Genomic DNA, 57671 nt, shown 5'->3' on the forward strand with positions numbered 1-57671 from the left:
CCCCAGCTTCGAGAAGCTGTTTCATGGAGATTACTGCCATCTTCACACACCTCCTAAATTTGGTTTATTGTGTGTCTCCTCCGCCGCGTGTCATTTTCCTACAAGACTTTCTTCAGAAGAAAGCACCCCTTGTCGAAATCAACCGGCGTGTGTTTTAACACCGTTTATTACTATAGCATATTAAAACAACGTATGCAACGCTTCATGTTAATTTCTTAGAGCCCCTGCTACGCGAACGTTTACTTCACGGTAATCAGCTTGTCGATGATAGAATCGATGCTTTCTCCCTTAGTAAAGCTGTAGCCGCCATATTGGATTTTTGTATTAATTTTACGGCTGTTGGCGCTTTTGAGAAACTCCGCCTTATCCTTGATCACTCCAGCCTCTGCCAAAAGATCAGCGGTACCGGAGAGTGTTGCTCCTGTAGGGATCTTTACCGGAATCCCGCCTGCTGCCGGTTCGGGTGTGGAGGGAGCTTGTACAGGCGACTCCTTTACCTTCGGTTTCACCGCGGCCGTGGTTTTTGGTGCAGCAGGTGCTGAAGGTTTCGCAGGTGTTACAGCATCGGTTGGCTGTGAAGCAGCCTTGGGCGATGCTGCAGGTGAGGCTTGCGGGGACGCGGAAGGTTGGGCCGAGCCTGCCGGAGCCTTCACGGCCGTATCTCCTGCCGCAGCGGGATCTTTGCCCTGCTGATCCACTTCTCCCTCTGCTGCCGGTGCATCGGCAGCTTTGCCGGTAACGGTCAGGTTCAGCTTGGCCGCTTCCTTGAGCAGCTGCTCTTTGGTCATAGGAGCAGCTCCAGCGGAGATCATCAATTGAAGCAGCAGCGCTCCGCTAATCAGTCCGGCACCAAGGCCAAGCATGAACGAGCGATTCTTGATCATACCGACTCCTCCTGCTTGGCCAGCTGCAGAATCAGCTGGACTTCTCCGCGCTGCAGTCCTGCCGTCTTAGCGATAGAGTCAATAGATTTGCCTTGCTCATGCAGCTCGAACAACCGGGGATAACGCTGTTTTATCGAACTGACAGGTTTGGGTTTGGGAGCAGGCTCTTCAGTTAATGGCTCCTTGACGCTCTGCTCAGCCGTCCCCGCAGCGCTGCCCTTGCCAAAGGCTGCTGACAGCTGGAGCAGGCTTTTTTCCTCGGCGGTCAGCCGGGCATCCAGGAGCAGCGAGCTTTTTTGCAGTTCGGCCACCTGCTCCCGCAGACCGGCAATCTCCTCCTGGAGGGCAGCCCGGTTATTCTGGGACTGCTGCTTGATGCCGCTGACCAGCTGCAGCAAGTTGTCATTATCACGCTCAATGTCTGCCATATACAGCTCAAGCGCGGCTTCAGTCTCTTTTAAACTTTGTCGGTCCGCTGTCTCATTCTTGCTGCGGGCTGGCAGTCTCAGGGCATAGACGATAGCGACAGCGCCAACCAGCACGATGTATACCCATGGTTGCAAGTGCCATATCTCCTTTTGCAGTTCAATTCAATACTATCCATTACAGACTCAGGTCAATGCGGTGCCCCTTATAGGGATGCTCAGCATCGTGAGCGGTCTCCGTCTTTGGAGGTTTGGGCGGGGCAGAATGGCCGCCCGGCTGCTGGCCCCCGCCTCCATGATCGCGCAGAGCCGGTTCAGCGGATTCATCCACTTCACTGCTCCGCTGGGCGAGCTGTTCCGTCTGCTTCACATTCTGCCCGGCCAGCTGCTGCTGATCCAGAGCGGGGCGATGCTGCAGTCCATTTTGAATTTTGCCTGCCTCCGTTGTCCGGGGCACAGCAATTTGGAGTTCCACCGGTTTCAGACTCATAATACCCTCTCCTCCACTGAAATGTTCGCAGCGCTAAGCAGATGAATCCTGTTCCTCCGGTAAACCGCCACTGCTGATCCAGCTCTACAGATTAGGCGTCATGGTTATATCGCCCTCACTGTAAATGAAGGTCACCCGTTCCGTCGGGTCCTTCACAAAGCGGGTATACCTGCCGATAACAATCTTAGAGCCTCCATAGATGGTTTTAATAACCTCTACTCTGGCTCTGCCGGTATCCTCCAGCATTCTTTCAATTTCAAGGACGCGCTCTTTGATTTTTTTCTCCTCACGCATATGGGATTGCTTGGTAGCGTTCAGCTTCACACGAAGAGCCACCTTGTCAGGAGAGAGTTGACCGTTGTTTGCCAGCTGGTTAAGCAGATACAAAGCTTTGTTGGTCTTGTCCTCATTCTCCAGCAGATGGCGCAGCTCCTGACGCAGTTCGTTGATCTCATTTCTAAGCTCGGGAACCACGCCGACCTCAATTGCTGTTGCTGTCGACATGGTGTTGCCGATAGTTCGCGCCACAACGCGTTCACCGGCCTGCACGATGCCCCCCACAATCAATCCCTTCGCACCATTGCACAGGACATCCCTGCCGGCCCTGATATTGGAATGCATCACGCTCTGTGACACGATCACATCCTCGCCGGCGACTACATTCCCGTCCTGGATGAAGGAAACCTTCACATTTTTACCGGCGCTTACAAGACCCTTGTTGTATCCGATAATCCCTCCGGTAATTTCAATGGAGCCTCCGGAGATCAGATCTGCTCCTTCAACCCCGCCCACCACACGGATATCTCCTGCAGATTTGACGGTGAAGCCGGTCAGCACGTTTCCCCGGATCACAACTGTACCCACGAAATCAATGTTGCCCGTGCTGTAATCCACATCCCCATTGACTTCATAGACTGGAAAAACATTAATTTTGCCTTTGTCTGTTAAGGTCACAAGTCCATCGATTGCTGCATACATCGCCGTTTCTTCCTGATCGACCAGCACGTTCTTGCCCACTTTGAAATGAGCCTCTTTGCCTGGTCTGAACGGCAGTTCCTCCCCAGTAACCATCGTGCCGCTTTTTCCCGGTTCTGGCGGAATGATTTTGGCGATAATCTGACCTTTCAGAACATTATGAAGCCGTACCAGATCCTTGTAATCCACTTTCCCATCCGCCTTCTCCAGCGGTTTGCGGTCCTCTTCCAGATCGACGGTGAGTACTATTCTTCCGTCAGTACCATTTACAGCAGGCTCTCCTATTGCAATAGGCACTCTACTGAAAAAATACTCTTCTGGGTTGCTGCTGATGCGTTGAACGATGTCCCGCTGAATCCCGTAGCGAATGTTGTGACTGTGCAGGAAGCTTTCCAGATCTTCAAACGTGCAGGAGAAATTTTCATCCTTCTTAGAAAACTGAAGGTAAGCAATCCCCTTATCCTCCGAAAAGGTGATACTAATATACTGGCTCAAAACATAATGACCGATCAATTTCTGCTCCCCCTTGTCACCGTCGCCCGGTTAGTCGTTTTGCATGAGAAGATCCCGGTTTTTCTCAAGTGTCCCTCTCAGCCGCAAAATAGCTTTGGAATGAAGCTGCGAAATCCGTGAAGGAGACAGTGACATCACCTCGGCGATCTCGCTCAAAGACAAATCTTCATAATATAAAAGGGACACAACTGTCCGTTCTTTCACTGTTAATTTCTCGATGCCTTTGGTCAGGGTATCTCGTAGATAAAATTCATTCACTTTCCGATCCGGGTTCTTGGCTTTATCGTCCACCAATATGGACATACGGGTCTCTGATTCTTCTTCACGGATGGGATCCTCAAGCGAGCATAGCGACATGACCGCCACATCCTGCAGCATATTCTGAAATTCCGGCTCCGTAATGTTCAAATACTGGCTCATTTCCTCGTCACTCACAGATCTCAAGTATTTCTGTTCCAGCTGCTGGTAGGCATCCTCGATTTTTTTGGCTTTTTCCCGCACCGATCTGGGAACCCAGTCACTTTGCCGCAACGAGTCAAGGATCGCTCCGCGCACACGCCAGGAAGCATAGGTCTGAAACTGCAGCCCCCGCTTATAATCAAACTTCTCAATCGCGTCAATCAAGCCCATCACACCATTGCTGGCCAAATCGTCTTTGGATACATTCTTAGGCAGTCCCACTGCCAAACGGCTGGATACGTAGTCAACAATATGGAGATAACTCTCAATCAGCTTCTTTTTGGCTTCAGGATTCCCGTGCTCTTTCCACTGCTCCCAGAGCCCGTCGGTTTCTGATTGAGAAGCTTTATGCTCGTTCAACGGCTTTCACCCTTCCCAAAGTGTAGTCAGCAGGCCCAAACGGAACCCGCTTATTCTTCTTTCAGGTGACGAACGGCCTTGGCCAATTCTTCAGGATCTTTCATAGAGACCAGCTTGGGAGGCTGCATCGGCGTAAAGCCCTCCGCATCCCCGCTTGCCTTTTCCGGCTTTTGCTTCAGCAGATTGATTAATTCTTCATCCTCGCCCGGAGTGCTGATATCGAGCTTGGAGCCAAGTTCCTCAGTCCCCTCAGCAGAGGCCGCCTCGCCGCTCTCCGGAGACCCGGATTGCTTAATAATAAAACCCAATACCCATCTTAAGAGGAAGGCAAGCAGAAACCAGACAATAAAACCAATAATTCCGCGAATAAGACTGGTTCCCAGTAAGTTATGCCCATAATTGGTAAGAAAGGTGAATCCAAATCCAAGCAATCCGAACAACAGACTTAAGAGAATTTTACCCTTCATGGCTATATTTCCTTCGTGCCTTTTTGAACACTGCGGATATACAATATTCCGGTGTTGCAGGCAATTTCTATAGTACGGCCGAAATTTCCGCCAGTATCCTCGGCGATAAGCGGTATGTTCAAGGCCTCAAGAGCAAGCTTGCAGGATTCCACATTACGAGGCCCGATCCTCATGGTGTCACTCCCCCCGGCAAAAGCGAACATCTGGGACCCTCCAGCCATTTTGGCTACAAGACGGCTCCGGACGGCGCCAAGCGCGAGCAAGCGGGATAATAGCTCCGGCAGTGCGGTGTCCGCAAATTTGGCGATGTTCATCTGTCCCTCCCGGGCAATTTCGGATGAGGGCAGCATCACATGTGCCATCCCTGCAAGCTTTTTCCCTGGATCGAACAAAGTAACTCCTACGCAGGAGCCGAGGCCCGTTGTACGAACAAGACTTTCCTCACTGCCTACGTTAAGATCCGCCATACCTACTTTAATAACGCTTTGCTCTTCAATCATTATCGAACGGTACTCCTAATGCTTTGAAGATTTTGGGAAAAGATTCCGGATCGGGAATAAGGAAAAATTGCCCTTCAATTTCGTTTTGCCCTTCAAGAAAAGTGGTATCGATCAGCAAAGCATCATCTCCCATTTGCCCGAACTGCAGCAGACCATAGCTCAGAATCGCTCCAGCCATATCCATAGCCAGCGCAGGGACGGTCGGATACATGGACAGCGAGGTGAAATCCGCAAGAGAAGATAAATACGAGCCGGCCAGAATGTTGCCGATTTCGTTCAGTGCCGACAGCTCCATCTCGCCGAATTCTCCATTGCCTGTGAGCTCAATGCCGGCTATCCGGCTAAGCAGGTTAATTGCCGCCTCCGGTGTCAGGATGAAGAACAGATTGCCCGGTGCTTCTCCTTCAACCCGCAGGAACACAGCGTAGACCAGCTCTTCTGCCCCGCCGACCTTGTCCGTGATTTCATCAAAATTAAGCAGCTGAACTTTGGGGACAGCCATGTCAATCGGTTTGCCCAGAAGCTGTGACAGCGCGGTGGCAGCGTTGCCGGCTCCTATATTACCGACTTCCTTCAGCACATCCATTTTAAAATCCTTGAAGTTTTTGAATAGCTCCACAGGTTAGCCCTCTAGACTTTCCAGCTGCACAATTTCATTCTTGTTCAGCACCTCGGACAAGTTGAGCATGATGAGCAGACGGTCTTCTCCGATTTTGGCCACCCCGTCCAGATACTTCGCTTTGATGCCGCCCACTACATCCGGAGGGGTATCAATAGCATCCTGGTTCAAATCAATCACATCGTTGGCCGAATCAACAATAAAGCCTACTTCCATTTCGTTGACTGCTACGATAATGATACGGGTCTGGTCTGTATGCTCCGCCTCTTCAATCCCGAACCGGCCGCGCAAATCAATAACCGGAATTACTACTCCGCGCAGATTGATAACCCCTTTGATAAAGGAATACGTCTTGGGCACGCGGGTAATCGGCATCATACGCTCGATCGTTTGCACCTTTTCCACTTCGATACCGTATTCTTCAGTTCCGAGTTTAAACACAATCACCTTGATGTCTTCAGCCATGGAATGAACCTCCCTGTTCTATCCTAAATTATTTAATAAAAGCATTCGGATCAATAATGAGTGCGACCTGCCCGTCACCAAGAATGGTGGCGCCGGATATGCCTTGAACCTCTGGCAAATATTTGCCGAGATTCTTGATGACAATTTCGTTCTGCCCGATAAAATCCTGAACGGCCAGAGCGACCAGGCGTTCCCCCTTGCGCACAACCACAATTTCCGTCTCTTCTTCCGTGCTTTCATCATAATCCGGTACAGAAAAGATTTTGCTTAGTGAAACCAGCGGAATATGGCTGTTGCGGAACTCCACCATTTTGTTGCCGTGAATGCTCCGGATCTGAGTATGCTTCACAATGCCGGTTTCCACAATGGACGAGAGCGGTATCGCGTATTTCTCTGAGCCCAGACGAACAAGCATAGCTGCGATAATCGACAAGGTCAGCGGTAGCTGCACTGAGAAATTGGTTCCTTTGCCTTGTGTGGAATAGACCACCACATTCCCGCCCAGTGAGGTGATTTTTGATTTGACAACATCCAATCCCACACCGCGGCCCGATACATCGGAGATTACCTCAGCGGTACTGAATCCCGGTGCGAACAGGAGCTGAATTGCCTCATCATCGGAATAATTCGCTGCTTGTTCCTGCGAGAGAATGCCTTTTTTGATCGCGGACTGCAGAATTTTCTGCGGATTGATTCCGGCACCGTCATCTTCGATTTCGATAAAGACATGGTTGCCGCTATGGAATGCCCGCAGATTAACTGTTCCCGTATCAGACTTGCCGGCAGCTAAACGGTCTTGAATCCCTTCGACACCATGGTCTACGGCGTTGCGCAGCAAGTGGACCAGCGGATCACCGATTTCATCGATAACGGTGCGGTCCAGCTCCGTTTCGGCGCCGGTAACAACCAGATCGATTTTTTTATCCAGGGATTTAGCGAGGTCACGAACCATGCGCGGGAAGCGGTTGAACACGGTATCCACCGGGACCATGCGCAGCTTCATAACAATGTTCTGCAGATCACCGCTGACCCGGCCCATATGTTCTACCGTTTCCGTCAGATCCGTATTCTGAACTTCTGAAGCAAGCTGCTCCAGCCGGACCCGGTCAATGAGCAGCTCGCTGAAGAGATTCATCAGCACATCAAGCCGTTCAATATCCACACGGATCGTACGGGAGGGCGCTCCTCCTGTTCTCACAGGAGCCGGTTTGCCGGTTTCTTCTTTGGCATGTGCGGCAGATGCCGGTGAAGCATTAGAAGCAGGGGCAGCTTCTTTTACAGGGGCAGGCGCTTCGGCCGTAGCCGCAACAGCTTCCTGACCCATCTGACGCAAGGATTCCTGATCCAAGGCTACCGCAGTCACCTTGTCGATCTCGGACAGATTCAGAATCATCGCCTGGATCTCACTGGCTTCCTTTTGGGTTATGTAATAGAGCGAAAAGCTGTAGTCGAATTTCTCCTGCTCTATGTCCTGAACCGAAGGGAAGGATTTGACGACCTCGCCAGAACGTTCAAGGAGATCAAAGACCATATAAGCCCGCACTGCTTTGAGCTGACAGTCCTTGCGGATGGCGACATCGACATACAGCACCTTATGGCCTTCCTGGAGCGACTGCTCCAGAACTGAGTATTGAAACTCATCAAGGAATACGGGAGCTTCCGCTGCCGCTCCTGCAGCCACTTCGGCAGCAGCACCTGCTGCAGACGGGATCTCGCCACGGACAATAGCCTGTAAAGACGCAACGATTGCAGATACATCCGCTTTGCCTTCTCCGCCGCCTGTAATATCCTCGACCATGGATTCCAGAGCGTCCAGACTTTTGAACAGCGTGTCAAAAATGAAATCCTGCATCCGCAGCTTGTTGTTGCGCACTAAGTCCAGAACATTCTCCATTTGGTGCGTAAGTGAAGCCAAATCCTCAAAGCCCATGGTTGCTGCCATACCTTTCAAGGTATGGGCAGAGCGGAAAATAACCTGTACAATACTCAGATCTTCAGGATTTGCTTCAAGCCCCATCATACTTTCGTTCAATGACTGCAGATGATCATTTGACTCATCAATAAACATGGATAAATATTGGTTCATGTCCATGAGCGGGCACCTCCCCTTCAAGTTCGCTTTCCATTATCTTACGGCTTGCACCAGCCTTGGAGCAATTTCTTGCAAAGGCAGGACATGTCTTACACAATGCAATTCCACCGCAGAACGCGGCATCCCGTAAACCACACAGGTTTCTTCACTTTCGGCAAAGGTGGAGGTCACTCCCGAATCATAAAGTGACTTCATCATTCTGGCACCATCGCTGCCCATCCCTGTCATAATCACTGCGTGCCGCTCTAGTGAGGTATAGGGAAGGATGGACTCGAAAAGTGTATCCACCGACGGACGGTGTCCGTTGCGGGCTTCTTCCAAAGTCAGATCAATAGCATATTGGCCGCCCGCAGCCGGAACTACTCTCATATGATAGCCGCCTGGAGCAATGTATGCCGCCCCCTGACGCAGAATCATCCCCTGCTCTGCTTCCGCCACTTCAAGCGGACTGAAAGTATTCAGCCGCTGTGCCAGCGACTTGGTGAAATTGGGCGGCATATGCTGCACAATGACAATAGGTGCTGGAAAATCAGCCGGAATATTTTCAAGAAATGCTTTTAAAGCTCTTGGCCCCCCCGTGGAACACCCGACGGCTACCAGCTTGCGCAATCCCTTATTGGTGGACTTGCGGTCCCCGCCTGCAGCAGAGGATTCAAAATTGGCACCAGCAGTTGGGGTAGCTGGGCGCGAATCCGGCTGTGCCGGCTTGGCCTCCTCTTTGGAACGGTTTCTGGAGGGATCGGATGCCGGCTTGGGAAGCAGCGCGGGACCCTTGGCCGCCCCTGGCGGAAGAGCGCCATCCTGAGTCGTTCTTCCCGGTAAGCTTTTGCCCTTATCCTTTTCTGGAGCGGGGCTCAATTCCGGCTTGGCCTTTGGTTTATCAGCCAGCTTGCGTGGAAGCTCCGGAGCTTTCTTGGGTGATTCCGGGGTCCGTTTGGCAGCCCCGCGCACCGGTTGCGGTGCAGGGGCCGCCTCTGCAGCAGGCAGCTCAGGCACCTTGTATGCGGAAGCCCTGGCTTCCCGCTGCTGGCGGGCAAGCATTGCCTCTTTCATTTGCTCTCTCAGCGATACGCCCACAGCTATAATATCCTGTGAGTTCGATATGGAGGGCTTGCGGATAAAATCAAAAGCCCCCCACTCCAGTGCCAGAATGGTTTCCTTCATGCCCTCTTCATTAATTCCTGAGAGCATGATTACCGGCAGAGGACGCTGCGCCATTATTATTTTGAGCGCCTCCAGGCCGTTCATTTCCGGCATTTCGACATCCATGGTTACCAGATCCGGAGAAAGTTCGTTGACTTTTTCAATGGCTTCACGTCCGTTGGATGCCGTCGCCGCAACCTGAAAGTTAGCATCATTTTCAATTAAATCGGAAATGATCTTGCGCATGAATGCAGAATCATCAACAACCAAAACTCGATAAGGTTTCATATCATTTCCACCTCTGTTCCTCGAATTCAGAACAATTATTCTTTTCGCTTCAACCACTTGCTGATAAATCCCTTGATGCCTTGAACTTTAGTGGTGTCTGCCGAATCAGCGGCCAAATATCTAAGCGCAAGCCTATGCACATCTTTGGCTGCCGAACTGTTCGGAAAAGCCACCGAGAATGGAATCTGTCTCTTTACTGCCTGTACTACATGGGTATCGCTGCTGATATATCCAAGAAAAGAAATATCCAATTGCAAAAACCGGCTTGCCGCCATGCGGATTTTATCACTGGTGGCGCGCGCCTCTCTCTCATCCCCTGCCTGATTGACAATCAGCCGGAAGGAAACCTTCGGGTGGGAATTATTTACAACCTTCATCAGTGCGTAAGCATCCGTTATCGCAGTGGGTTCAGGTGTAGTGACCACCAGGCAGTCATCCGCCGAAGTAATGAATTTCATGGTTTCTTTGGAAAGTCCGGCTCCTGTATCGAAGAGAATAAAATCCATCGTGTCCGCAATTCCGGCGATCTGGTCCGTGAAGTAGCTTAGATCCGCCTCAGACAGCGAAAAAAGCTCGTCCATACCTGAACCGCCTGCGATAAAAGGAAGCCCGTTGGGTCCTTTATGGATGATCTCTCCGATACCCGCTTCCCTTTTCAGTAAATGATAAAGATTATACTTAGTCGATACTCCCATAAGCACATCTATATTCGCCATACCGATATCAGCATCGAACAATAACACTCTTTTGCCCATCGCTTTGAGTGTAAGTGCAAAGTTCAAGGTGAAATTCGATTTGCCGACCCCCCCCTTCCCGCTGCAAACAGTGATAATCCGGGCTGATGACTCACCTCCGGATGCACGTTTGGGTTCCTGGCTGGACACAAGCCTCCTCAGGGATTGCGCCTGATCCATCACAGTCCCCCTGTTCCCAAAATCATCCCGCTAAGCTGATCTTTGGTAGCAGCCAGCAAATCATCGGGTACATTCTGACCGTTGGTTATATAGGAAAGCTTGAGCGGGAAATCATTCAGAACATTGAAGAGCGGACCATAGCTTCCTGTCTCGTCAAGTTTGGTGAAGATGACTTTATCAAGCTGATACCGGCCAAAATGTTCGGCAATCTTTTTCATATCCCGGCTTTTGGAGGTCAGGCTGAGTACCAGAAAGGTCTCACTCTTAAGCTCTTTGGCCAAAAGACTCTGCAGCTCCGCTACGAGCATTTCGTTACGGTAATTCCGGCCTGCCGTATCCATAAGGACAAGATCACAACTCTCCAGCCGGAACAAGGCTCTCTGCAAATCACCAGGAGACTGTACAACCTCCAGAGGCATATTGAGTATAGCCGCATAAGTGCGAAGCTGCTCTACTGCCGAAATCCGGTAGGTATCCGAGGTAATCAGGCCAACCTTGCGCCCTTGCCTGAACAACTGCTCAGCGGCAAGTTTGGCAATGGTAGTGGTCTTGCCTACACCCGTAGGTCCGGCGATATAAACAATCCGCGTATCCGGTGCAATCCCGTTAGCAATGCGCCCGGATAAAAAATCCTCAACCTGAGCGGCCATCCTGACATTGAACTGATCCGGGGCCCAGATGCGGCCTTCCTCATGCCACTGGTCAAAAATATTGCTGATCCACTCATCGACCAGAACGACATCCGTCTCCTGCTCCATCAGACGGTTTCTTATTTGCTCCAGCTGCTCCGGAAGCTCTACAGCACCAGATGAATAACGCGCAATCCGCTCCATCCATTGCTTCATGTCGCGAATCTCCCGCAGCACATCACTTTCCAGTTCAGATGTAGTTGCTGCAGTTAATTTCTTATCCCGGGCCTCATCTATGGATGCCATACTTGCAAGGCTAGCAGCTGGAGCTGAGGAATGCAGCGTTGGAGTTTCCTCAGCTTCAAAATAGCCGTCATCTTCTTCTTCCTTACGGACCGCAGGCAGTACGGCTATACTTCCCTTGTTCTCTAAGGTATCAGATAAAGCTGCAGCAATCTCGGCAAAAGCCTGCTTCGCCGCGGCCTCGTTCCCTGAGGAGGCCGCCCTAGCCGCTGGTTCATTTGCACCAGTTGCTGCAGGTGCCGAAGATGCGGCTGCGGCCTTCTGGTAGGCTTGGGGAACTGCGCTGCGCGGAATGTTCAGCGGAGCAGCCGGTGTCTTTGCAGAAGCTCCGGGCTTCTGGGCGTCCTCAACTGCCGCAACAACCTCAATTTTCTTCTTTTTGAACATCCCCATGAAACCGCCGACTCTGACCTCCTTGGTGCTTAAAATGACGGCATCACTTCCCAGCTCGCTGCGGATGGAATGCATGGCGTCAGGCATCGTGTCGACCACGTAACGCTTCACTCTCATAGGTTCACCACCCCAACGCTTTGGATTTCAATATTTGGCTCCAGCTCACTGTAGGACAACACCGGGATATCCTGCATGGTCCGTTCAATCACCTGACGCAGATACATCCGTATTGTCGGGGAGGTCAATACAATAGGCTGCTGTCCCGATTGAAGCAAACGGTTAATTTGCTCCGTAAGCCGCTGGTATACGGTCTGTGTCGAAACTGGGTCCAGCGCAAGATAACTTCCCTGCTCTGTCTGCTGCACACTTTCGGAGATTTTCTTCTCCAGATTCGGTCCCACTGTGATGACCTTTAGCGTCTCGCCTGTCTGGGAGAACTGCTGTGTAATCTGTCTGGAGAGGGACTGCCGGACATATTCGGTCAGAACATCCGGGTCTTTGGTATAGGTTCCGTAGTCCGCCAACGTTTCAAAAATAGTCACCAGGTCACGGATCGAGATTTTCTCACGCAGCAGCTTGCCGAGCACCTTTTGAACATCCCCGATGGCCAGTACTGAAGGCACAAGCTCGTCCACCAGCACAGGATAATTTTCGCGGAGATTGTCGACAAGTTGCTTGGTTTCCTGTCTTCCCAGCAGCTCATGACCATAACGTTTGATAAGCTCAGTCAAATGTGTAGCTACTACAGAAGGGGGATCAACCACGGTATAGCCTGACAATTCGGCCCGTTCCTTCACAGACTCGTCAATCCATAGCGCCGGCAGACCAAAGGATGGTTCTACCGTCTCAATTCCATGAATCGACTCATCATCATACCCGGGACTCATGGCCAGATAGTGATTAAGTAATAATTCACCACCGCCAACGTTATTTCCTTTAATTTTGATCACATATTCATTCGGTTTTAGTTGAATATTGTCGCGAATGCGAATTACAGGGACGACAAGACCCATCTCCAATGCACATTGCCGCCTGATCATGATAATACGATCAAGCAAATCGCCACCTTGACCTGTGTCTGCGAGAGGGATAAGCCCATATCCAAACTCGAATTCAATGGAATCGACAGTGAGCAGGTTGATTACACTTTCCGGACTGCGCACTTCCTCGATCTGTTTTTCTTCTACCAGCTGTTCCTCTGCTATTTGCTTGCGGTTAGCCTTTTGGCTCATAGTATAAGCTGCATAGCCTAATAGCCCCGCTAGAGGTAAGGTTGACATCACTGTAATCGGGGTGAAAAAACCGAGGAAAGCAATAGTTACGGCGACGATATACAGAAGCTTTGGATATGAAAGCAATTGTCCTGTTAAATCTTCCGCCAGATTACCATCTGATGCTGCGCGGGTAACAATAAGCCCGGCAGCGGTTGAAATCAGCAGCGCTGGAATCTGGCTGACCAGACCATCCCCGATTGTCAACACGGAATATGTCGAAAGAGCAGCCTGGAAAGACATTCCGTGTACAGACATACCGATAATGAAACCGCCAATCAGATTGATCAGGAGAATGATTATACTTGCAATGGCATCTCCCTTGACGAACTTACTCGCACCATCCATAGACCCGAAAAAGTCGGCTTCGCGCTCAATCTTGCGTCGGCGTTCGCCAGCCTGCTGTTCATTAATCATGCCAGCGTTCAAATCGGCATCGATACTCATCTGTTTGCCGGGCATCGCATCCAGTGTAAACCGGGCGCCTACCTCGGCTACACGTTCCGAACCTTTTGTAATAACAATGAACTGCACGACAACAAGGATCAGGAAGACAATGAATCCAATAGCGATTTGTCCCCGGGCAATCCAGCTTCCGAACGTGGCCACAACCTCACCCGCATGACCATCCGACAGAATCAACTTAGTGGTTGAAATATTCAGTGCCAGACGAAACAAGGTTGTGATTAACAGCAATGAGGGGAATATCGAGAACTGCAGTGGGTCCTTTGTATTCATTGCTACTAATATAATAGTTAAGGCTATCGAAATATTGATAATTAGCAGTACATCCAGAAGCCAAGCCGGGATGGGCAGAATCATCATAAGCACAATACCGATAACACCCAATAGAACTGTTAGATCTCTTGCTTTCAATGTCCTCAACCTCCCCCGACTTATCTCCTCTTACCATTAAGCTTGTAAACATAAGCAAGCACTTCTGCTACTGCCTGAAAAAGATCGGCAGGAACGACATCGCCGATTTCTGTTCTGTGAAATAACGCTCGTGCGAGCGGCTTGTTCTCCATAGTTATAACACCATGCTCCTTAGCCAGTTCACGAATACGGAGTGCCACAAAGTCCTGGCCTTTGGCTATAATTTGCGGAGCCTCCATTTTGGATCCGTCATATTTCAAGGCAACTGCAAAGTGTGTCGGGTTAGTGATGATCACATCTGCATTAGGAACCTCTTGCATCATCCGCTGCATGGCCATTCTTCGCTGCCGTTCCCTGATCTTGCCTTTAATGATCGGATCGCCTTCCATTTTTTTGTATTCATCTTTAATATCCTGTTTAGACATTTTCAAGCTCTTCTCATGTTCGTACTTTTGATAAATGTAATCAAAAACAGCCATTATCAAGAGTACCGCCCCGATTTTGATGCCCAGGTTCATAGTCATCTTTGCTGCAAACCGGTAAGCCCCTTCCGCACTAACATGTGCAAGGGAAGCGAAGTTTTCCTTTTCCCCCCAAAGGGTGCTGTAGACCAGATAGCCGATTATCAAAAGCTTGAAGATCGATTTCAGGAACTCCACAAAAGAACGCATGGAGAAAATATTCTTGAAGCCTTTGATCGGATTGATCTTGCTGAATTTTGGAGTCAGCCCTTCAGTGACCATCATAAAACCGACTTCAGCCAAATTTACTACAAGAGCCATCACAAAGGTAATGATGAACAGCGGAGCCAGGATAATTAATATCTGTACACCGTAATGGTTAAACATTTCGGAAACATTCTCAGGAGTCACTTGCATCATCATTCGGTTCTGAAAAACATCCGTATACAGTTTAACAACCCGTTCTTTTATGAACCCACCAAACATCATCAAGGTCAGAAGAGCCGATAACAACACAACCGCACCGGATAGTTCAGCACTTTTTGCAACCTGGCCCTTTTTACGTGCCTCCTGCCGCTTCTTCGGGGTTGCTTTCTCTGTTTTGTCTCCCCCGAAATGCTGAAGATTGAGTGCATAACGTTTTGTTTTCGGCATAACTCTCTCTCCTTAAGTCACCTAAGGACTCTTACCCATAAGGCCCAGCAAATTGTGCATGGACTCAAACATGATGTCGAATAGATTCTGGAACAACAAGGCCAGACTCGGCATTAACAATAGAAGCAGCACAAGTCCTACAATGATTTTGAGAGGAACCCCGATGACAAACACGTTATACTGCGGAGCCGTTCTTGCCAGAAAGGCCAAACCAATATCCGTAAGAAAAAGTGCAGTAACCAGGGGGGCCGACATTTGAAAAGCCAGCATAAATGACTGTGCAAATGAGCGGACCAGAAATTCCGACAGGCTTCCGTCTATCATTTTGATCAACAGATTATTATCTATCGGAACCCATTTATAGCTGTACACAATAGCGTCCAGTAAATAATGATGTCCATTCATGCTTAGAAACAACAAAATGGCAATCATATATTTGAAGTTCCCTATCACTGGCGCTGAGGTTCCAGTCATTGGATCGATAACGTTGGCGATCCCGAAGCCAATTTGGATATCAATGAAGGAGCCGGCAGTCTGAATGACCATAAACATCAGATAGGAGATAAAACCAAGCAGTAAGCCTATCAATGCCTCACGGGCAATCAGCAGAATATAAGTCAGATCCTGGGGAACAGTAATTCCCGTCCCTCCTGAGCTGAAAACGACCAGTGCTACAAAAAAGGAAAGCCCTATCTTAAACGTCGCCGGAATGCTTCTCGTAGAAAAAATAGGAACGACAACAAAAAAAGCGGAAATTCGACAAAAAATCAACAAAAAGACGGGAAAATTTTGAAGCCATGTCTCTATATTCATGCTTTTAACCGATGTACATATTGAGGTTGCCCAGAATTTGCCCGGTAAAGTCTACCAGTTTGGTGATGATCCACGGTCCAAACAACAGTAAAGCAAGCAGCACAGCAACGATCTTTGGAATAAAAGCCAGGGTCTGCTCCTGGATCTGTGTTGTAGCCTGGAATATGCTGACAATTAGTCCTACCACCAGACCAAGAATCAGCATGGGAGCGCTGGTTTCGAGCACTAAATAAACGGCTTGACCGGCTAGACCGATAATAAATTCGGTATTCATCCCTTATGCCTCCTCTTGGATCTCAGGTGTTAAAACTCAAAAGCAGTGATTTAACGACTAAGTACCACCCGTCTACCAGTACAAAGAGCATTATCTTAAATGGCAGTGATATCATCACCGGAGGCAGCATCATCATCCCCATAGCCATCAGGGTGCTCGCTACCACAATATCAATAATCAGAAAAGGTATAAAAATCATGAAACCCATGGTAAAAGCTTTTTTCATCTCACCGATGGCAAAGGCAGGGACCATCACCGTTAATGGAATATCGCTGTACGTTGCAGGTTTGACCGAAGCTTTGTTACCGGTGTAGTTCATAAACAGCAGCAAATCCTTGGTGCTGGTCTGCTTGAACATAAATTCCTTCATGGGATCTGCCGCCTTGTTCAGTGCCTCGGTCTGGGTAATCGTCCCTTTCATGTATGGCTGAAGCGCTGTATCATTCACTTTTGCCAGTGTCGGAGACATGATAAACAAGGTCAGGAACAGGGCCAATCCTACAAGCACCTGGTTAGGAGGCATTGATTGTGTTCCGAGCGAGGTTCTGACAAAGCCCAGAACGATCACAATCCGGGTGAAACTGGTCATTAGCACAAGAAAGGCCGGAGCCACGCTCAGAACCGTTACAAGCAGCAGAATAGAGATGGAGCTGGTGCCGCTGCTTGAACCATCACCGCTGCCCCCAACCTTAATATCAATATTAGGGATAGGATCAGCATGTACAGGGTGTATCAGCAAAGCGCTGAATACAACAAGCAGCAGAAGTGAAAAAATCAGTTTATTTTTCATAAATCCCTCGACTCATCCTTAACCACATCATCCCGGAGCAGCTCTTCCATTTTCTCCTTACGCTCGGGTGCGAGCGCAAGCTTGGATTGCAAAGTCTCATAGAAAGAGGATGTTTCATTAAGTTCGATTTCCTGCGATGGCACTTCTCCGCGAAATTTGGCTCTAACCTTAGCAAAAAACGGCCCAAGAAAGTTATTCTGTCCTGCAGATTGATCCTCAAATGCCGAAATGATCAGCGCTACCTCAGCCGGATCGGTGATTTTATCCATCATGGATATGTTCTCACCGACCCCGATCAGATAGAGGCTGCCTCCGAGTTCAATAATCTGTATAGACTTGTTCGGCCCGAGGCCCAAAGCGCCAAGTGTACGGATGGAACGCCCGCTCATCAAGGTCTGATTGCGGCGTCCCAGAAAACGGATAAGCAGCACTATGAGCACAACAATTACCGCAAGGACAAAAATAACGTTTAATAAATTCAGCAGATTGTTACCTGTTCCCAGCGGTTCTACACTGACTGGCATAATTGCTTGTTACACACCCAGTGTTTTGTTGATTGCTTCAATAACACGGTCTGCCTGGAAGGGCTTCACAATAAAATCCTTGGCACCCGCTTGGATTGCATCAATGACCATAGCCTGCTGACCCATGGCAGAACACATGATGACTTTGGCGTTGGCATCTACTTTTTTGATTTCTTTTAGGGCGGCAATACCGTCCATTTCAGGCATGGTGATATCCATCGTGATCAAATCCGGACGCAGCTCCTTGAATTTCTCAATAGCCTGTGAACCATCCTGGGCTTCACCCACAACCTCAAATCCGTTCTTCGACAAAATGTCACGGATCATCATTCTCATAAATGCTGCATCGTCCACGATTAGAATTCGGTTAGCCATTTTTACAAAATCCTCCCTAAGTATGCTTTATTGTAGTTTTTGAATTCGGTCCCACTGGCTGACGATATCCGTAACGCGAACTCCGAAGTTTTCGTCGATAACCACGACTTCCCCTTTGGCAATAAGCTTGTTGTTAACCAGAATGTCTACAGGCTCACCGGCCAGCTTGTCCAGCTCAATAATAGAGCCTTGCGACATTTCCAGAATATCTTTGATCTGCTTCTGGGTCCTTCCTAATTCTACGGTTACTCTCAGTGGTATGTCCATTAATAAATTCAAATTATTTTCGTCAATATTTCCAAAGGCTCCGGAGCTTAAGTTGGCAAACTGTACCGGCTGCACATTTACATTGCGGTTCGGTACGGACTGCTGTGGCGGAGCCTGTTGGTAAGGCACACCTTGAGGCGGCATTCCATACGGAGGCATCCCATAAGCCGGCATTCCTGCAGGAGGATAATAATATCCGCCCTCGGGCGCACCCGGGTATGGCGGCGGAACCGCTCCAGGCTGTGCTGGAGGAGTCTGCTGCACCGGCGGCGCTGGAGGAGGTTCATAAGCTGCTGCCGGTTTAGGCGGAGCCTCTGCCGCAGCTGCTGCCGTTTCTTGTTCCGACTGTACATCGCCAAGAAGCATAGATACCATATCTTTGGCGAATTGTACCGGAAGCAGCTGCATAATTGTAGAATCAATCAGCTCCCCAATCTTGAGCCGGAATGAAATCTGGATCAGTGTTTCATCACCCGGAAGACTGCCTACGCCTTCTCCGCTGGACATATTCAGGATATCGATACCCGGAGGCGAGATATTCACAAAGCGGTTGAAAATGGTCGACATGGATGTAGCCGATGAGCCCATCATTTGGTTCATCGCTTCCTGGACGGCACTGATATGAATTTCATTCAATTCTTCGTCCTTAGGTTCACCTTCACCGCCAAGCATCAGATCCGCGATAACCTGTGCATCCCTGATTTTGATAACCAGTGAGTTGATGCCCTGAAAACCATCCACATATTGAACATGCACCGCAACATGCGGTTTTGGAAAGGCTTCTTCGAACTCATCACGGGTGATGATGGATACCTCAGGAGTAGTGATGTCTACCTTTTTGCCCAGCAAAGTGGACAGCGCAGTCGCTGCGCTCCCGAATGTGATATTTCCGATTTCTCCCAATGCGTCCTGCTCAAAGGGGGTTAAGAAATCATCCACCGTCTTTGTCGAAGGAGCAATTGGTCCTTCCGCAGACTGTTTGAGCAGAGCATCTATTTCTTCTTGGGATAAATAATCTTTACTCGTCAAAATCTTCAACTCCTTCGCTGACTATCTCGTCTATTTGCACAGCTACACGCTCTTTAATCATCCCAGGACTTCCGATGAATTTCAGCTTGTCCCCCACCTTGATTGACAGCCCGGAGTCAACAGTCCTGTTAAGAGAAATAACGTCGCCGACGCTGAGCCCGAGAAATTCAGCAATGGATAAGCTCGATTCGCCCAGCTCGGCCACAATCGGCAGCTGTGCTCGATGAACTCTAGACCGGATTGCCTCAAGCTCAATCTCATCGCGCACCTTCTTTTCAGAAACAAACCATTGGTGAACGGACAGCCTCGACATAATTGGCTCCAGAACAACGTGAGGTATACACAGGTTGATCATCCCGGTCGTGTCGCCTATTTTGGTGCTTAGTGAAATTAGAGCAATAGTTTCGTTGGGCGATACGATTTGCATGAATTGAGGATTGGTTTCCAATGCCTCCATGCGGGGACTGATATCAAGCACTGTTTTCCAGGCTTCCTGCAGGCTCTCAAAGCATCTGCTGAAAATCCTTTCCATTATTGTAGTTTCAATTTCAGTGAGAGTACTGATTTTGGAAGGTGCCGTTCCAAATCCTCCCAGCAGTCTATCCAACATGGCAAAGGCGATGTTCGGATGCACCTCCATAACCATCCGGCCTTCGAGCGGTTCCGCTTCGAAAATATTCAAGATCGTCATTTTGGGAATGGAGCGGATAAACTCGTCATAAGGGAGCTGCTCTACTTGAACGACATTGATCTGCACGAAGGTACGCAATTGGGCCGAAAAGTATGTCGTTAGATAACGGGCAAAGTTATCATGAATCCGCGTAAGACTGCGGATATGATCCTTTGAGAAGCGCACAGCCCGTTTGAAATCGTAAGAGCGGATTTTCTTCTGGGTTTCCTCTTTTTTAAGTTCGTCGGCATCCATTTCACCGGATGATAGTGCGGCAAGCAGAGCATCAATTTCGTTTTGTGATAGTACATCAACCAATTCAATCACCCCCCTATCAAAGAATTAATCCTCCAGCAGTTACATGGAAGCTAAAACAAAATCAGTGAATTCAAGCTGAGTGATCGTGCCCTCAGTCAAATTCTTGTTGATTATATTCATCAGCTTGCTGCTGAATTGATCTTTGCCGCTTGCCCCGTTCAGATCCTCAGGCTTGGCATCGGCAATCGCCTTGATAATAAGCGGAGTAATTTTAATGGCTTTTATCTTTTCGAATTCTTCCTTAGACTTCGCTGAATCCAGCTGGAACGCGATGTTTACTTTAAGGATATAATCGGGATCGGCAGTATTAGTTTTGATATCAGTGATTTCCGCCGTTAATGCGACGATTTCATCCGCGCTGAGCTTTTTGGTCTCCACGCTCTGAACTGCCGTATTCACGTCATTCGAATCACTGGGAAAGATCTTATCCATTAGTAAAAAAGCAGCTACAACTATAAGAGTTATTGCTAATAAAATTGTGATGAGCCACGGCAGCATCTTTTTCATGAAAGCTCCTCCATTGACTGGACTTTAATGGTGGCAGCATATGTGCCAATGTCCCTGTTATAATCTCGGATCTTACGGATGACTTCATCGGCCTTTTCCAGCACGATCAGCCTTTTGCCGGTTACGAGCGTAATGTACGTATCCGGACTTTCTTCTACCATCTCTACCAGTAAAGCATTTAAAAACATGGGTGTACCATTCAATCGGGTTACCGAAATCATAACAGGCCTCCTAACAAAAAATAGGGGGAGGAGTTCCTCCCCCACGACTTCGCAATAACCTTTACGCCAAAAGACGAAACGTTACCATTATACAGCAAGTTTATGATTATGGCCCAAAAAATTAACGCTTGAGGTTGACGACTTCCTGCAGCACTTCATCAGAGGTCGTGATAATGCGGGAATTGGCCTGGAACCCGCGCTGGGAAACAATCATTTCTGTAAACTCACTGGTCAGATCCACATTGGACATTTCCAGCTGGCCGGCAACTATGGCTCCCGTCCCCTCTTCAGTATTGTTGGCAGTTGTTGGAGCAAGCGCTCCATCAGCATTCGCGTTCAACGTCATCCGATACAGATTGCCGCCAACCTTTTCCAAGCCTTGCGGATTGCTAACCTTAGCTACCCCGATTTTCGTATCCGAATCGATGGTTCCGTCTTGCAGCGTTTGTAAAACTGAACCGTCAGTGGAGATGGAAAATGCGGTAGTACCCTCATTCAATTGAATAGGTTCGCCAGTGGAATTAAGCACATGGAGACCATCGGAGGTCAGCAGGTTGCGGGCGGAATCCACATGAAAATCGCCGGCGCGGGTAAGGAATGGCGTTTCCTGTTCGTCACTGAGCTTCACCAGGAAAAACCCGTCCCCATCAATACGCAGGTCTGTCGGATTATTGGTGGTCATTGCGCTGCCGGCCAAGTGCATGGTGTCAATGGAGCCAATGCTGACTCCAAGCCCAATCTGCTTGGCGTTCACGCCGCCCTGGCCGCCTTCCACAGGAGCAGTAACCCCGGATACCGTCTGGCTCATAATATCCTTGAACATGACGCGCCCTGACTTGAAGCCAATGGTATTCACGTTCGCAATGTTATTGCCGATTACGTCCAGCTTTGTCTGGAAACCGCGCATTCCGGATACCCCTGAGTACATAGATCTTAACATTATTTGTCTTCCTCCCGGATTATGGAGTTCTTAGACTCCGAATTTGTCTGAATGAATTCGCGCTATGGCCGCTTCAGTCGGTCGGCAGCCATTCCGGCTCTCCAGTTAGGACCAGCCGGTCTAAGAGATGATTACTGCACTGTCAATATGTGTAAACACATTGTCCTTCATGGAATTGCCGTCCATAGCAGTCACTACGGTACGGTTAGCCACACTGACGATCAAAGCCATGTCTTTCATTAATATTAGGGATTCCTTGCTGCCTTTGGCTGCTGCCTTGTCCACTGCGGACGAGATTTGGTCCAATTGCCGGCTTCCAAGCTCTATTCCTCTTTGTTCCAATCGTTTGGCTGCATGATTGCTGAACTTCAGTATGTTCTTCTGCAGCACGCTCTCAAATGAAACTTCTGAATTCACAGGATTCTTAGAGCCAGCCGGCCGCTGAAGTGTTGACGGATGTACGCTGGCAGGATACAGCTGGCCTATCGTAAGCCTGTCACTCATGATCCCGTCCCGCCCTCTGCAGAACCGTTACTGTCATTTGCATTCTCTACGGGTGCAGCTGCATTCTGGATTTGCGTGACATCGGTCAGCGCAATTTTTTCTTTGCCCACAACTGCATACTGCACGCCGTCTTTGACAACGATAGACTCGACATTCCCCGATTTTGACTCCTTAGTCGTTGCATCCATCCAGGTAATATTCTTGCCAATCAGTCCCGATACCGCTCCAAGCGACTGATTCATCGCTGTCATTTGTGTTGAAATATTCATTAGTTGTTCTACCGAAGAAAATTGGGCCATCTGCGCGATAAATTCCTTGTCCTCCATCGGCTGCATCGGGTCCTGATTCTGCAGCTGGGTGATGAGGATCTTCAGGAACTGGTCCTTGCCGAGTGTTGAGTTTCCGGTAGTTTTCTTGGTGCTGTCCGGCGCTGTGTAATTCCACTGATCCGGTGTTGAGATTGGTGGTGTAGTTGATGCCATTTTTGTTCACCTCGCTTGTTGATTGTTATGCCTTGGCTGAGAAACTTCCACCTTGCGAACGGTTATCCTGCTGCGTGCCGGCAACCCATTCTTTCCATTCGCCATTCAGCTCAGCGGCAAGTACCGCATCACTGATCTCCTCCGTGCGTTCTTTGGATCGTCTTTCCTGCTGCTGACTGCCGGAACCGGCTCCACGCCCCTGCTGGCTGCCATTATATTGGGACTGCAGCGGTGTATTGTTTTGGGTAACCTCCAGTTTTTCAACCTGAAGGCCCTGATGCTGCAATGCTGATCTGAGCTGGCTCATCTGCTGTTCCAGCATATCTTTGGCTCCGGCATGCTCCGTTAAGAACTGGGCAACCAAATGGCCGTTTTGCATTGTGATTTTAACATCCACTTGCCCCAGATTCTCTGGGAACAATGTAATTGTTGCCTCAGCCACTCCGCCTTTTTTGACAATCTCCAGCTTGCCTGTAATAAACGAAGTCATCTCATTAGCGAACTGATGTACAGGAACCGGCGGTGTCTCTGCCTTAAGCGGTGCAGTAATTCCTCCTCTTAATGACAGCTGCCCGGCAGTTACGACTTCATGGCTCTCTTCGGAAGGTTTTGCCCCGGCCAAGACTTCAGTTTCCGCTCCATTCTCAGAAGCATCTGTTGGTAAAGCCGCCTTAGCCTGTGGTGCAGCAATTAGATCTGCCGAATCATCTGCCGTTACTGTTGCAGTTGGGACCGCTGCTCTATTCTCAGCGGGTGCTGCAGTAGCAGGGCTGGTGCGGATGTCTGTATGGACTGGAGTTTTTGCTTTTACATCCACATTGGAATCCGTTTCGGACACTGGCTTCAACACTACTGGTGTAGCGTCAGTGCTGGCAGCCGGTTTTGCCTTAGCTTTATTGTCAGGAACCAACGTATCAGCCAGAATCGCTGTAAAATTATTCAACAGGGTAATTCCCGCTGAAGATGTTTGTTCATTCCCCTCTGCGGCGGCTTGCTGAATCAGGCTCACCAGACTGTTAAGCTCGTCCTGGACGGCAAAGCGCAGCGTCTCCGGGTTCTGTGCAAGTGGAGATAGCGTCTCAGCAGAGGCACTTCCTGCTTCGGCGGTTCCCTCAGTTGGAGCGCTTCCCGATAATAGAGCCGATACCTGGAGCAGCCATCCTTGAAGTGCAGCTATCAGAGCAGGTTCACTGCTAATGTCTTCATCCAGCTTCTCCACATCTTCCGTAAGTCCCTGCAGCAGCTCGGCGCTTTTGGCTGTATCACCGGTGCCTGTGTCTTCACCAGCTGCTTGTACGGCGTTCATAAGGCCTTGCAGCAGTGAAGCCAAATTCCCCAGTACCGCCGGCGCTGCCGTTTCTGTGGCCTGTACTGCGCCCATACTCTGAACAAGAGTCTGGGCAAAAGGTGCGGCCGATGCTGTTCCAGCAGCTGTACCCGCGCTTGCAGAAGTTGATGTCCCTGTGACAGCAGTTTTATTTCCGCCACTCATTGATTGAAGGACTAAACTCATTTTTTCACCTCCTCTCCAGTGTTATTTACCGCCCATCAGCCGATTTACAACCTTAGCTGTCTGGGCACTGTCATTCTTGGTCATCTCCCCCAGAATTGAAGAGCGGACAGTGTCACTAACCGTATTAAGAATCGTGATCACTTTGTCCGGACTGATCTTGTACATTGACCCCAGCAGGGTTGCCGCATCAGCAGCAGGCATGCTGGTGAATGTCTGGTTCAGCTTCTCTTTATCCAGGTTATTAGTTGCTGTGGTTTTTGTTGAAGCTCCCGCATCCTGCTTCAGCCTGGATTGAAGGGCTGCAATAGCCATATCGGTTGAATTTGTAGTTTCTTTTAGCTTAATGGAGACATCTGCAGCTTTTTTGGGGTCCATTTTTTCTAAAATAGCTGTTTTGCTGGCATTATTCATCACACTAAAGATTTGCACCATTTCATCTGTGGTCAAATTCTCCATGATTGGCGCAGCTTTGGAGGCCTTCATCCCTGCATACAGCTTGGCCAGCTCTTTCACCTGCTTCACATAGGGATCTTCCGTCTCGTCTGTACCTGCTTCTGCAGCCGCAGCTTCTTCCTTCATACCGTCAATCTGCTTCTGCAGCGCTTCAGCTTTGGTGGCCTGAGCCGCAGTATCTTCATTCGCCTTCTTAAGCTGCTCGCTTTGTGCCGTCAGCTGAGACTTAAGCTCCTTGATCGTCTTATCAGAGCTTGCTGCCTGCTCTTCAGCCTGCTGCTGCGGGTCGGCTGCTTCATCAGCAGATTGCGGCGGGTCAGGCACCCACTTCTCCACAACCGGAATCTTGTTCGCAATGGCCAGAACGTTGTTCCGGATATCCATATTAAACAGAGTTAACAATACCCCAAGCAGGACAAGCGTAAAGATGATCGGTATCATCAAAAATAAAAACCGTTCAAATTTACTAGCTGACCCTTCAGTTTCAAATTCCATATCATTGTTAGCCACTAGCGGAAACCTCCTGGGTTAGAGGGATTTCATCGCGAAGCGGACGGTAGCCATCTCATCCAGTTCGTTTTGTTCCCGTAAAATCATACTTTGCTGAAAAGCGGTCTGGGCTTTGTCTTTAGCCTTCAGCCACACCTTCTCATCCAGCACTTTCGTGCTGAGGTGATCCTGCTTATGCCGGACTTCAATATGTGCACGGCTGATATCCGAGTGCTTGCGTGCAATGCAGTGGTCCAGATAATCGACGTAATCCTGCATCTCACGCAGCTTGGACATCGGTGTTTTTTGTTCAGCCGCATGCTGCAGTGCCAGCATCAGCCCGCGGCGTTGCTCCAACAAGTCCTCAAGACATTTTTCCTGGGCCTGAAGTTCTCCGAGGGCGCTTGAGAGCATCCACTCTGCCTGTGTTTTTTCATTTGCTTTCAAGTCCACGACTTTTTGAAAAGTGTAATGAAATCTCATGATCAATCAACTCCTTGAGAACTGGGAAATTAAAGACTCTTGGACCTCGGCCAGCGTGACCTTTTCGTTTACCTTCTGCTTGGTGAAATTCCATATGCTGTCAATATAATGCATAGACTCATCGATCTGGGCATTGGAGCCTCTTTGGTAAGCGCCGATGTTGATCAGATCTTCCGAATCCTTGTATACAGCCATGAGCCGCTTCACATTCTCAGCCGCAGCGATTTGTTCCTCTGGAGCAATATCCTTCATGACGCGGCTGATGCTGGAGAGAACATCGATGGCTGGAAAATGACCCTTATTGGCAATATTCCGGTTCAGCACAATATGTCCATCCAGGATTCCGCGTACTGCGTCAGCAATAGGCTCATTCATATCGTCACCGTCCACAAGCACTGTGTAAAAAGCGGTAATCGATCCGGTAGGTCCGGTTCCGGCCCTCTCAAGCAGCTTCGGAAGGCTGGCGAACACCGAGGGAGTGTACCCTCTCATTGCCGGCGGTTCTCCAACCGCCAGTCCCACCTCACGCTGCGCCATTGCATAACGGGTAACTGAATCCATCATCAGCATGACATTCAAGCCCCGGTCACGAAAATATTCGGCAATCGTTGTGGCAATGAGTGCGCCTTTAATGCGGATAAGCGCCGGCTGGTCAGAGGTGGCAACTACAACGACTGACCGTTGCAGTCCTTCCGGACCGAGGTCGCGTTCAATAAAGTCCAGCACCTCTCTGCCCCGTTCACCAATTAAGGCAATGACATTCACATCTGCAGAAGTATTGCGGGCGATCATGCCCATCAATGTGCTCTTACCGACCCCTGATCCGGCAAATATGCCCACACGCTGGCCTTTGCCAATGGTGAGTAATCCGTCGATGGCTCTGACTCCGATACTGATCGGCTCATGCACCCTGGGGCGGTTCAGCGGATTGGATGGAATGTTGAACGTTGAACTGTGCGGCATACGCGCCGGAATGAGCGAGCCATCAAGCGGCTGTCCCAGCCCGTCAAGAACTTTGCCGAGCAGCTCTGAGCCAACCTGTACACTAAGAGGCTTGCCTGTACCCACAACATCACAGCCCGGTCCTATGGCTTGCAGCTCGCCTAACGGCATCAGCAGCACCTTGTTGTCGCGAAAGCCTACAACTTCAGCCTGCAGCGGCTTGTTGCCTTTGGACGGATAGATATAGCATACATCACCGATACTCGCGTCCGGTCCTTCCGACTCTACCATCAGCCCGATCACCTGAGTAACTTTGCCATTAATTCTGACTGGGTCAAAATTCCGCAGCTGCTCCTTATACCGTCCGCTGTCAAGCATCGTCTTCCCCATTTCTGTTCTCATCGGTATCCAGTGCTATCCGGATCAGCTCTTTTTTGATTTCAGCGAGCTGTGTATCAATTCGCGCATCAATGCTTCCAAAAGAAGAACGGATGACGCAGCCGTGGTCCCTTACAGTTGAGTCAGGCAGAATTTGCAGTTCCGCCTGTGAATCCACTGCCAGTGCCAGTTCTTCCCTGGCCGCATTGACAAAGGAGAACTGTGCCGGGGACACACATAACGAAATCAGTCCCTGTTCGCGTTTACGGGCAAGATTCTTGCGAATCAGATCCATGGCAAATTGCGGCTCCACGGTCAGCTGCTTGTCCACAATTTTCTCGGCAATATCACAGCTAAGCTCTACCAGAAAAGGCTCAGCCTCTTGAATAATAACTTCTTTGGCCCGGTAAGCCTCCTGGAGAACCTGTCTTGCTTCCTCCATCATTTCGGCCATTTTCTGCGCCATTTCCAGTTCAGCCTGTGCCTGCCCTTCCTGGTATCCCTGTTGATAGGCTTCTGACTTGACGGCCTCGACAAGATGCTCATCCTGTTCCCTGCGCTGCCGCCACCACTCTTCTGCCTCTGTCCGTGCCGATTCTACAATATTCTCAGCTTCCTGTGCCGCGTCTCGGACCTGTCCTTCGGCAAACTCCTGTGCATCCTTCAGCATTTGCTTGCGGGCCTGTTCCGCCTCTTCCTTGGCAGAATCCTGAATATGCACCTCGCCTGCCGCTTCATCCGAAGCAATCGACTCCTCGGTCAGGCCTGCATACTGCCTGGCTTGTTCCAGCCGTTTGAGAACATCAACCGGAACATACTGTGAATGTTTGATCAGCCTAGACAATGATGTCATCTCCTCCGCCACGGGCGATGATTATTTCACCTGACTCTTCGAGTCTGCGGATCGTTCCTACGATGCGTGTCTGAGCTTCCTCGACATCACGCAGCCGTACCGGACCCATATATTCCATTTCTTCGCGGAAGGTTTCGGCCATCCGCTTCGACATGTTGCGGAAAATAACGTCCCGCACTTCCTCGCTGGCCACCTTGAGCGCCAGCTGCAAATCGGCATTTTCGATATCGCGGATAATCCGCTGGATCGAACGGTTGTCCACGTTGACGATATCCTCGAAGACAAACATCCGCTTTTTGATTTCTTCAGCAAGTTCCGGATCCTGAATTTCCAGGGAATCCAGAATCGTGCGCTCCGTACCACGGTCAACACCGTTCAGAATCTGCACAATTGATTCGATACCGCCGGCATTCGTGTAATCCTGAGTTACTGTAGCAGAGAGCTTCTGCTCCAGCACCCGCTCAATTTGAGTAACGACCTCCGGTGAGGTGCTGTCCATAATTGCAATTCTTCTGGCTACCTCAGCCTGCTTCTCCTGTGGTAGCGAGGACAGAATGGATGCCGCCTGTTCAAATTGCAGATAAGACAAGACCAGCGCTATGGTCTGTACATTTTCATTCTGGATAAAGTTCAAAATCTGATTAGGATCAGCCTTCCGGGCAAAATCGAATGGCCGTACCTGCAATGTTGCCGTCAGGCGGTTGATGACCTCCATCGCCTTGCTTGAACCAAGCGCTTTCTCCAGAATTTCCTTGGCGTAATTGATACCGCCTTGTGAGATGTATTCCTGCGCGAGGCAAATTTGGTGAAATTCAGCCATAATGGACTCTTTTTCCGCACTGTCTACCTTACGGACATTGGCGATTTCCAGAGTCAGCTGTTCAATCTCCTCGTCCCTCAGATGTTTGAATATTTGCGCCGATACCTCGGGCCCTAGTGTGATTAGCAGGATAGCCGCTTTTTGACGGCCGCTAAGCGCCTGCTGAGTGGCTTTTGCCATTAGTTCACCTCTGTTCATCTGCTAGCCAAGTACGCAGCAGATTTACGAATTCATCCGGCTTCTTCTTGGCCAGACTTTCCAGTTGCTTGCGAACCTGACTTTCGTTCGTCATGCTATCCATATTAATGGACGGGAACTCTGTAGGAACCTGAAGCGGAATATCTTCTTCCACCTCTTCTTCCTGCTTCTTGCGGCTGCGGTAGATCATGTAGCCGACGCCTGCGCCAACCAGCAAAGCAGCAGCAGCAATTGCCCAGATCATCCACGTTGCAAGCCCGCCTGAAGCTGCATTGGCATCCGTACTTCCAAATTGTTGGGAGTATACCGAAACTTTTTTGGCTAAATCTGCGTCTGTATAAGAGACACCTGAATCCGCCAGAGAAGCACGTACGATATTCACCAAAATGTTCTGAATTGCTGCTGATGTAGTATCATCCAAACTATTTTGTCCGGTAGGTGGTTCAACAGCAACGTTTATGGTTAAATCTTTAACAGAGTAAGGACTTGCAATAATATCTTTAGTGATATGGTTCACTTCAAAGTTTCTTGTCTCCGAAGACTCCTCAGATGAAGAAGTTCCCGAGCCTGTATCCGATGGATAACCCGCAACATCTTGCGAGCCTGTACCTGCAACTCCTCCGGTAGTGTTTCCCTGACCTGAATAGGTATTGCTGATAATCTGCGAGCTGATCTCAATCCCTTTCATATTTTCCGCATCTACCGGTGTGACCAGCTTCTCCTGGCGATTCTCCTTGTCAAAATTCAACTGTGAGAAGACCAGAACGTCCACTTTATCCGGACCTGTGAGTGTACTGAGGAATTGTTTTACATTCTTTTTAACTTCCTCCTCAAATTTCTTTTTGAGGGCAAAGTTTTCTTCGACCTGGCTGGAAACTCCCGCCTGCCCGCCCTTGGCCGTCGGCATTAATTCGATTTCATTATTGGCAATCGTAATGTTGTCGATCGGCAGATTCGGAACTGCGGTCTTCACTAGGTTGAAATAACCGTCAATATTGTCTTGAGTAGGTCTAAAGCCAGGGTCGAAGCTAAGTACCACTGATGCTGATGCCTGCTCCTGATTCTCTTGTGAGGCAAATACGGTTTCCTTAGGCAGATTGATCAGGACCTTGGCATCCTTGATCCCCTGCATACGTCTCATAAGCTGCTCTACTTCACCATTCAATGCATTGTTATATTTAACATTGAATTCGCTGTCTGTAGTGCCGATCATCGATGAGGACTCGTCGAAGACCTTATAACCGATGGAACCGCCTTGTACAATTCCCTGCGAACCAATGTCCACTTTGACGCGGGCTGCATCCGTACTTGGCACGGAGATACTTTTGCCATCAGGACTCAAGCGGTAAGAAACTCCGGCAGAATCCAGATACTTCATTACACCGGCCGAATCAGTACTGTCCAAATCCTGAAAAGCCACTTCGTATTCTGTTTTTGATAATTGCATCGTTAAGACCACGATTATGATTATGATGATAAACAAGGTAGAGAAGAATAGTATTTTCTGTTTACCGCTGAATCTGTTCCAATACTGGGTTATCTTTTCCCGGTACTGGGCAAATCTTTCATTCACAGTGTCACCCCATCCGAAACTTAGCTAGGATTATTTAGATTTGAGTTCTCATAATTTCCTGATAGGCTTCTATTACTTTGTTCCGGACTTGTGTAGTCAACTGCAAACTCAGCAACGCCTGTTGGGAAGAAATCATAGCTTCATCAATATTGACCTCACCCAGGACGAACTTGTTACTCATATCTTTTGCCTGCTGTTCTTGATTTGCTACCTGATCCAAAGCATTCTGTAAATAAGCGCCGAAGCTCTGTCCCGAGCCTTCTGGTGGTAATGACTCAGCGGCTGATGTTTTCATGGCGAGCGGCTTGATAGCCTGCGCTCCAATGCTTAAATTCTGTATCAACAGTTTCCCTCCCGGTAGGTTCTAAATTTTACCGCCCGATTTCGAGCGCTTTGGTTACCATACCCTTCGATGCATTAAGCATCGTGACATTGGCATCATAAGATCTGGACGTAGACAGCATGTCCACCATTTCTTTCGTTATATCCACATTCGGCATATATACATAACCATCAGCGTCCGCATCCGGATGACTTGGGTTGTATACAGGCTTCAGAGGAGAAGAATCTTCGATAATCGACTGTACCTTCACACCCTGACTGCCGCCGCTGTTCATCTTGGAATTCAAGATGTTGGAGAAGCTGTCGTTCTGGTTAGTTTCCAGTACAACCAATTTCCGCCGGTAAGGTACTGCCTTGCCATCAACCACTGAAGCTCTTGTTGTCTCTGCATTGGCAATATTGGAGGAAATCACGTCCATTCTCAGCCGCTGGGCGGTTAATGCTGAAGCACTAATCCCAAAACTGCTGCCAAAATTCATTGTTTGCTACCTCCCTTCAACTGCTGTTCGCATCATTCTGATCTGGCTGTTCACTTGCTCTACATATGAATTGTACCTGAGCTGATTCTCTGCGCTTAACGCCTGCTCCCGGTCCATATCCACATTATTGTCGTTATTGTTCATAGAAGTTGTTTCATCGGTACTGACTGTTGCCGTTGGTACAATTGTACCTGTCCCGAATTGGAAGTGCCGGGAATCTGTCACCTTCGCATTAAGTGTGGACTTAAGACCGTTCTCCTGCTGCTGTAAATAGCTCTCAAAATTAACATCAGAGCGTTTGAAATTCGGAGTGTCGGCGTTGGCTACGTTATTTGCCAGGACACTTTGTCGTTTGGCGGCGGCATCAAGGCCTCCCTGTAATCTTTGAAAACTGACGCTGTTCAATAAACCCAATGGAAATCCCCCTTCCAAAGCTTTTGTTCTGAAATGAATTCCACAAACCTCTTAAGAATTCCTGCTTGATTCGACAAAAAAGGATAAAATTCTTCCTAACTTACCGAATATAGGTCGAAAGATGTCGATGGACGAAATAAATGTCAATCTCACATACATTGATTCTCTTAGAATTTGTATATTATTACAATAAGAAATAAGCCCTATCTTTTCTGAAAAGAGAGGGCTTAAAGCATGTTTTTTCAATTTTTTGACATTTTAGTCCCAAATTCTCCGGAAAAATAACATTTTTTAGCACGAAATCCCCCGGAATGGGGGATTTTTTGTAAAGGACTAATTCCAAATGCCTAAATTTTAATTATTTTGAAACTTGTCGCATCAGAGAATATATTGGCTTAAATCGCGGTCCTGTGCGATTCCTGCCAATTTTTCACGCACATACTCCGGAGTGATGACCATCGTTTCTAAAGTCAGCTCCGGTGCTTCGAAAGATAGGTCTTCCAGCAGTTTCTCTAGAATAGTATGAAGTCTTCGCGCACCGATGTTCTCCATATTTTGGTTCACTGAGGCTGCAATCCGGGCAATTTCGTAAATGGCTTCTTTTTGGAACTGAACTTCAATATTCTCGGTTTGCAGCAAATTGACATATTGCTTCGTTAGCGCGTTCTCCGGCTCAGTCAGAATAGACACGAAATCCTCGAGCGTGAGGCTGCTCAGTTCTACGCGGATCGGGAACCGGCCTTGGAGCTCTGGGATCAGATCGGAGGGCTTTGCCACATGAAACGCCCCTGCGGCCATAAACAGCACGTAGTCCGTCTTCACAGGGCCGTATTTGGTCATTACCGTAGAGCCTTCGACAATAGGCAGAATATCTCGCTGTACCCCTTCCCGGGATACATCCGGTCCGGAGCCCTTGCCTTGACTGGCTACTTTGTCGATCTCATCGATAAAAATAATCCCCGACTGCTCCGCACGTGCCACCGATTCCTGAATGACATCATCCATATCGATCAGCTTTGCCGCTTCATCCTGAATCAGCACTTTCCGGGCTTCCCTGATCGGAAGCTTGCGCTTCTTGGTCCGTTTGGGCAGCAGGCTGCCGAACATCTCCTGCATATTCATCCCCATCTGATCATTGCCCTGGCCTGCGAACATATCCAACATAGTAGGCGCAGTGTCTTCTACATCGACCTCGATGATGTCATCCTCCAGCTGGCCAGCCAGCAGCTTGAACTTGACTCCGCGGCGGCGCTCGCTGAGGCTTCCATCTTCGGCATCATCTTTGGCATCTTCAGCTGTATTATTGTTTCCGCCGAAAATCATCTCAAAAGGATTCCGCTGTGACTTATTTTTCGATCCTCCAGGCACCAAAATAGAGACGATACGTTCATTAGCCAGTTCTTCTGCGCGATCTTTTACCTTTTCGGTCCGCTCCAGCTTTACCATACGAATGGAGGTTTCCACCAGATCGCGGACCATGGACTCCACATCCCGGCCCACATAGCCAACCTCAGTAAACTTGGTCGCCTCCACCTTAATGAACGGAGCATTCACCAGCTTGGCCAGACGGCGGGCGATCTCGGTTTTGCCGACACCGGTCGGTCCGATCATCAGAATGTTCTTCGGAACAACCTCATCCCGCAGCTCCTCAGACAGTAGACTGCGGCGGTACCGGTTGCGGAGTGCGACAGCAACCGATTTCTTGGCCTGCTTCTGTCCTACAATATACTTGTCAAGCTCTGCTACGATTTGCCGGGGTGTAAGCGATTGATTGTCCATTGTGACTTCCTCCCTCTTTCTTGGGCACCGTGCCTATAGTTGTTCAACGATAATATTGGAATTGGTATACACGCATATTTCGGAGGCAATCTGCAGCGCTTCTCTGGCGATCTCCGGCGCGCTCAGATTAGACGCGTGTCGTTTCAATGCCCGTCCTGACGCAAGTGCAAAATTACCGCCGGAACCGATGGCAAGCACATCATCATCCGGCTCAATAATTTCCCCGTTACCGGAAATCAGCAGCATGCCCTCTTTATCCATCACAATCATCAAGGCTTCCAGCTTGCGCAGGATGCGGTCCTGGCGCCAATCCTTGGCAAGCTCAACGGCTGCACGCTGCAAGTTGCCATGATGCTCTTCCAGCTTGCCCTCAAACTTCTCGAACAACGTAATCGCGTCAGCAACCGATCCCGCAAAACCGGCAATAACCTGTCCCCTATATAGCCGGCGGACTTTTCTTGCTGTCGTCTTCATGATGACACTCTCACCGAATGTCACCTGGCCATCCCCGGCAATTGCCGCCTGGCCATTATGTCTCACCGCACAAATCGTAGTCGCATGAAAGCTAGGTAACATAATATACGCAACCTCCTAAAAGTTTGTAGCGCAACTCCTTGAAATATCTTCTTACAAAACTTTATTCGAAAGCAAAGTCGTAGGCCCGGCGTTCTCCGGTTCTTTATATGCAAGGCCGGTACGTGCCGCAAAACCGGCGAGACTATCCAGGGCACGGTGAGCGAGCAGCTCATTTTTTTCTTTTTTACTGCGGATTCTTTGCTCCGGCTTCGGCAGCAGGCCAAAATTGGCATTCATCGGCTGGAAATGTTCCGGGTCAGCAGACGTGATGTAAGCAGGCATGCTGCCCAGCACCGTATCCTGCGGGAAAATAAGCCCTTCTTCTCCAAGCGCTGCTCTCGCGGCGTTCATGCCCGCAATCAGACCGGATGCTGCGGACTCGACGTAACCTTCAACCCCGGTCATCTGACCGGCAAAAAACAGCCTTTCCCGGCCCTTCATTTGATAGGTGGGATGCAGAAGTTTCGGAGAATTAATAAATGTATTGCGGTGCATTACCCCATAGCGGACGTATTCGGCATTCTCCAGGCCGGGAATCAGTGAAAAAACCCGTTTCTGTTCGCCCCATTTCAGATGTGTCTGAAAGCCGACCAGATTATACAGGGTTCCTGCGGCATTATCCTGCCGGAGCTGCACAACCGCGTAAGGCAGCTTGCCGGTATGAGGATTCATCAGCCCTACCGGTTTCATCGGTCCGAACAAAGCGGTCTGCTTGCCCCGCTTCATCATGATTTCAATGGGCATGCAGCCCTCAAAGTAAATCTCTTTCTCAAAATCTTTGAGTGCAGCCGTCTCAGCCGAAATCAGCGCATTATAAAAACGGTCAAACTCCTCTTCCGTCATCGGGCAGTTCAGGTAAGCAGCTTCACCCTTGTCATAACGGGAGGCCAGATATACTTTGTTCATGTCAATGCTGTCTTTCTCCACGATGGGAGCGGCAGCATCATAGAAGTAAAAGTACTCTTCACCTAGCAGAGCTTTGATTTCAGAAGATAATGCAGGGGATGTCAGCGGACCGGTGGCAATCACAACGATCCCTTCCTCCGGTATATGCGTAAGTTCTTCATTTATGACTTCCACTAGGGGATGATTATGCAGGGTAGAGGTAATTTCACCCGAGAACCCGTCACGGTCTACGGCAAGCGCACCACCTGCGGGAACCGCATGGCGGTCAGCTGCACCCAGCACCAGCGAATTCAAACGCCGCATCTCTTCCTTCAGCACCCCCACCGCGTTGCCCAGCCCGTTGGCGCGAAGCGAATTGCTGCACACCAGCTCGGCAAATTGATCGGTATGGTGCGCTGGTGTCTTCACAACGGGTCTCATTTCATAGAGTCTCACCGGGACTCCGCGCGAAGCTATCTGCCAAGCCGCTTCACTGCCTGCGAGTCCGGCTCCAATTACTGTAACCTTAGCTGTATCAGTCAATTTCCTTTCCTCCTGTAGAGACATTTATTCTGCCAGTTCTTCGCCCTCAAGCACAGCCTCTGTGTGATCGCAAGAAGTGCACTGCAGCTTTGTCCCCTGCTTGCTGCGCTTCTCTATCATCCAGGAGCCGCAGACCGGACACGGTTTAGCGGATGGTCTGTCCCATGATACAAAATCACAGCCAGGATACTGGTCACATCCGTAAAAAACACGGCCTTTTTTGCTGCGGCGCTCCACAACCTTGCCTTCATGGCATTTCGGGCAGCTCACGCCAATATCCTTGACAATCGGCTTGGTATTCCGGCAATCGGGAAATCCGGAGCATGCCAGGAATTTACCGAACCTTCCCAGCTTATATACCATAGGCTTGCCGCATTTCTCGCACATTTCATCCGAAACTTCATCTTCAATTTCGATTTCTTTCATTTCTTCTTCTGCAAAGACCAGCCGCTTCTCAAAGGACGTGTAAAATTCAGCTAATACTTTCACCCAATCTTCTTCGCCATCCTCCACATGGTCCAGATCGCCTTCCATATGCGCTGTAAACTCTACATCCAGAATCTCCGGGAAAAACTGCTCCATCTGCTCAATAATCAGTTCTCCAAGCTCGGTCGGCATAAATTTCTTTTCTTCAATGGCTACATAACCACGTTTCTGGATGGTTTCAAGTGTCGGGGCATACGTACTTGGACGGCCTATGCCGAGCTCTTCCAGCGTCTTCACCAGACGTGCCTCAGTATAACGCGGAGGCGGCTGTGTGAAATGCTGCTTCGGCTCAATTTCCTGCTTGCTCAGATCATCGCCCGCTTTGAGCGGCGGCAGGAACTTTTCCTCATCCGTTGTGCCGTCATCATTGCCTTCAACATATACCTTCATAAAGCCCGGAAAAGAGACTTTGGAGCCCACGGCTCTGAAGACAGCTGTGCCTGCGGTGATGTCTACCGAAAGCGTATCAAGAACCGCCGAAGACATCTGGCTGGATACGAACCGTTCCCAGATCAGTTTATACAGACGGAATTGGTCACGGCTCATGTACTCCTTGACCATCTCAGGTTCACGAAGCGCGGAAGTAGGACGGATGGCTTCATGCGCATCCTGCGCTCCGGCGGCCTTCTTGGAATACTGACGAGGCGCCTCGGGAACGAATTTCTCACCGTATTTGGCCAGAATCAATTCCTTGGCTTCTTCCTGCGCAGTTGCGGACAGCCGGGTCGAGTCAGTACGCATATAAGTGATCAAACCCACGGTTCCCTCTTTGCCCAGTTCAACGCCCTCATAGAGCTGCTGTGCGACAGACATGGTTTTGGCGGCACGGAAGCCCAGCTTGCGCGCAGCCTCCTGCTGCAGGGAGCTGGTGGTGAAGGGAGCCGAAGGATGGCGCTGTCTTTCTTTCTCTTTAACCTCACTTACTTTAAAAGCAGCATCTTTAATGGCATCCAGCACTTCTTTAACGTCATTTTCGTTTCCGAGTTCTTTCTTCACCCCATTCAGCTTGTGGAACTTAGCTTCGAACAGTGCATCCCGGATGCCCAGCTTTGCAGTAATGCTCCAATATTCCGTAGGAACAAAAGCCGAAATTTCATTCTCGCGGTCCATAATAATCTTCACGGCAACAGACTGCACGCGGCCGGCTGACAATCCTTTTTTGACTTTCTTCCATAATAGCGGGCTGATCTTGTAGCCGACCAGACGATCCAGAATCCGCCGTGCCTGCTGCGCGTTCACCAGATCCATATTGATCTTCCGCGGGGTCTTGAAGGCATCCTTCACAGCCTGCTTCGTGATCTCATTAAAAACGACCCGGCATTCCTCTGAGTTGTCCAGCTCCAGCGCATGCGCCAGATGCCAGGCAATCGCTTCACCTTCGCGGTCCGGGTCAGCCGCCAGATAGACTTTTTTCACTTTTTTCCTGGCGTCTTTGAGTTCTTTCAGAATAGAGCCCTTGCCGCGGATCGTGATATACTTGGGACTGAAATCATTCTCCACTTCTACCCCGATCTGACTTTTCGGCAAATCTCTGATATGCCCCATTGAAGCCTTCACGATATATTTACTGCCTAAATATTTGCCAATTGTCTTCGCTTTTGCCGGCGATTCGACAATAACCAGCGCATCCGCCATAGGTTGTTCCTCCTAAAAGTGATCCTTCTATATTAAATTACCTTATAAATTGCCCCTGGTAATTGTGTTACCGCTTTTTTTATGATTAAAGATAACAGAACTGAATGCAAATGTCCAAAATCCCATCCCGTCCTGAGCAGCAGCTCATCCAGTGTAAAAGGGCCTTGATGCAGTATATGGTATAGGTGAGACTCCTCACTTGTCAATTTCTTTTCCCTGAGCCTGTCCTCTTCCCGGGAGAATTCTAAGGCATTTCCCTCTTGATTTGCAGCCTTGCAAGGCAGGTGGGACTGATATTCTTCAAAAATATCCGCAGCTCCCGTTACGAGCTTTGCCCCTTGTTTTATCAGATCGAGCGCGCCCCTGCTCTTGGGTGATGTAATCGGTCCCGGTACGGCGAACACATCCCTTCCTGCCTCTAATGCGGCATCGGCGGTGATCAGCGACCCGCTCCGGATATCCGCCTCTACAATAAGCGTGCCCAGGGTGAGGCCGGCAATGATCCGGTTGCGCCGGGGGAACAGCCCCGGATGGCTTTTGGTGCCCAGAGGATACTCGCTGATAACCAGCCCTTGACGTGAAATCTCCTGTTCCAGCTCTCTGTTCTCAGGCGGGTATACCCTGTCGAGACCTGTCGCTACGACGGCTATGGTGCTGCCGGCTTTTCTGAGAGCAGTCTCATGGCAGATACTGTCAATTCCCCGGGCCAGCCCGCTCACTACCGTGAGCCCCGCCATACTCAGCTCCATGGCCAGCATTTCCCCTACCTTGCGTCCATAGGCTGTCGGTACCCGGGTCCCAACCATAGCGATAGCAGGGCAGCTCGCCAGCTCCACACGGCCCCTGTAATACAATACCCACGGGGGCTCCGGTGATTCTTTTAATAATTCAGGATAATCTTCATCGAGCAAAGTTACCGCCGCTACACCGCTTTCCTTCATTAAATTGCTGCGTGTATAAATCCACTCCTGATTAAAATCAGCAGCCAGCCAATGAGCTGTTTTCGCATTTATTCCCAATCTCCCCCAATCCTCAGAACTACAGAAAAATGCATTTTCCGTCAAAAGTCCCTCCCGGCATATTCTGTCGATAGTTTTCCAGCCAATGCCCTCTACTTCATTGAATCCGATCAGCAGCTCGCGTGGTTCCATATGTACTCTCTCCCTTCAAAAAATGGCTGAACGCCAAAAAAGCAACCTATTATCCCCATAAAGAGGACAAAAGGTTGCTTACCTTATAAGCTGATTATACCTAATTTGGACGCAAATGTATTGTGAATTATTAGTGAGTCGTAAAAGCGTTCAGAATACCGCGTTCTTCCAGCACCTTGACAAGGGTTGAGCCCATTTCGGCAGGAGTAGGCGCCACTTTGATTCCGCAGGATTCCAGCACCGCGATCTTCTCACTCGCTGTCCCTTTTCCTCCGGAAATGATGGCCCCGGCATGGCCCATCCGCTTGCCCGGAGGCGCGGTTACTCCGCCAATAAAGCCGACAACCGGCTTGGTCATATTTTCCTTGATCCATTCAGCCGCTTCTTCTTCCGCAGTACCGCCAATTTCCCCAATCATAATCACGGCTTTGGTTCCCGGATCTTCATTAAACAGCTTCAGAATATCGATAAACTCCGAGCCTTTTACCGGGTCACCGCCGATACCGACCGCTGAAGACTGTCCGATTCCGCGCTCAGTGAGCTGGTGAACCGCCTCATAAGTCAGCGTTCCGCTGCGTGATACGACACCTACATAACCAGGCATATGAATATACCCCGGCATGATGCCTATCTTGCACTCACCAGGTGTGATCACACCAGGACAGTTAGGACCGATCAGTACGGTAGAACGTCCTTCCATAAAGCGGGAAACCTTCACCATGTCCAGTACGGGGATTCCTTCAGTGATACAGATAACCAGTTCAAGACCGGCATCCACGGCCTCCATGATGGAATCTGCGGCAAAAGCCGGCGGGACATAAATTACGCTTGCTGTCGCACCTGTAGCCGCTTTGGCCGCAACCACAGTATCAAATACAGGCAGACTGACCTCTTTGCCATTCTCCAAAGTGATGTTTACAGTAGTTCCGCCTTTGCCGGGGGTAACCCCGCCTACCATCTGCGTACCGTAATCCAAAGCTCCTTTGGTATGGAACAAGCCGGTAGAGCCCGTGATCCCTTGCGTGATTACCTTCGTATTTTTATCTACAAGAATGCTCATGCTATAGTCACATCCCTACTTAATTTGGTGGTTACACAAGAGCTACAATCTTACGGGCCCCGTCCGCCATTGAGTCCGCAGCAACAATATTCAGCCCCGAACCGGCAAGAATTTCTTTGCCCAGCGCAACATTGGTGCCCTCAAGACGCACTACAAGCGGTTTGGTCAGACCGAGCTGTCTGGCAGCTTCCACTACCCCGCTCGCAATTACATCACAGCGCATGATCCCGCCGAAAATATTGACGAATATTCCATTCACCTTGTCATCAGACAAAATTATTTTGAACGCCTCGGTAACTTTTTCTGTAGTGGCACCGCCCCCTACATCCAGGAAGTTGGCCGGTTCGCCGCCGTAATATTTGATAATATCCATCGTAGCCATGGCCAGACCGGCACCATTCACCATACAGCCGATGTTCCCGTCAAGGGCGATGTAGCTGAGATCGAATTTGGAAGCTTCAATCTCCTTAACATCCTCTTCATCAAGATCGCGCAGCTCAAGGATATCCTTGTGGCGGAACAGCGCATTGGAATCGAAATTCAGCTTGGCATCCAGTGCCATGACGTTACCATCTCCGGTCACAACCAGCGGGTTAATTTCGGCAATGGAGCAATCCTTATCCACAAAAGCTAAATAGAGCGCTTGCATGAACTTTACCGCTTTATTCACCAGCTCCGTGGGAATCGCAATGCTGTACGCCAGTTTACGGGCTTGAAAAGTCTGCAGTCCTACTGCAGGATCAATTATTTCCTTGAAAATCTTCTCCGGATGTGTTGCCGCAACCTCTTCAATCTCTGTTCCGCCTTCCTCCGAAGCCATCATCACTACACGCCCGGAGCCACGGTCAACTACAAGTCCGATGTAGTATTCCTTAACAATCTGGCAGCCTTCTTCAATGAGAAGCCGTTTCACTACCTTCCCTTCCGGACCGGTCTGATGGGTAATCAGCGTCTTTCCGAGAATCTCTTCAGCATACGCCCGAACCTCTTCGCTTGATTTGGCGACCTTCACGCCTCCGGCTTTGCCGCGTCCGCCAGCATGAATCTGCGCTTTTACCACTACCACCGGGGTCCCCAGCGATGCTGCGGCTTCCACCGCTTCCTCCACTGTATAAGCTACTTTTCCGTTCGGTACGGCAACGCCGTACTTCTTAAGTACTTCTTTTCCCTGATACTCGTGGATATTCATACCGGAAGCCTCCTAAAGTATTGCGGCGGCTATGCAGGCAACCTGCTGCCATTCCGCTTTCCGTTTTGATTGTCCAAAGCCGGGTCCAGACCGGTGAATTAGAGCAATATCCCGGTCCATACAGAATACCCATGCCGCATGATCCTGACCACGGCATAGGTTTCTGTCCATGGCATCCCGGGATGAATAACCAGTGTGATCCGATTTTCACCCAGAGCCATAATATGAAACCCAGAATATTGTAACATGTTTTAAAAACGCTTTCCTTAAAAACTTTCATGATTTATACATACATTTTCGCTCAATTTCATGCCGAAATGCGAACGATTGCATTGACTTTACACAAACAAGCTATTTCGCAGTCTGGGTATTGGCTTCATGAACACGGGCAAGCAGGTCCTTGAATTGACCCAGAAGACCGACAAATTCATCTGCCGACAGCATGGTTCCTTCCGCCATTTTGCCGGGGATGCACGCCGCTTCACTCTTCAGCTTCCTTCCCTGCTCGGTAAGTGAGATCAATACCTTCCGCTCATCCTGAAGCGAGCGTTCGCGGAGAATCAGACCGGCAGCCTGCAGCCTCTTCAACAGCGGTGTTAATGTACCTGAGTCCAAAAAAAGCGCCTCACCCAGCTCTTTAACCGTACACTGGTTTCTTTCCCAGAGCACAAGCATTACAAGGTATTGCGAATACGTGAGGCCAATCTTGTCCAGATGAGGCTGGTACAGCTTCGTAAATTCACGGGAACAGGCATAAATCGTAAAGCACAATTGATTTTCAAGCAGCAGTTCGGGGGTTGTATTTGTCTCTTGCATATTATATTCACCTGCCTTTATGGCATTATTTTATCACAATTCCTGATTAATATCATGTTAATAGCGAAAAATATATTGACTATTATTTTAATTGTGTTAAATTAAGTTGTGTAAAATACAATAACGAATGAACGGGAGCGATTCATTATGATGACTATTCAACAGAAAATGTACGAAACCACAGTAAAAGCAGTAGGCGGAAGAAACGGCTATATCGAATCCGAGAGCCCAAAACTGAATCTTACCATCAGCACTCCACGGGAAATGGGCGGCGCCGGCGGAGAAGGCACCAACCCCGAACAGCTGTTTGCAGCCGGCTATTCCGCTTGCTTCGACAGCGCGCTGAATATGGTTGCCCGTTTGGGTAAAGTAAAAATTGAAGGCAGTGAAGTAACGGCTACCGTAAGCTTCGGCAAAGTTGAAGATGGCGGATTCGGCATCGCCGTGAAGCTGGATGTCCTGGTCAAAGGCGTTGATAAGGAAACCGCAGCCCGGCTGGTGGAAGCTGCTCACGGGGCATGCCCTTACTCCCGCGCAACCCGCGGAAATATCGTGGTCAAGCTGAATGTGCTGTAAGAAAGCCTGCTGCACATCTCGTTAACATAACGCAAGCCACCCGTCAAAACCGGGTGGCTTGTTTGACTATATAAATATATATGATCTGATTTCACAGCGTTGTCACTCATCCATTACAACCTGCCGGTCCAGATTACGGTATTGGACAGCCTCGGCAAGATGTGCAGAGCTAATATCCGCGGCACCTTCAAGATCGGCAATCGTACGGGCCAGTTTAATGATCCGGTCATGTGCACGCATGCTTAACCCGAGATTTTCCAGGATATCATTGAGCAGCTCTCTGCCGTCCTTCTGCAGCCTGGCATAATGGCGCAGAGCCGCTCCTGAAAGCTCGCTGTTCCAGGAGATCGGAAGACTTCTGTAGCGTTCCGCCTGAACAGCCTGCACCTTAAGCACTTCAGAGCGCATCTCTGCCGAAGATAATGAAGGGCCTTGCCCCTCCCAGTCCGTTGGACGGGGAACATCCACCTGCATATCTATCCGGTCCAGGAGCGGTCCGGAGATTTTGCCGCGGTATTGTGCGATCTTCGCCGGACTGCAGGTGCATCGCAGATGTGTTCCGGTGCTTCCCAAATACCCGCAGCTGCACGGATTCATAGAACAAGCGAGTAAAAATTGTGCGGGAAATGTAAACGACGCCCGGGCGCGGCTGATCGTGACTACCCCATCCTCCAGGGGCTGGCGCAGCACTTCCAGCACATTCCGGGAGAACTCCGGCAGCTCATCCAAGAAGAGAACACCGCGATGCGCCAGGCTAACCTCACCCGGTTTCGGGACCCCTCCGCCCCCAATCAGCCCTGCCGCCGAGATCGTATGATGCGGAGACCGGAAAGGGCGGCTGCGCATGAGTCCGCTGCGGGCATCCTTCAGCTTGCCTGCGGCGCTGAATATTTTGGTCACCTCCAGCGACTCCCTGTCGCAAAGTTCCGGAAGTATGCCTGGCAAGCGTTTGATCAGCATGGTTTTGCCTGTTCCGGGCGGACCGATCAGGACAATATTATGCATTCCGGCAGCCGCAATCATCAGTGCCCGCTTCACATGATTCTGTCCAAGCACATCACTGTAGTCTTCCTTCATTAGGTTTTCTACGGTGCTGCATGAATTTGACTGCTTATATTGAGCGGTGTACTTCAAGTGTTCTAAGGTTAGCACATTCACCAAAGCTTGCTCCTGCACAGCTGGGCCTGAACTAACTGTAACAGGAAAAGGAAGCCCGCTTTGCAGCGCAGGAGATGGCACCACCGAAGACTCCGCAGCTGCCGCGGATGGTATTTCCGGTAAGCAGCCAAAACCTGCAGCATCGGATGCTTTCTTCGGCTCCGGCTTATGCTGTTTTCTTTTGCGGGGCGCATACAAAGGTTCACCCTTTGCCTGTGGCAGGGGCAGCTCCCGCAAATGCTCTGCAGCATAGATCGTCATTCCGCTGATCAGCGCCGCTTCAGCAGCATTGCCTGCAGGTACAAGCACAGCCGTAAGGCCAGCACGCCTGGCCGCTTCAACCATGGGCAGAACTCCGGTAACCGGCCGCAGACTGCCATCCAGCGCCAGCTCACCGATGAGCAGCAAATTTTCCGCATCGGGCATAACCAGCTGACCGCTTGTGGTCAGGATGCCGAGCGCGATGGCCAGATCAAAGGCGGATCCCTCTTTGCGGAGGTCAGCCGGAGCCAGATTGATTGTGACGCGCTGCTGGGGGTAACGGTAGCCGCAATTTTTGACGGCGGCGCGCACTCTTTCTACGGCTTCTCTAATGGCTGAATCCGGCAATCCGATAATACTCGTCTGCGGCAGACCGTTCGCCAGGTCAATTTCCACACCAATCATCACTCCTTCAATGCCGTACAGGCATGCGCTGTGCATTTTTCCATACATAACAAAAAACACCTCTTCCCCTGAAATACGCCCACATGCAGGCGGACTAGATTCAAGAAAAAGGGTGCTTCCTCAATTTCCCATCAACTCTATTATCCTCAGTATACTTAGCTTTCCATGCTATAATCAATAGCTGGGGTCAAGCAAAAGCAAATTTTAATAATTACATAAATATGCAAGCTGTTTTAGCAAAAAAATTCGTCAGCTTTCCTCTTTTACTACAACCCTATCTGTGATTTGAGAAAAAGACAGAGGTGTATAGTCCCAGTGTTCTACGCAAATGTTAAAATGATTGTTCCCCTCATACTTCTGGCCATGAATATGCCCATGCACATTCACGTAAGGCATATGCTTGTTCATATACATCGGTTCATGCGAGAGAAAAAAGAAATCCTTATACACTATAGGGTATTCACTCACCTCATTAAACCCGGCTTTCAGCCACCAGTTCCGGCCTCGGCTGCGGTCGTGATTGCCAAGAACCAGAATTTTATAACCATTCAGGGAAGAGACGATATCCCGCGTGCGTTCCATGTTCAAGAAAGAGAAATCCCCTAAATGAAAAACTGTATCTTCTGCACCGACAACAGCATTCCACTTCCCGATCATGACCTGATCCATTTCTTCGACACTGCTGAAGGGACGGGACTCAAAATCAATAATCAGCTTGTGTCCAAAATGCTGGTCTGAAGTAAAGAATACATCTGGCAATCTGCTCCCCTACCTTTCAATCGTTCCAGTTCCGTTTGGCAGAGCGCTGGCTGTTCGTATCCAGCTTAATCAACTCGGCCAACGGAGGTACTTCCTCATGCTCAATCAGCCACTGGCGCATCTCCTTGATCGCTTCCACTTGTCCATTGCCTTTGTCGCGCCAGGTCAACAGCTCAATTACCCGAATCACAAGCGACAGCAGGCTGCTATTGCTGCTTTGGGTCTTTTCGGCACGGATTTTTTGAAATAAGGCTTCATTTTCCCAGTCAATCAATATCTCCTCCGCTATGGCGGGCCGCATAACGGTAAAAGTCTTGTTACACTTGCTGCAGCATACAACGGATACAGGCTCTCCGTCCAGCTCTACTGCGATTTTGTTGTCACAATATTGGCAAGTAAAACTTACCTGTATATTAAATGGTTGATTTTTCACTCGGACAGCCCTCCTCATGGTGGCATTAAAAAGTTACAATAATGTTTACCCATTTCCTCGAAGAAATGACCCATAGTGCGGAGGTTAAGTCAAGACTAAATGTATAAAAAGACAACAAATGGTAAAAAAAACTTAAAAAGCTTCACGGATATGGTGAAGGGATGTGATTCCCAAGTCTTCATTCAGCATCACCGTGATGACGTCAAAAGAAACCCGGCGCTCCTCCTGACTCTTCATATGCAGATATACCTGGGCTGTGGCCCGGACCTGACGGATTTTACGTTCATCCACAGATTCCTCCGGAGTCCCCTGAAGCGGACTCCCGCTACGGCTGCGCACTTCAACAAAAATAAGCACCTCACCGTATTCAGCAATAATGTCCAGTTCCCCGCTGCGGCAGCGCCAATTCCTGTCAATAATCTTGTAGCCTTGGGCAGACAAATATTGGACAGCGGCTTTTTCGCCGGCTGCCCCTTTTTGCTTGCGGGAATAAGCCTCTTCAGGCGGACCCCCGCTCACTTCAGCCTCCGCTCTGCGGCAGCGCGGTCGCTCTGGTACACATAGCTCAAGATTTCGGCCACCAGCTGATACAGCTGTGGAGGAATCTGCTGGTCAAGGTCAAGCTTAGACAGTACTTCAACCAGGGCGGCATCTTCCTGCACGGCCACTCCGCTGTCTTTGGCCATCTGCAGAATCCTGTCCGCCACTGCACCTTGTCCTTTGGCTACAACGACCGGAGCTTCACTCTGACCAGGCGAATACTTCAGGGCTACCGCTTTTTTGAGGTTTGGAGAAATTTCATCGGCAGGCTCACTCATATGCGGTAATCCACTCCTTTATAGGAATCCGGCACATAATCAGCCAGCTTGCCTGCATGGCCCGCAACAGAAGCAGACGCTGCGCTTGGCTGGGGCAATGGTTCCGTCCGCAGACTCAACAGCTGATAGCCTATCGATTCCACTGCTGCGCCAATCTCATCCTTGCGTTCTTCCAGCAGTTCCAGCACCCAAGGCGTATCATTATGCAGCTTCAGACTGACGATCCTGTCGACCACCTGCACATCTACCAGCGTCTGTCCCAGCTGCTTCATATCCAGGTCAAACCACAGGCGGCAGTTCGCCGCATCGAGCTCGCCTCTGCGGCCCCGTCTCGACTGGATATGGACGGAAGCCGTTTCCTGCCCGTCCGGCCCCCGCAGCGGCAGGAACATCGTCACCTGCGCGAACGGAGCCGTACGGTCAGTATTCAGGAGCAGCTGCTGCCCTGTGAGCTGCTGCACCAGCTGGCCTGCGGCTTCCTTGACCGCAGGCGGCACCTCGCTGCTGCCCAGCACCTGCAGCAGCACGCCCTTCAGCGTATCGGCGGCTGTATCCCCGCCTTCAGCCGCACTGGCCAGCGCAGCCTGCGGCAGCGCTGCCTTTGGGGCATGCCCCGCCGCGTCGGCGGGCGGGGCCACGGCCAGCTGCGGCTGCTGCTGCGCGCCGCTGCGAACAGCCTGCTGCTCGTGCTCCGCACCGAGCAGCTTCAGCACCCGCCCCACCCACGACTCCGTGTCCGTGGGTGCTGCGGGTGCGGTGCCCGTCTGCTGCGCTACAGCCGCAGACGGGCTGTCCCCGCGCTGCCCGGCAGGCGCGGGGGCCGGTTCTTGCCCCGCCGCCGCTGGCGGGGCTGTGGTGCCCTGCTGCGGCTGCGCAGCCGCAGGGGCAGGGGCTGGCCCCGCCGCGTCAGCGGGCGGGGCTGCGGCGAGCTGCGGCAGCGTGCCGCGCAGCTCGGTGAGCACGCCCTGCAGCTTCGCGAGCAGGGCGGCACCCTTGCCGGCAGCAGAGGTTTCTGCTGCCGGCACTGCACTACGTTCCGGCTGCGGAACGGAACGTGGTTCCAGGCCTTCTGCCGGTTCAGCAGAAGGCACAACACCACCCGCTGCTGCAGCTAATCCTGCAGCGGACGGCTGGGCATTACCCGCCTTCGGAGCCGCCGCTGCTTCCGCAGCATCTCCATCCACTGGCGGCTGCGCCGGAGCAACCCCCGTCCGGTTAGCTGAAGCCGCAACCGGCGGCTCTGCATCGGCAGTTGGATTGCCTGCCGGAGCTGCAGCTGCATTCCCGGCAGGCGGCTCTGTTTTTAGGGCGCCTGCCGGTGTCTTACCGGGAAGTTCAGCCGCCTCATCGGCAGATACAGACTCCCCTGGAGCTGCTGGTGCACGTGAGACATCAACACCCTCTGCTTGACCAGCTGCCGGAGTTGCCGGAGCTGCCGGAGCCGCAGCCGTTCCGCCCACAGACACTGCCGGGGCAGGAGCCGTTCCAGCACTAATAGATGATGCAGGCTGGCTGGAACTGCCCGGTGCTGTACTTCCGCCTGCCGTATCGTTCTCCTGCTGCACCCATAAGCCAATCGCCGTTTCAAGCTGAGCCACAAGCTGATGCAGCTTGGGTCCGAATACCGCTTGCTGCAGCCCTCTCACGCTTTCTGCTGTGACTGGGAGCCCGCGCTTTACCGATATCACTGCCGCCTCCAGCCATTCCGACACCGGAACATTCGGCGGTTTGGCATTCATTACAGCCTCCAGCTTCGCCGCAGTTTCCTTGGTCAGCGCAATGCCGCCAGAGACCATAGCCTGTATAATTTCCTTGCCTGCCTTGGAATCCGTAAGCCCCAGTGATTCCAGGGCTTCCCCCATACTCTGTGGAGATGCCAATATCGCCTCACCGTTCGAAACAGGCTTCAAAACAGGCAACCCTCCGTCGCCCGGAGGAGCAACTTGCAGATTCAGTGTTTGTCCAGGCTGCAGCGGGGTCTCCAGCTCCGCACGGACAGGCGTGCCCTGAATCTGAACGACCGCTTCTCTGCCGGATTCCGACACACTGAGCACCACACCCCGGACTACCTGGCCTTCTTTGAGCTCTACTGACTTGGGCTCGCCCATTTTATTGTCTCCGAGCAATCCGCGAATCAGAGATCCGATGTTCATGCCGTTCCCCCTCCCTTCGTGTGCATCTTTCTATTTTATATCGGTAATTTCCAGGGATTCTTAAGAACTTCCCTTACCAGTGCTCACACATCATTCTATGACTCCCAGTGCTGGCTGGCCGTCTCCTACCAAAGTGGAAAAAGTATCACTAATTGAGTCCAACACTTAGAACTTGGCAGACTTAAGTGGAAAAAATATCACTAATTGTGCTGAAAGCAGCCGTATGAGATGAATATGCATAATTAGGTGTACAAAATCCAACTAATACCTTCTGTAGCCAGGATTTCAGTTAATTAGTTTTACTTTTTCCACCTATACAGATTAAACTGGCCAACCTAAAACAAAGCCGGTTCATCCGAGAGAATTTTCCCCAGAAAGCTGCGGCGGTGCATGGGAGTTGGTCCCAGCGCCATTAGCTGTTCCCTGTGAAGCTTCGTTGCATAGCCTTTATGTATTTTAATCCCGTAGTCCGGGTATAATTCCTCCCAGAGACCTTCACACAGACGGTCGCGTGTAACTTTGGCTACAATCGAAGCAGCGGCAATGGACTGGCTGTTGGCATCCCCTTTAATAATCGCCTGCTGCGGCAGCGGAAGATCTACTTTTTCCGCATCAATCAGCATATAGTCAGGAGGGCATTCCAGACCCTCTACCGCTTTTCTCATCGCCAGTCTGGAGGCCTGCTTGATGTTGATCTTATCGATCAGGACCGAGTCGACATGCCCCACACTTACTGCCAGCGCCTGGTCCATAATCAGCTCGAACAGCATCTCCCGTTTCTTCGCGGACAGCTTCTTGGAGTCATCCACACCCTCAATGATCAGACCCTCCGGCAAAATAACCGCAGCGGCCACCACGTCGCCGAACAGACAGCCTCTCCCTACCTCGTCAACACCGGCAATACGGCAGTAATTCTGTTCCCAGCATTCTTTTTCGTAGCTTAACATATCCATAGAACTCACCGTTCTCCACCACCAATTCTAATCTCCCAGTTCCCTGTATCAGCCAGCTTATCATAAGAACACTCCGCGGTCATCCCACTTTATGCTCAAAACAGAACTTCCAAATTCAGGAAGATCCTTTCGGCCAGCACAACAAAAAACCACCCCAACTGCCCGGATGGTTTTTCCACTCCACGTCAACCTCTATTAAGGTGTCTCAAGCGTAAAACGTCCCAGTTTGCCTGCCCGCAGATCATGCAGCAGGATCCGTGAAGCTTTCTCCAGATCCACCCGTCCGCCGCTGATCAGACAACCGCGTTTACGCCCTACAGCTTCCATAACAGCCACAATTTCGTCTGGATTCTCTAAATCCTCCGGGAGTTTCTCGATTCCAAACCGTTCCTGGAAACTTGCACCGTAATCCTTGACCAGGTACTTCACCGCAAAAAAGGCGATATCCTCAATGTTCAGGATTTCCTCTTTGATTGCGCCGGTTACCGCCAGACGGTAGCCCACTTCCTGATCTTCGAATTTGGGCCACAGAATCCCCGGTGTGTCCAGAAGCTCCAGATTTCCGCCGGTCTTTATCCATTGCTGTCCTTTGGTAACACCCGGACGGTCACCGGTTGCAGCGATATTTTTGCCCGCCATGCGGTTGATAAGCGTAGATTTGCCCACATTGGGAATTCCAACGATCAGCGCCCGGCTGGGCCGCGGGTTCATCCCTTTAGCAATCTGCCGGTCGATTTTGTCCTTCAGCAGCAGCTTCACCTGCTCGGGAATCTCTTTGATGCCTGTGCCTGTAGCCGCATCCACCGGATGGGCAACATGGCCTTCCGCTTTGAAAAAGGCCAGCCATTTCCGTGTAGCCTCAGGATCTGCCAGGTCTGCCTTATTCAGAATAATCAGCCTTGGCTTGTCCCGCAGAATATCGTCAATCATCGGATTGCGGCTGGAAAGCGGCAGACGGGAATCGAGCAGTTCTATACACACATCAATCAGCTTCAGCTTATCCTCGATTTGCCGCCTGGCCTTCGTCATATGACCAGGAAACCATTGAATGGCCATTGCCGTCACCTCCTTTGACTTCCGTCAACTTAATGGTTAATCACTGAAATATCCTTTACCGGCCAGAAGATCAGGTCCGCACGGCCAACAATATCACTTAGCGGCACATATCCGATCATACGGCTGTCGGTACTGTCCGAACGGTTGTCTCCCATTACAAAGACATGCCCTTCCGGCACGGTTCCATCCGTAAATTTTTCATTGGGGAAATTCTTATCGTTATACAATGCGTTGTTATTGTGCGCCTCATCAATCGCGCCTTGGATGTACGTTTCATTCACCGGCTGGCCGTTCACAGTAACGACATCGCCTTCAACCTTCACAGTATCTCCAGCCACACCGATTACACGCTTAATGAAGTCTCTTCCTTCAGAAGGCACATGGAACACAATCACCTCACCCCGCTGAGGCGAACGAATGTCGTATAAGATTTCATTGACGATCACACGCTCACCGGTATGAAAATTAGGCTGCATGGAAGGTCCATCCACAATAAACGGCTTGAACAAAAGCCAACGAATCAAAATCACCAGAACCAAAGCAATGGCAATGGCCTTAATCCATTCCAATACTTCATTTTTGGGCTTGCGGGGATTCTTGCCGTCAGGCTCAACAATCTCACCTTGTCCCTGCTGTAAATCCTGCTGCATAGTTCACCGTCCTCTCTATATGCTACCCTCACTATACAACAAAAAAACTCCTGCCAAAAACTCCTCCACGATTACTCCGTCAGGAGGCCTTTTCGGAGAAGCTGATCCTAAGGCATATATTATAATGAATCTTAGTTCTCTTCAAGAATAAACGAAAGGGGCTTGAAATCAAGCCCCTTTCACTTGCCGCAATACTAGCGACGGATTTCTTTGATTCTTGCAGCTTTACCGCGCAGGTCACGAAGGTAATAGAGCTTCGCACGACGCACTTTACCACGGCGAGCCACTTCGATTTTCTCGATCTTAGGCGAGTTGATTGGGAAAGTTCTTTCCACACCAACACCGTAAGAGATTTTACGAACCGTAAAAGTCTCACTGATTCCACCGCCGCGGCGTTTGATTACAACGCCTTCGAACAGCTGGATCCGTTCACGAGTTCCTTCAATAACTTTTACATGCACTTTCAAAGTGTCACCCGGGCGAAAACTCGGGATATCTTTGCGAAGCTGCTCTTGCGTAATTGCTTGTAGGATATTCATTTAGGACTTCCTCCTTCCGTACAGGTGTTCATGCCTCTTCCGGAGAGATCATCGCTCTCCCTCATTATCCGCAGAGGACCACCGTATTCCACACAACAGAAATAATATTACCATAAACGCCCTGTAAAGACAACCAATTTTTTAAGATTTACAGCGGCAGCATATCGCGTTTCTTGGCCTTCGCTTTGCAATCCTTGCATAAGCCTACAACCGTACCATTATCCTGGGCATAGAAGATCAGCTTACCGTTTTTCTTCTTGCACGATGAGCAAGGCTGTTCGACCGCACTCTGCTTAGCCTTCCGGTGCCGTTCCATAGAAATCACATTACTGGCGGTGCTGCGCTTCGGGTCCGAGGGCTGCCCTTTCCGGCTGCGGTAACCAAAATATACAATCACACCAACTAACAAGACCACTACAATCGCCGCATACTGCATCTGCATCATCCGCTCCTCTGACTGGTATCAGTCTAATAGTAAACAGACTTTCCTTCATTCAAAGTATATATTAGCCGCTGCTCCTGCTTTGCCGCTAACCATGGCTTCTTCTTCAAAACACCGGTTTCACCGTTTATTCTAGCATACCTCTTCATTGAAATGTAGCTGATTGCACCATCCTGGACTTTAGTCCAGTACAGCAACCCGCCTCCAGCCTGTTTGCCAATTTTTTCCCATAATATATAGTATGGATAATACATAAGACTCATTCAAACCCTTGGGAGGATCTGAACATTGAACAGAAATCATAATATAGCAAAACTTGCGGCCATCGCCGTACTCTCTATTGCCATGCTGTCCGGGTGCCGTGAGCTGCCGGGCAAGGAGGCTGCAGACAATCAGCTTGAACAGCGCTTAACCGGAAATTCTCAGCAGGAAACTGCAGAGACCTTCAAGCAAGGATTAAGTGAGGTTACTTCAAACGTAGAGCAGGCTGTTCAGAATACTGCAGCGAAGGTAGCCGATGAATTAAACTCTGACAGTATGAGCAAAGAGCTAGTAACTTCCCGGAAAGCCGATTCTTCTTCGGCAATCATTCTGGAGAACAGTGTCGGAGAAGTGAAAATCACCTCTGGCGGCAGTGATTCCATCACAGTAAAAGCAACGGTTGTCACACATCTCGGCCTCAATCAGGAGACTGAACGTAAAATCCTCGACAACGCAGAGGTTACGATCCAAGCAGACGGCGATGAGCTTAAGGTGTCCACCCATGCCAAAAATGAACCCAAAAAAGATCTATGGGCCTGGGCACAGAAAAAGTATGGAGCCTCCAATTTTACGATCGATTATGAGATAGAGGTACCGGCTGCAATTGATGAATATGATATCAGCAACAATGTTGGAAAGATTCAGCTTCAGAGTCTGCAAGGCACCTTCCACATTGCCAGCGATGTTGGTGCAATTGTTATGGACAATACCCAGTTCAGCGGAAAATCAACAGTGGAATCGAATACGGGTAGCATCAAACTGGACATCCTCGGCATGGAAACTGGCAGCAGCCTCAAAGCACGCAGCGATATCGGCAAAGTTACGGCTGAGCTTGAGGGCAGCCTAAAATGCACCGTATCCGCCAAAACTGAGCTTGGCCATATCAAAGGAACCGGAGCCGGCAATACAGATATTAATGGCGGTGGACCTCTAGTGTCATTATCCACACAAATCGGTTCGATTACAGTACAGTAGCAACCGGAATCTGAAAGAAGCTCCAGCTTATTGCAAACGCACAAAAGCAGCCAGCCTCGGGTTGAGATTGGCTGTTTTTGTGCGTCTGAATTTAGATCAGCGCTATGGCGAGCAGAGTGAACAAGCTTAATGTCAGGATCTCGCTCCCGTAGCCGTAGAATCCGCCGTAATAATTTCCGTAAGGATTAAATGCCGAAGTCTTCATTTTCCCGTTGCCTTTTGTTTTCAAATACACGTTGTTTCTGTCCACATCCACAATGATTCCTTCATGCCGTTTGCCGTCGGTAGTTAAGATCCGGACTTTTTTGTTCATACAATGCAGACAATTATAATAGGCTTCCACCTGAGAACCCCTCCCCATTCGTGATGGTGTATGGTATGCGGAGGGGGATAAGCCGGACACGGCGCTTGCCTTACCACAGAAAGCAATAAATAAAATAGCTGTGAATCAAAGAACTTGTGAACATTGTGTATCAATTTAGATCAAAAAGGGTTATTATTAATATAATATTCATAATTAGAACGCTTACGCACTATAGACAATTTCAATTTCGCAAAGGAGGCAGCTCTCATGAGTGCAGCAGGTAAAAGATTTATCAATGAAGGGGTTCTCCGTATCGCCTGGTTTATAATCTTCGCATCCCTTACCTATACTGTCCGCAATTACACATGGGTAGTGGTATTATTCTCGGCTGTAGCCCTTTATGCGCTCGGCTCAGGTATTGTAATGCTTGCCCGTGATCACCGCGAACAACGGGGCAGGGCTTAACATCCTGAACTCCCATACCTTCCATAACACTTCCTCTGGACCAATGGTTCTGAGGGAGTGTTTTTTTATTGTAACCACAGGCAACGGTATGCTCATAACAAAAAGAACCACTTCCCCTCCGGACACTTGCCGGGCCGAATGTGATTCTCTTTGACTTGATAACCGTATAATCGGAGTAACAGGATTTGAACCTGCGACCTCACCCACCCCAAGGGTGCGCGCTACCAGGCTGCGCTATACCCCGGCACTTATGTATCACTTGCTCATTTTTCAATATACGCCCTGTGTTCAGGAATAGAACCGCTGCACAGGTGATATTTTTACCTTCATTTTATATATACCGCAGATTAGTATTAGATTCAAGTGAAAATTATGCGAAGCAGATAGGTTGAAACAGAATAGCAAGAAAAATCAAACCTGCGATGAATAGGTACAGTATATTTATGCCAGAGAAAAGGAGGTGCCCAGGCTGTATTACGAAGTGATTCACAAAAGTATTGATTTTATAGAGCAGCATTTGGATGAAGAATTAAACTTGGACAGAATCGCGAGAGAAGCTGGCTTCTCCAAATTCCACTTCCATCGGATCTTTCAGAAATATGTGGGGAAAAGTCCGGCGGAATATATCCGCACCCGGAAATTAAGCTCAGCCGCCCGTCTGCTGCTCTATTCCGAGGAACGGATTTTGGATATAGCTGTACATTACGGCTTTGAAAGCCAGGAGGCCTTTACCAGAGCATTTAAAAGGCTTTATGCCCTCCCCCCTGCTGAGTATAGGGCACAAATGAAACTATTAATTCAAGAAAGAGAGGAATTTACTATGTCCGAAATTAAAGGCTGGCTCATCACCGGAACAGCCCCCGGAAATTACAAAGTATCACTAGATATGCAAATTTACCACGGAGGCAGAAACTCCGTATCTTTGGAGCGAACAGCCGTTGATTCGCCGGACGAAGCTGAATTCGGCACCTTAATGCAGCAGTTTGACGCTAAAAATTATTTTGGGAAACGGATGCGGTTTGCAGGTTTTATACGTACTTGCGAGGTCAGCGGCTGGTGCGGTTTATGGATGCGCATTGATGACAAGCTGCAGAATCTGCTCGGCTTTGACAATATGCAATACAGAAACATTAAAGGAACAAATGACTGGAATTATTACGCTTGTGTACTGGATATCCCGGAGGAGGCGGCTTGCATCAATATCGGCATTCTCCTTACGGGAAGCGGTAAAGTATGGCTTGATGATTGTACCTTTGAAGCAGTAGGGACGGACATTGCGGTTACCGACATCCGCACACGGACAGAAAACTTCCCGCTGGAGCCCCAGAATCTCAAGTTTGAAGCTTAATTTCATACACTGAACGAAGCTTTGGAGAGTGATCTATTGTTTGTATTCATCGTAGAAATCATTAAAATAGCCATTCAATTTATCGCCGATTTATTATCCGGGGAGCTGCCGGGATACTTCTACATCTGGTGTGGTGTGTTTCTCGTCTATGCGTTCATCTATGCCTGCCTGGAGATGCGGACAAGGCTGACTGCTGCAGAATTGGCAGAAAGCTTCTTCCTTGAGTGTGCTTCACATCTTGCAGGCTGGATCATCGGTATCCTGGCGGCACGGGTAACCGTATACCTCATAGAGGATGGAATTTCTCAACACCACAAGCTTGTTCTCTATAAAATAGGTTTGCTGCTGCTGATTTCGTATGATTTCACTGCGATCTTTTCGGGCCTTACGAACAAAGCTTTTGCCCGGCGAAATATTGCTGAAATATGCACCTTTATTGTTGGTATGGCTACGACATATTTATTATTTATGTTGTGCAGAGATTCCATTCTGCAAGGGCTCATCCTATCGCAGACATATGTCGTTACATTGTCCATGCTCAGCGGTATTTTTGCACTTTTATACAAAATTTCTTTGAGATCTGCTGAAGCGCCAAAAAACTCCCAACTCTAAAAAACTACTTTTTCTTAAAATTTATGGTTTTTTCGCTGAAGCTATGCTATACTCTTGGCACAAGGAAAGGAGGTGCGTTCACATCAATCATGACATGTTGAACGTATCCCTTACCCGGACCAACGGCTGAATTATTGGCCCTGGTGGCGCGGGATACGGATCAAATTTTTAAATAGCGCCTCGGGTAGAGAGACCGTCTTCGGACGGTCTTTTTTTCATTTCCCGTTTATCTAGGACTACCTAACAAAAAACCACTACGCCAGCTTCCGGGTAGCTGAGGCAGTGGTTTTTCGTTCATACTATATCGGTCTTATGATTTACGGTTGGTATAAAAATCAATAATATCATTTACAGTGCGGAGCGGCTCCGCTTCCTTGTGGACAGTGTCCACGTTTGGCTTGAGTTCTTCACGCGTATTCGTAGTCACTATTGTTCATTCCTTTCGATAGTTGAAATAGCTGCATCTGGGCTGCATGTATTTTCCGGCACCTCTAATATATACCCCAGAATCAGGATAGTAACGCACATCTGCTCGCATTTTTCACAATATTCTGCTTCTCTCATGTTCCTTTCAGCATTCGCTTAGATTTTTTGTTCACTTTCTTCGCCCGATGAAATGGACGTATTCGCAAGAAAAAACGCCCCATCAACATAGTATACGTTAACAGGACGCTAAATATTCCATTTTATAGTAATTTTCCGCTAAATTTTATTGTTGCCTTGTTCTTTCAGGCGTTTGAGGGTTGCTTTATCCTTTGCCGTTAGTTCAACTGTCTCCAGCAGATCCGGCCGGCGCTCCAACGTCCGCTGCAGGGCCTGCTCCCGCCGCCACACTTCGATATTGGCGTGATGTCCGCTGAGCAGTATATCCGGCACCTTCCAGCCGCGGAATTCAGCCGGGCGGGTATAATGCGGATACTCCAGCAGACCTGTGCTGAACGAATCCGTCACCGCAGAGGTCTCATTCCCCAACGCCCCGGGCTGCAGCCGCACAATCGAGTCAATTACCGTCAGCGCAGGCAGCTCGCCCCCGGTCAGGACGTAGTCCCCAATAGAGAGCTCATCGGTCACCAAATGTTCCCGGATCCGCTCATCATAACCTTCATAATGGCCACAGATAAAAATCAGATGCTCTTCCTGTGCCAACTCCTCGGCAATCTGCTGATTATAGGTCCGGCCTTGCGGGCACATCAGAATGATGCGCGGCTTCGCCTGGGCGGTATTTTCCCCGTTAACAACAGCAGGTTCTCCATTACCATACGTGTTATGCTCATTATCCGCTTCACCGGCCTGTTCACCTTCCCATCCAGACAGCTCCAGCTTTCCGGAAGCGGCTAGCACATGCTCCACTGCGGCAAATATAGGGTCAGGCTTCAACACCATCCCCCCGCCGCCGCCATAAGGCGTATCATCCACACTATTGTGCTTATTCCCCGAGAAGTCACGGAAGTTGACCGCGTTCAGCGAGACGATGCCTTTGTCACGGGCCTTGCCAAGAATACTAGTGCTGAATACACCCTCACACATTTCCGGAAAAAGCGTCAGCACATC

At 49.8% G+C, this 57671-nt stretch carries 64 protein-coding genes, 1 tRNA gene and 1 pseudogene (2 of these 66 cut by a window edge); 6 read left to right on the top strand and 60 right to left on the bottom strand.

The genetic code is table 11. The features are described from left to right. The 46 genes from rpsB to BLQ82_RS12560 all read right to left on the bottom strand — a co-directional run. Nucleotides 1-40 carry the 5' portion of a 30S ribosomal protein S2 gene (gene rpsB, locus BLQ82_RS12335; protein ID WP_020434093.1) on the bottom strand. Its footprint begins 662 nt before the window's first position, so only the first 40 of its 702 coding nucleotides appear in the window; the start codon lies at nt 38-40; its stop codon lies beyond the left edge, outside the window. Between the two features lie 199 nt (nt 41-239). Continuing rightward, nucleotides 240-884: a hypothetical protein gene (locus tag BLQ82_RS12340; protein ID WP_062523276.1), complete on the bottom strand. Its 645-nt coding sequence runs from the start codon at nt 882-884 to the stop codon at nt 240-242. Next, nucleotides 881-1447 (bottom strand): hypothetical protein, encoded by a 567-nt coding sequence (locus BLQ82_RS12345; protein WP_062523275.1) that lies wholly within the window; start codon nt 1445-1447, stop codon nt 881-883. The genes BLQ82_RS12340 and BLQ82_RS12345 overlap by 4 nt, the downstream gene beginning before the upstream one ends. 40 nt (nt 1448-1487) lie before the next feature. Next, nucleotides 1488-1799 carry a hypothetical protein gene (locus BLQ82_RS12350; RefSeq protein ID WP_062523274.1) on the bottom strand — a complete coding sequence of 104 codons (312 nt, stop codon included), beginning with the start codon at nt 1797-1799 and terminating at the stop codon, nt 1488-1490. 84 nt (nt 1800-1883) lie between these two features. Then, a complete protein-coding gene (locus tag BLQ82_RS12355; protein WP_062523273.1) occupies nt 1884-3287 on the bottom strand; it encodes a flagellar assembly protein A in 1404 nt (467 codons plus the stop codon). A gap of 30 nt (nt 3288-3317) precedes the next feature. Then, nucleotides 3318-4106, bottom strand: a complete 789-nt coding sequence (locus BLQ82_RS12360) for a FliA/WhiG family RNA polymerase sigma factor (protein ID WP_025705349.1) — start codon at nt 4104-4106, stop codon at nt 3318-3320. Between the two features lie 50 nt (nt 4107-4156). Next, nucleotides 4157-4573, bottom strand: a complete 417-nt coding sequence (locus BLQ82_RS12365; protein ID WP_062523272.1) for a hypothetical protein — start codon at nt 4571-4573, stop codon at nt 4157-4159. A 2-nt stretch (nt 4574-4575) separates the two neighbouring features. Then, nucleotides 4576-5073, bottom strand: coding sequence for a chemotaxis protein CheD (locus BLQ82_RS12370; protein WP_025705347.1), 498 nt, complete (start codon nt 5071-5073; stop codon nt 4576-4578). Next, nucleotides 5066-5659: a chemotaxis protein CheC gene (locus BLQ82_RS12375; protein ID WP_425281142.1), complete on the bottom strand. Its 594-nt coding sequence runs from the start codon at nt 5657-5659 to the stop codon at nt 5066-5068. The genes BLQ82_RS12370 and BLQ82_RS12375 overlap by 8 nt, the downstream gene beginning before the upstream one ends. A 36-nt stretch (nt 5660-5695) precedes the next feature. Then, nucleotides 5696-6157, bottom strand: a complete 462-nt coding sequence (locus BLQ82_RS12380; RefSeq protein WP_062523270.1) for a chemotaxis protein CheW — start codon at nt 6155-6157, stop codon at nt 5696-5698. Between the two features lie 28 nt (nt 6158-6185). Next, entirely contained in the window at nt 6186-8249 is a 2064-nt protein-coding gene (locus BLQ82_RS12385; protein WP_062523269.1) for a chemotaxis protein CheA, read from the bottom strand. A 33-nt stretch (nt 8250-8282) separates the two neighbouring features. Further along, nucleotides 8283-9680 (bottom strand): protein-glutamate methylesterase/protein-glutamine glutaminase, encoded by a 1398-nt coding sequence (locus BLQ82_RS12390; protein ID WP_062523268.1) that lies wholly within the window; start codon nt 9678-9680, stop codon nt 8283-8285. A gap of 35 nt (nt 9681-9715) precedes the next feature. Further along, entirely contained in the window at nt 9716-10597 is an 882-nt protein-coding gene (locus BLQ82_RS12395) for a MinD/ParA family protein (protein ID WP_062523267.1), read from the bottom strand. After that, nucleotides 10594-12036 carry a flagellar biosynthesis GTPase FlhF gene (flhF, locus tag BLQ82_RS12400; protein ID WP_062523266.1) on the bottom strand — a complete coding sequence of 481 codons (1443 nt, stop codon included), beginning with the start codon at nt 12034-12036 and terminating at the stop codon, nt 10594-10596. Before flhF ends, BLQ82_RS12395 begins: the two co-directional genes overlap by 4 nt. After that, nucleotides 12033-14066, bottom strand: a complete 2034-nt coding sequence (gene flhA, locus BLQ82_RS12405; RefSeq protein WP_062523265.1) for a flagellar biosynthesis protein FlhA — start codon at nt 14064-14066, stop codon at nt 12033-12035. The genes flhF and flhA overlap by 4 nt, the downstream gene beginning before the upstream one ends. A 20-nt stretch (nt 14067-14086) precedes the next feature. Next, nucleotides 14087-15181, bottom strand: a complete 1095-nt coding sequence (gene flhB, locus BLQ82_RS12410) for a flagellar biosynthesis protein FlhB (RefSeq protein WP_062523264.1) — start codon at nt 15179-15181, stop codon at nt 14087-14089. A gap of 21 nt (nt 15182-15202) precedes the next feature. Further along, nucleotides 15203-15994 carry a flagellar biosynthetic protein FliR gene (gene fliR / locus BLQ82_RS12415; RefSeq protein ID WP_062523263.1) on the bottom strand — a complete coding sequence of 264 codons (792 nt, stop codon included), beginning with the start codon at nt 15992-15994 and terminating at the stop codon, nt 15203-15205. 4 nt (nt 15995-15998) lie between these two features. Then, on the bottom strand, nt 15999-16268 hold the full coding sequence (gene fliQ, locus BLQ82_RS12420; RefSeq protein WP_025707198.1) for a flagellar biosynthesis protein FliQ: 270 nt from the start codon (nt 16266-16268) through the stop codon (nt 15999-16001). A gap of 22 nt (nt 16269-16290) precedes the next feature. After that, nucleotides 16291-17058: a flagellar type III secretion system pore protein FliP gene (fliP, locus tag BLQ82_RS12425; RefSeq protein WP_062523262.1), complete on the bottom strand. Its 768-nt coding sequence runs from the start codon at nt 17056-17058 to the stop codon at nt 16291-16293. Then, the gene (locus tag BLQ82_RS12430) at nt 17055-17582 is read right to left on the bottom strand and encodes a flagellar biosynthetic protein FliO (protein WP_062523261.1); all 528 of its coding nucleotides are present in this window, start codon (nt 17580-17582) and stop codon (nt 17055-17057) included. The genes fliP and BLQ82_RS12430 overlap by 4 nt, the downstream gene beginning before the upstream one ends. Nucleotides 17583-17591: 9 nt before the next feature. Continuing rightward, a complete protein-coding gene (locus BLQ82_RS12435; protein ID WP_019910416.1) occupies nt 17592-17957 on the bottom strand; it encodes a response regulator in 366 nt (121 codons plus the stop codon). Between the two features lie 27 nt (nt 17958-17984). Then, a complete protein-coding gene (gene fliY, locus BLQ82_RS12440) occupies nt 17985-19253 on the bottom strand; it encodes a flagellar motor switch phosphatase FliY (RefSeq protein WP_062523259.1) in 1269 nt (422 codons plus the stop codon). Continuing rightward, on the bottom strand, nt 19243-20241 hold the full coding sequence (gene fliM, locus BLQ82_RS12445) for a flagellar motor switch protein FliM (protein WP_062523257.1): 999 nt from the start codon (nt 20239-20241) through the stop codon (nt 19243-19245). Before fliM ends, fliY begins: the two co-directional genes overlap by 11 nt. 39 nt (nt 20242-20280) lie before the next feature. After that, complete coding sequence (locus BLQ82_RS12450) at nt 20281-20748, bottom strand: flagellar basal body-associated FliL family protein (RefSeq protein ID WP_020434116.1); 468 nt, start codon at nt 20746-20748, stop codon at nt 20281-20283. Beyond that, the gene (locus BLQ82_RS12455) at nt 20745-20969 is read right to left on the bottom strand and encodes a flagellar FlbD family protein (RefSeq protein ID WP_020434117.1); all 225 of its coding nucleotides are present in this window, start codon (nt 20967-20969) and stop codon (nt 20745-20747) included. Before BLQ82_RS12455 ends, BLQ82_RS12450 begins: the two co-directional genes overlap by 4 nt. A gap of 121 nt (nt 20970-21090) precedes the next feature. Next, nucleotides 21091-21909 (bottom strand): flagellar basal body rod protein FlgG, encoded by an 819-nt coding sequence (gene flgG / locus BLQ82_RS12460; RefSeq protein ID WP_062523255.1) that lies wholly within the window; start codon nt 21907-21909, stop codon nt 21091-21093. Nucleotides 21910-22029: 120 nt separating this feature from the next. Then, nucleotides 22030-22413, bottom strand: coding sequence for a TIGR02530 family flagellar biosynthesis protein (locus BLQ82_RS12465; protein ID WP_062523253.1), 384 nt, complete (start codon nt 22411-22413; stop codon nt 22030-22032). After that, entirely contained in the window at nt 22410-22895 is a 486-nt protein-coding gene (flgD, locus tag BLQ82_RS12470; RefSeq protein WP_062523251.1) for a flagellar hook assembly protein FlgD, read from the bottom strand. The genes BLQ82_RS12465 and flgD overlap by 4 nt, the downstream gene beginning before the upstream one ends. Before the next feature lie 25 nt (nt 22896-22920). Beyond that, nucleotides 22921-24408, bottom strand: a complete 1488-nt coding sequence (locus tag BLQ82_RS12475) for a flagellar hook-length control protein FliK (RefSeq protein WP_082722648.1) — start codon at nt 24406-24408, stop codon at nt 22921-22923. 21 nt (nt 24409-24429) lie between these two features. After that, entirely contained in the window at nt 24430-25371 is a 942-nt protein-coding gene (locus tag BLQ82_RS12480; protein ID WP_244280772.1) for a MotE family protein, read from the bottom strand. An 18-nt stretch (nt 25372-25389) separates the two neighbouring features. Beyond that, the gene (fliJ, locus tag BLQ82_RS12485) at nt 25390-25833 is read right to left on the bottom strand and encodes a flagellar export protein FliJ (RefSeq protein WP_062523247.1); all 444 of its coding nucleotides are present in this window, start codon (nt 25831-25833) and stop codon (nt 25390-25392) included. Between the two features lie 6 nt (nt 25834-25839). After that, nucleotides 25840-27153: a flagellar protein export ATPase FliI gene (gene fliI, locus BLQ82_RS12490; protein ID WP_062523316.1), complete on the bottom strand. Its 1314-nt coding sequence runs from the start codon at nt 27151-27153 to the stop codon at nt 25840-25842. Continuing rightward, nucleotides 27146-27997, bottom strand: coding sequence for a FliH/SctL family protein (locus tag BLQ82_RS12495; RefSeq protein ID WP_062523246.1), 852 nt, complete (start codon nt 27995-27997; stop codon nt 27146-27148). Before BLQ82_RS12495 ends, fliI begins: the two co-directional genes overlap by 8 nt. Next, nucleotides 27990-29006, bottom strand: a complete 1017-nt coding sequence (fliG, locus tag BLQ82_RS12500; RefSeq protein WP_020434127.1) for a flagellar motor switch protein FliG — start codon at nt 29004-29006, stop codon at nt 27990-27992. The genes BLQ82_RS12495 and fliG overlap by 8 nt, the downstream gene beginning before the upstream one ends. A gap of 4 nt (nt 29007-29010) precedes the next feature. Next, complete coding sequence (gene fliF, locus BLQ82_RS12505; RefSeq protein WP_062523244.1) at nt 29011-30597, bottom strand: flagellar basal-body MS-ring/collar protein FliF; 1587 nt, start codon at nt 30595-30597, stop codon at nt 29011-29013. 34 nt (nt 30598-30631) lie between these two features. Then, complete coding sequence (fliE, locus tag BLQ82_RS12510) at nt 30632-30940, bottom strand: flagellar hook-basal body complex protein FliE (protein WP_062523242.1); 309 nt, start codon at nt 30938-30940, stop codon at nt 30632-30634. Between the two features lie 28 nt (nt 30941-30968). Next, a complete protein-coding gene (gene flgC, locus BLQ82_RS12515) occupies nt 30969-31418 on the bottom strand; it encodes a flagellar basal body rod protein FlgC (protein WP_062523240.1) in 450 nt (149 codons plus the stop codon). 6 nt (nt 31419-31424) lie between these two features. Further along, nucleotides 31425-31832, bottom strand: a complete 408-nt coding sequence (flgB, locus tag BLQ82_RS12520; protein ID WP_062523238.1) for a flagellar basal body rod protein FlgB — start codon at nt 31830-31832, stop codon at nt 31425-31427. A gap of 378 nt (nt 31833-32210) precedes the next feature. After that, nucleotides 32211-33611, bottom strand: a complete 1401-nt coding sequence (hslU, locus tag BLQ82_RS12525) for an ATP-dependent protease ATPase subunit HslU (RefSeq protein WP_062523236.1) — start codon at nt 33609-33611, stop codon at nt 32211-32213. 33 nt (nt 33612-33644) lie between these two features. Further along, nucleotides 33645-34187, bottom strand: coding sequence for an ATP-dependent protease subunit HslV (gene hslV, locus BLQ82_RS12530; RefSeq protein WP_062523234.1), 543 nt, complete (start codon nt 34185-34187; stop codon nt 33645-33647). Nucleotides 34188-34238: 51 nt separating this feature from the next. Further along, the gene (gene trmFO, locus BLQ82_RS12535; protein ID WP_062523231.1) at nt 34239-35615 is read right to left on the bottom strand and encodes an FADH(2)-oxidizing methylenetetrahydrofolate--tRNA-(uracil(54)-C(5))-methyltransferase TrmFO; all 1377 of its coding nucleotides are present in this window, start codon (nt 35613-35615) and stop codon (nt 34239-34241) included. A gap of 24 nt (nt 35616-35639) precedes the next feature. Continuing rightward, nucleotides 35640-37736, bottom strand: a complete 2097-nt coding sequence (gene topA, locus BLQ82_RS12540) for a type I DNA topoisomerase (RefSeq protein WP_062523229.1) — start codon at nt 37734-37736, stop codon at nt 35640-35642. A gap of 32 nt (nt 37737-37768) precedes the next feature. After that, nucleotides 37769-38887, bottom strand: a complete 1119-nt coding sequence (dprA, locus tag BLQ82_RS12545; RefSeq protein ID WP_062523227.1) for a DNA-processing protein DprA — start codon at nt 38885-38887, stop codon at nt 37769-37771. Nucleotides 38888-39017: 130 nt separating this feature from the next. Next, nucleotides 39018-39947, bottom strand: a complete 930-nt coding sequence (gene sucD / locus BLQ82_RS12550; protein ID WP_062523224.1) for a succinate--CoA ligase subunit alpha — start codon at nt 39945-39947, stop codon at nt 39018-39020. A 31-nt stretch (nt 39948-39978) separates the two neighbouring features. Then, entirely contained in the window at nt 39979-41136 is a 1158-nt protein-coding gene (sucC, locus tag BLQ82_RS12555) for an ADP-forming succinate--CoA ligase subunit beta (protein WP_039836538.1), read from the bottom strand. A 351-nt stretch (nt 41137-41487) separates the two neighbouring features. Further along, entirely contained in the window at nt 41488-41952 is a 465-nt protein-coding gene (locus BLQ82_RS12560; RefSeq protein WP_062523223.1) for a MarR family winged helix-turn-helix transcriptional regulator, read from the bottom strand. A 147-nt stretch (nt 41953-42099) separates the two neighbouring features. On the opposite strand from BLQ82_RS12560, the gene BLQ82_RS12565 reads away from it, so the two are divergent. Further along, the gene (locus tag BLQ82_RS12565; protein ID WP_062523221.1) at nt 42100-42528 is read left to right on the top strand and encodes an organic hydroperoxide resistance protein; all 429 of its coding nucleotides are present in this window, start codon (nt 42100-42102) and stop codon (nt 42526-42528) included. 102 nt (nt 42529-42630) lie between these two features. Here the strand turns inward: BLQ82_RS12565 and BLQ82_RS12570 are convergent, their stop codons facing one another. The 11 genes from BLQ82_RS12570 to BLQ82_RS12620 all read right to left on the bottom strand — a co-directional run bounded on the left by BLQ82_RS12570 (nt 42631) and on the right by BLQ82_RS12620 (nt 52158). Beyond that, entirely contained in the window at nt 42631-44400 is a 1770-nt protein-coding gene (locus BLQ82_RS12570) for a YifB family Mg chelatase-like AAA ATPase (protein ID WP_062523219.1), read from the bottom strand. A 201-nt stretch (nt 44401-44601) separates the two neighbouring features. Then, complete coding sequence (locus BLQ82_RS12575) at nt 44602-45111, bottom strand: hypothetical protein (protein WP_062523217.1); 510 nt, start codon at nt 45109-45111, stop codon at nt 44602-44604. Nucleotides 45112-45127: 16 nt separating this feature from the next. Next, nucleotides 45128-45544 (bottom strand): hypothetical protein, encoded by a 417-nt coding sequence (locus BLQ82_RS12580; RefSeq protein ID WP_062523215.1) that lies wholly within the window; start codon nt 45542-45544, stop codon nt 45128-45130. Nucleotides 45545-45676: 132 nt separating this feature from the next. Beyond that, nucleotides 45677-46063, bottom strand: a complete 387-nt coding sequence (locus tag BLQ82_RS12585) for a YraN family protein (protein WP_062523213.1) — start codon at nt 46061-46063, stop codon at nt 45677-45679. Beyond that, nucleotides 46060-46362 (bottom strand): EscU/YscU/HrcU family type III secretion system export apparatus switch protein, encoded by a 303-nt coding sequence (locus BLQ82_RS12590; RefSeq protein WP_062523211.1) that lies wholly within the window; start codon nt 46360-46362, stop codon nt 46060-46062. The genes BLQ82_RS12585 and BLQ82_RS12590 overlap by 4 nt, the downstream gene beginning before the upstream one ends. Next, nucleotides 46359-48515, bottom strand: coding sequence for a hypothetical protein (locus BLQ82_RS12595; RefSeq protein ID WP_062523209.1), 2157 nt, complete (start codon nt 48513-48515; stop codon nt 46359-46361). The genes BLQ82_RS12590 and BLQ82_RS12595 overlap by 4 nt, the downstream gene beginning before the upstream one ends. A 335-nt stretch (nt 48516-48850) precedes the next feature. Continuing rightward, nucleotides 48851-49468: a ribonuclease HII gene (locus BLQ82_RS12600; protein ID WP_062523207.1), complete on the bottom strand. Its 618-nt coding sequence runs from the start codon at nt 49466-49468 to the stop codon at nt 48851-48853. A gap of 195 nt (nt 49469-49663) precedes the next feature. Next, a complete protein-coding gene (gene ylqF, locus BLQ82_RS12605) occupies nt 49664-50524 on the bottom strand; it encodes a ribosome biogenesis GTPase YlqF (protein WP_062523205.1) in 861 nt (286 codons plus the stop codon). A 29-nt stretch (nt 50525-50553) separates the two neighbouring features. Then, nucleotides 50554-51174 (bottom strand): signal peptidase I, encoded by a 621-nt coding sequence (lepB, locus tag BLQ82_RS12610; RefSeq protein ID WP_062523203.1) that lies wholly within the window; start codon nt 51172-51174, stop codon nt 50554-50556. 194 nt (nt 51175-51368) lie between these two features. Further along, nucleotides 51369-51713: a 50S ribosomal protein L19 gene (gene rplS / locus BLQ82_RS12615; protein WP_019910375.1), complete on the bottom strand. Its 345-nt coding sequence runs from the start codon at nt 51711-51713 to the stop codon at nt 51369-51371. Nucleotides 51714-51861: 148 nt separating this feature from the next. Next, a complete protein-coding gene (locus BLQ82_RS12620; protein WP_157243796.1) occupies nt 51862-52158 on the bottom strand; it encodes a hypothetical protein in 297 nt (98 codons plus the stop codon). Between the two features lie 285 nt (nt 52159-52443). Here BLQ82_RS12620 and BLQ82_RS12630 point away from each other — a divergent pair, with 285 nt between their 5' ends. After that, a complete protein-coding gene (locus tag BLQ82_RS12630) occupies nt 52444-53391 on the top strand; it encodes a hypothetical protein (protein WP_062523197.1) in 948 nt (315 codons plus the stop codon). Nucleotides 53392-53482: 91 nt separating this feature from the next. Here the strand turns inward: BLQ82_RS12630 and BLQ82_RS12635 are convergent, their stop codons facing one another. Then, on the bottom strand, nt 53483-53734 hold the full coding sequence (locus tag BLQ82_RS12635; protein ID WP_062523195.1) for an LSm family protein: 252 nt from the start codon (nt 53732-53734) through the stop codon (nt 53483-53485). A 228-nt stretch (nt 53735-53962) separates the two neighbouring features. Here BLQ82_RS12635 and BLQ82_RS12640 point away from each other — a divergent pair, with 228 nt between their 5' ends. Further along, nucleotides 53963-54160 (top strand): hypothetical protein, encoded by a 198-nt coding sequence (locus BLQ82_RS12640; RefSeq protein ID WP_020432328.1) that lies wholly within the window; start codon nt 53963-53965, stop codon nt 54158-54160. Between the two features lie 170 nt (nt 54161-54330). Here BLQ82_RS12640 and BLQ82_RS12645 read toward each other — a convergent pair. Further along, a tRNA-Pro gene (locus tag BLQ82_RS12645) sits at nt 54331-54404 on the bottom strand. Between the two features lie 237 nt (nt 54405-54641). Between BLQ82_RS12645 and BLQ82_RS32615 the strand changes: the two are divergent. The 3 genes and pseudogenes from BLQ82_RS32615 to BLQ82_RS12655 all read left to right on the top strand — a co-directional run. Beyond that, nucleotides 54642-54932: pseudogene (locus tag BLQ82_RS32615) on the top strand (helix-turn-helix domain-containing protein); the annotation flags it as partial. A 48-nt stretch (nt 54933-54980) separates the two neighbouring features. After that, nucleotides 54981-55508, top strand: coding sequence for a hypothetical protein (locus BLQ82_RS32620; protein ID WP_244280782.1), 528 nt, complete (start codon nt 54981-54983; stop codon nt 55506-55508). Nucleotides 55509-55544: 36 nt separating this feature from the next. Next, nucleotides 55545-56120 carry a DUF5823 family protein gene (locus BLQ82_RS12655; RefSeq protein WP_062523191.1) on the top strand — a complete coding sequence of 192 codons (576 nt, stop codon included), beginning with the start codon at nt 55545-55547 and terminating at the stop codon, nt 56118-56120. A 702-nt stretch (nt 56121-56822) separates the two neighbouring features. Here the strand turns inward: BLQ82_RS12655 and trmD are convergent. Beyond that, on the bottom strand, nt 56823-57671 hold the 3' portion of the coding sequence (gene trmD / locus BLQ82_RS12660) for a tRNA (guanosine(37)-N1)-methyltransferase TrmD (RefSeq protein WP_062523315.1). The gene runs 9 nt beyond the window's last position; the window shows 849 of its 858 coding nt (coding positions 10-858); its start codon lies off the right edge, out of view; it ends in the stop codon at nt 56823-56825.

Origin of the sequence: Paenibacillus jilunlii, from assembly GCF_900102965.1 — a bacterium.
GTDB lineage: Bacteria > Bacillota > Bacilli > Paenibacillales > Paenibacillaceae > Paenibacillus_AQ > Paenibacillus_AQ jilunlii.

What these genes read in the sequence shown, in the direction of transcription:
- ylqF (WP_062523205.1), bottom strand. Translation starts at nt 50,524, where the DNA reads ATGGCCATTCAATGGTTTCCTGGTCATATGACGAAGGCCAGGCGGCAA.
- flhB (WP_062523264.1), bottom strand. Translation starts at nt 15,181, where the DNA reads ATGCCGAAAACAAAACGTTATGCACTCAATCTTCAGCATTTCGGGGGA.
- hslU (WP_062523236.1), bottom strand. Translation starts at nt 33,611, where the DNA reads ATGGACAATCAATCGCTTACACCCCGGCAAATCGTAGCAGAGCTTGAC.
- fliI (WP_062523316.1), bottom strand. Translation starts at nt 27,153, where the DNA reads ATGCTTGACAGCGGACGGTATAAGGAGCAGCTGCGGAATTTTGACCCA.
- fliR (WP_062523263.1), bottom strand. Translation starts at nt 15,994, where the DNA reads ATGAATATAGAGACATGGCTTCAAAATTTTCCCGTCTTTTTGTTGATT.
- BLQ82_RS12620 (WP_157243796.1), bottom strand. Translation starts at nt 52,158, where the DNA reads ATGATGCAGATGCAGTATGCGGCGATTGTAGTGGTCTTGTTAGTTGGT.
- fliP (WP_062523262.1), bottom strand. Translation starts at nt 17,058, where the DNA reads ATGAAAAATAAACTGATTTTTTCACTTCTGCTGCTTGTTGTATTCAGC.
- BLQ82_RS12450 (WP_020434116.1), bottom strand. Translation starts at nt 20,748, where the DNA reads ATGAAAAAGATGCTGCCGTGGCTCATCACAATTTTATTAGCAATAACT.
- BLQ82_RS12465 (WP_062523253.1), bottom strand. Translation starts at nt 22,413, where the DNA reads ATGAGTGACAGGCTTACGATAGGCCAGCTGTATCCTGCCAGCGTACAT.
- BLQ82_RS12565 (WP_062523221.1), top strand. Translation starts at nt 42,100, where the DNA reads ATGATGACTATTCAACAGAAAATGTACGAAACCACAGTAAAAGCAGTA.
- flgD (WP_062523251.1), bottom strand. Translation starts at nt 22,895, where the DNA reads ATGGCATCAACTACACCACCAATCTCAACACCGGATCAGTGGAATTAC.
- sucC (WP_039836538.1), bottom strand. Translation starts at nt 41,136, where the DNA reads ATGAATATCCACGAGTATCAGGGAAAAGAAGTACTTAAGAAGTACGGC.
- dprA (WP_062523227.1), bottom strand. Translation starts at nt 38,887, where the DNA reads ATGGAACCACGCGAGCTGCTGATCGGATTCAATGAAGTAGAGGGCATT.
- BLQ82_RS12455 (WP_020434117.1), bottom strand. Translation starts at nt 20,969, where the DNA reads ATGATTTCGGTAACCCGATTGAATGGTACACCCATGTTTTTAAATGCT.
- BLQ82_RS12370 (WP_025705347.1), bottom strand. Translation starts at nt 5,073, where the DNA reads ATGATTGAAGAGCAAAGCGTTATTAAAGTAGGTATGGCGGATCTTAAC.
- lepB (WP_062523203.1), bottom strand. Translation starts at nt 51,174, where the DNA reads ATGCAGCAGGATTTACAGCAGGGACAAGGTGAGATTGTTGAGCCTGAC.
- flgC (WP_062523240.1), bottom strand. Translation starts at nt 31,418, where the DNA reads ATGAATTTTGGCAGCAGTTTTGGGATTAGTGCTTCAGCATTAACCGCC.
- BLQ82_RS12430 (WP_062523261.1), bottom strand. Translation starts at nt 17,582, where the DNA reads ATGCCAGTCAGTGTAGAACCGCTGGGAACAGGTAACAATCTGCTGAAT.
- hslV (WP_062523234.1), bottom strand. Translation starts at nt 34,187, where the DNA reads ATGTTACCTAGCTTTCATGCGACTACGATTTGTGCGGTGAGACATAAT.
- BLQ82_RS12380 (WP_062523270.1), bottom strand. Translation starts at nt 6,157, where the DNA reads ATGGCTGAAGACATCAAGGTGATTGTGTTTAAACTCGGAACTGAAGAA.
- fliQ (WP_025707198.1), bottom strand. Translation starts at nt 16,268, where the DNA reads ATGAATACCGAATTTATTATCGGTCTAGCCGGTCAAGCCGTTTATTTA.
- BLQ82_RS12475 (WP_082722648.1), bottom strand. Translation starts at nt 24,408, where the DNA reads ATGAGTTTAGTCCTTCAATCAATGAGTGGCGGAAATAAAACTGCTGTC.
- sucD (WP_062523224.1), bottom strand. Translation starts at nt 39,947, where the DNA reads ATGAGCATTCTTGTAGATAAAAATACGAAGGTAATCACGCAAGGGATC.
- BLQ82_RS12600 (WP_062523207.1), bottom strand. Translation starts at nt 49,468, where the DNA reads ATGGATATGTTAAGCTACGAAAAAGAATGCTGGGAACAGAATTACTGC.
- BLQ82_RS12595 (WP_062523209.1), bottom strand. Translation starts at nt 48,515, where the DNA reads ATGAACATCGGATCTCTGATTCGCGGATTGCTCGGAGACAATAAAATG.
- BLQ82_RS12340 (WP_062523276.1), bottom strand. Translation starts at nt 884, where the DNA reads ATGATCAAGAATCGCTCGTTCATGCTTGGCCTTGGTGCCGGACTGATT.
- rplS (WP_019910375.1), bottom strand. Translation starts at nt 51,713, where the DNA reads ATGAATATCCTACAAGCAATTACGCAAGAGCAGCTTCGCAAAGATATC.
- flhF (WP_062523266.1), bottom strand. Translation starts at nt 12,036, where the DNA reads ATGAGAGTGAAGCGTTACGTGGTCGACACGATGCCTGACGCCATGCAT.
- BLQ82_RS12590 (WP_062523211.1), bottom strand. Translation starts at nt 46,362, where the DNA reads ATGAGTGAGCCTGCCGATGAAATTTCTCCAAACCTCAAAAAAGCGGTA.
- flgG (WP_062523255.1), bottom strand. Translation starts at nt 21,909, where the DNA reads ATGTTAAGATCTATGTACTCAGGGGTATCCGGAATGCGCGGTTTCCAG.
- BLQ82_RS32620 (WP_244280782.1), top strand. Translation starts at nt 54,981, where the DNA reads ATGTCCGAAATTAAAGGCTGGCTCATCACCGGAACAGCCCCCGGAAAT.
- fliG (WP_020434127.1), bottom strand. Translation starts at nt 29,006, where the DNA reads ATGGCAAAAGCCACTCAGCAGGCGCTTAGCGGCCGTCAAAAAGCGGCT.
- topA (WP_062523229.1), bottom strand. Translation starts at nt 37,736, where the DNA reads ATGGCGGATGCGCTGGTTATTGTCGAATCGCCGGCAAAAGCGAAGACA.
- BLQ82_RS12350 (WP_062523274.1), bottom strand. Translation starts at nt 1,799, where the DNA reads ATGAGTCTGAAACCGGTGGAACTCCAAATTGCTGTGCCCCGGACAACG.
- BLQ82_RS12365 (WP_062523272.1), bottom strand. Translation starts at nt 4,573, where the DNA reads ATGAAGGGTAAAATTCTCTTAAGTCTGTTGTTCGGATTGCTTGGATTT.
- BLQ82_RS12385 (WP_062523269.1), bottom strand. Translation starts at nt 8,249, where the DNA reads ATGGACATGAACCAATATTTATCCATGTTTATTGATGAGTCAAATGAT.
- BLQ82_RS12570 (WP_062523219.1), bottom strand. Translation starts at nt 44,400, where the DNA reads ATGTATGGAAAAATGCACAGCGCATGCCTGTACGGCATTGAAGGAGTG.
- BLQ82_RS12640 (WP_020432328.1), top strand. Translation starts at nt 53,963, where the DNA reads ATGAGTGCAGCAGGTAAAAGATTTATCAATGAAGGGGTTCTCCGTATC.
- BLQ82_RS12375 (WP_425281142.1), bottom strand. Translation starts at nt 5,659, where the DNA reads ATGGATGTGCTGAAGGAAGTCGGTAATATAGGAGCCGGCAACGCTGCC.
- fliJ (WP_062523247.1), bottom strand. Translation starts at nt 25,833, where the DNA reads ATGAGATTTCATTACACTTTTCAAAAAGTCGTGGACTTGAAAGCAAAT.
- BLQ82_RS12435 (WP_019910416.1), bottom strand. Translation starts at nt 17,957, where the DNA reads ATGGCTAACCGAATTCTAATCGTGGACGATGCAGCATTTATGAGAATG.
- BLQ82_RS12390 (WP_062523268.1), bottom strand. Translation starts at nt 9,680, where the DNA reads ATGAAACCTTATCGAGTTTTGGTTGTTGATGATTCTGCATTCATGCGC.
- BLQ82_RS12560 (WP_062523223.1), bottom strand. Translation starts at nt 41,952, where the DNA reads ATGCAAGAGACAAATACAACCCCCGAACTGCTGCTTGAAAATCAATTG.